Source organism: Streptomyces sp. NPDC046727 (assembly GCF_040645635.1).
Lineage (GTDB): Bacteria > Actinomycetota > Actinomycetes > Streptomycetales > Streptomycetaceae > Streptomyces.
Genome location: NZ_JBEYYR010000006.1, coordinates 1 through 57,671, shown reverse-complemented (window position 1 = coordinate 57,671; position 57,671 = coordinate 1). Strand labels below are relative to the sequence as shown.

Annotated in this window: 39 protein-coding genes and 2 rRNA genes (1 of these 41 running past the window's edge); 24 read left to right on the top strand and 17 right to left on the bottom strand. The window is 72.6% G+C overall.

The window, feature by feature from the left end; translation table 11 throughout:
• The 7 genes from ABZ937_RS09155 to ABZ937_RS09125 all read left to right on the top strand — a co-directional run.
• Nucleotides 1-3,500 carry the 3' portion of an FHA domain-containing protein gene (locus tag ABZ937_RS09155; RefSeq protein WP_361688579.1) on the top strand. It extends 22 nt beyond the left edge of the window, so only the last 3,500 of its 3,522 coding nucleotides appear in the window; its start codon lies off the left edge, out of view; its stop codon occupies nt 3,498-3,500.
• A gap of 287 nt (nt 3,501-3,787) precedes the next feature.
• Nucleotides 3,788-5,167: an ABC transporter substrate-binding protein gene (locus ABZ937_RS09150; RefSeq protein ID WP_361687885.1), complete on the top strand. Its 1,380-nt coding sequence runs from the start codon at nt 3,788-3,790 to the stop codon at nt 5,165-5,167.
• A 70-nt stretch (nt 5,168-5,237) separates the two neighbouring features.
• A complete protein-coding gene (locus ABZ937_RS09145) occupies nt 5,238-6,518 on the top strand; it encodes a sugar ABC transporter permease (RefSeq protein WP_361688576.1) in 1,281 nt (426 codons plus the stop codon).
• Nucleotides 6,515-7,423, top strand: coding sequence for a carbohydrate ABC transporter permease (locus tag ABZ937_RS09140; RefSeq protein WP_361687882.1), 909 nt, complete (start codon nt 6,515-6,517; stop codon nt 7,421-7,423). Before ABZ937_RS09145 ends, ABZ937_RS09140 begins: the two co-directional genes overlap by 4 nt.
• Before the next feature lie 155 nt (nt 7,424-7,578).
• Nucleotides 7,579-9,792, top strand: a complete 2,214-nt coding sequence (locus ABZ937_RS09135) for a bifunctional glycosyltransferase family 2 protein/CDP-glycerol:glycerophosphate glycerophosphotransferase (RefSeq protein WP_361687879.1) — start codon at nt 7,579-7,581, stop codon at nt 9,790-9,792.
• Between the two features lie 125 nt (nt 9,793-9,917).
• Nucleotides 9,918-12,119, top strand: a complete 2,202-nt coding sequence (locus ABZ937_RS09130; RefSeq protein WP_361687876.1) for a CDP-glycerol glycerophosphotransferase family protein — start codon at nt 9,918-9,920, stop codon at nt 12,117-12,119.
• A gap of 6 nt (nt 12,120-12,125) precedes the next feature.
• On the top strand, nt 12,126-14,330 hold the full coding sequence (locus ABZ937_RS09125) for a CDP-glycerol glycerophosphotransferase family protein (RefSeq protein WP_361687873.1): 2,205 nt from the start codon (nt 12,126-12,128) through the stop codon (nt 14,328-14,330).
• A 55-nt stretch (nt 14,331-14,385) separates the two neighbouring features.
• Here the strand turns inward: ABZ937_RS09125 and ABZ937_RS09120 are convergent, their stop codons facing one another.
• Nucleotides 14,386-14,799 carry an organic hydroperoxide resistance protein gene (locus tag ABZ937_RS09120; RefSeq protein WP_361687871.1) on the bottom strand — a complete coding sequence of 138 codons (414 nt, stop codon included), beginning with the start codon at nt 14,797-14,799 and terminating at the stop codon, nt 14,386-14,388.
• A gap of 99 nt (nt 14,800-14,898) precedes the next feature.
• Here ABZ937_RS09120 and ABZ937_RS09115 point away from each other — a divergent pair, with 99 nt between their 5' ends.
• The gene (locus ABZ937_RS09115) at nt 14,899-15,405 is read left to right on the top strand and encodes a MarR family transcriptional regulator (RefSeq protein WP_361687868.1); all 507 of its coding nucleotides are present in this window, start codon (nt 14,899-14,901) and stop codon (nt 15,403-15,405) included.
• Here the strand turns inward: ABZ937_RS09115 and ABZ937_RS09110 are convergent.
• Complete coding sequence (locus ABZ937_RS09110; protein ID WP_361687865.1) at nt 15,353-16,903, bottom strand: glycosyltransferase family 39 protein; 1,551 nt, start codon at nt 16,901-16,903, stop codon at nt 15,353-15,355. The two genes, ABZ937_RS09115 and ABZ937_RS09110, sit on opposite strands and share 53 nt — an antisense overlap.
• 237 nt (nt 16,904-17,140) lie before the next feature.
• Here ABZ937_RS09110 and ABZ937_RS09105 point away from each other — a divergent pair, with 237 nt between their 5' ends.
• From ABZ937_RS09105 to galE, 3 genes are all read left to right on the top strand, one after another.
• On the top strand, nt 17,141-18,412 hold the full coding sequence (locus ABZ937_RS09105) for a glycosyltransferase 87 family protein (RefSeq protein ID WP_361687862.1): 1,272 nt from the start codon (nt 17,141-17,143) through the stop codon (nt 18,410-18,412).
• A gap of 44 nt (nt 18,413-18,456) precedes the next feature.
• A complete protein-coding gene (locus tag ABZ937_RS09100) occupies nt 18,457-20,097 on the top strand; it encodes a glycosyltransferase family 2 protein (protein WP_361687859.1) in 1,641 nt (546 codons plus the stop codon).
• Between the two features lie 61 nt (nt 20,098-20,158).
• Nucleotides 20,159-21,139 (top strand): UDP-glucose 4-epimerase GalE, encoded by a 981-nt coding sequence (galE, locus tag ABZ937_RS09095; RefSeq protein ID WP_361687856.1) that lies wholly within the window; start codon nt 20,159-20,161, stop codon nt 21,137-21,139.
• Between the two features lie 34 nt (nt 21,140-21,173).
• Here the strand turns inward: galE and ABZ937_RS09090 are convergent, their stop codons facing one another.
• Nucleotides 21,174-21,794: a TetR/AcrR family transcriptional regulator gene (locus ABZ937_RS09090; protein WP_361687853.1), complete on the bottom strand. Its 621-nt coding sequence runs from the start codon at nt 21,792-21,794 to the stop codon at nt 21,174-21,176.
• Between the two features lie 203 nt (nt 21,795-21,997).
• On the opposite strand from ABZ937_RS09090, the gene ABZ937_RS09085 reads away from it, so the two are divergent.
• The 4 genes from ABZ937_RS09085 (at nt 21,998) to ABZ937_RS09070 (ending at nt 27,757) form a co-directional block, all read left to right on the top strand.
• Nucleotides 21,998-22,912, top strand: a complete 915-nt coding sequence (locus ABZ937_RS09085) for an ABC transporter permease (RefSeq protein WP_361687850.1) — start codon at nt 21,998-22,000, stop codon at nt 22,910-22,912.
• Nucleotides 22,905-23,789, top strand: coding sequence for an ABC transporter ATP-binding protein (locus tag ABZ937_RS09080; protein ID WP_361687847.1), 885 nt, complete (start codon nt 22,905-22,907; stop codon nt 23,787-23,789). Before ABZ937_RS09085 ends, ABZ937_RS09080 begins: the two co-directional genes overlap by 8 nt.
• Before the next feature lie 102 nt (nt 23,790-23,891).
• Complete coding sequence (locus ABZ937_RS09075; protein WP_361687844.1) at nt 23,892-26,114, top strand: CDP-glycerol glycerophosphotransferase family protein; 2,223 nt, start codon at nt 23,892-23,894, stop codon at nt 26,112-26,114.
• Nucleotides 26,111-27,757, top strand: coding sequence for a glycosyltransferase family 2 protein (locus ABZ937_RS09070; RefSeq protein WP_361687841.1), 1,647 nt, complete (start codon nt 26,111-26,113; stop codon nt 27,755-27,757). The genes ABZ937_RS09075 and ABZ937_RS09070 overlap by 4 nt, the downstream gene beginning before the upstream one ends.
• A 103-nt stretch (nt 27,758-27,860) precedes the next feature.
• On the opposite strand, the gene ABZ937_RS09065 is transcribed toward ABZ937_RS09070, so the two are convergent.
• Both ABZ937_RS09065 and ABZ937_RS09060 read right to left on the bottom strand, forming a co-directional pair.
• Nucleotides 27,861-29,372, bottom strand: coding sequence for a hypothetical protein (locus tag ABZ937_RS09065; protein WP_361687838.1), 1,512 nt, complete (start codon nt 29,370-29,372; stop codon nt 27,861-27,863).
• Between the two features lie 74 nt (nt 29,373-29,446).
• On the bottom strand, nt 29,447-34,387 hold the full coding sequence (locus tag ABZ937_RS09060; RefSeq protein ID WP_361687835.1) for an NAD-glutamate dehydrogenase: 4,941 nt from the start codon (nt 34,385-34,387) through the stop codon (nt 29,447-29,449).
• A gap of 580 nt (nt 34,388-34,967) precedes the next feature.
• On the opposite strand from ABZ937_RS09060, the gene ABZ937_RS09055 reads away from it, so the two are divergent.
• Nucleotides 34,968-35,534: a DJ-1/PfpI family protein gene (locus ABZ937_RS09055; RefSeq protein ID WP_361687832.1), complete on the top strand. Its 567-nt coding sequence runs from the start codon at nt 34,968-34,970 to the stop codon at nt 35,532-35,534.
• Nucleotides 35,535-35,624: 90 nt separating this feature from the next.
• Here the strand turns inward: ABZ937_RS09055 and ABZ937_RS09050 are convergent, their stop codons facing one another.
• Both ABZ937_RS09050 and ABZ937_RS09045 read right to left on the bottom strand, forming a co-directional pair.
• Nucleotides 35,625-36,293, bottom strand: a complete 669-nt coding sequence (locus ABZ937_RS09050; protein WP_361687829.1) for an HAD family hydrolase — start codon at nt 36,291-36,293, stop codon at nt 35,625-35,627.
• A 57-nt stretch (nt 36,294-36,350) separates the two neighbouring features.
• Nucleotides 36,351-36,863: a hypothetical protein gene (locus ABZ937_RS09045; RefSeq protein WP_361687826.1), complete on the bottom strand. Its 513-nt coding sequence runs from the start codon at nt 36,861-36,863 to the stop codon at nt 36,351-36,353.
• A gap of 329 nt (nt 36,864-37,192) precedes the next feature.
• On the opposite strand from ABZ937_RS09045, the gene ABZ937_RS09040 reads away from it, so the two are divergent.
• A complete protein-coding gene (locus tag ABZ937_RS09040; RefSeq protein ID WP_361687823.1) occupies nt 37,193-37,678 on the top strand; it encodes an Rv3235 family protein in 486 nt (161 codons plus the stop codon).
• 126 nt (nt 37,679-37,804) lie between these two features.
• On the opposite strand, the gene secA is transcribed toward ABZ937_RS09040, so the two are convergent.
• Nucleotides 37,805-40,615, bottom strand: coding sequence for a preprotein translocase subunit SecA (gene secA, locus ABZ937_RS09035; protein ID WP_361687820.1), 2,811 nt, complete (start codon nt 40,613-40,615; stop codon nt 37,805-37,807).
• 252 nt (nt 40,616-40,867) lie between these two features.
• Here secA and ABZ937_RS09030 point away from each other — a divergent pair, with 252 nt between their 5' ends.
• On the top strand, nt 40,868-41,437 hold the full coding sequence (locus ABZ937_RS09030; protein ID WP_361687817.1) for a GNAT family protein: 570 nt from the start codon (nt 40,868-40,870) through the stop codon (nt 41,435-41,437).
• A gap of 106 nt (nt 41,438-41,543) precedes the next feature.
• A complete protein-coding gene (locus tag ABZ937_RS09025; RefSeq protein ID WP_361687814.1) occupies nt 41,544-42,719 on the top strand; it encodes a crosslink repair DNA glycosylase YcaQ family protein in 1,176 nt (391 codons plus the stop codon).
• Nucleotides 42,720-42,735: 16 nt separating this feature from the next.
• On the opposite strand, the gene ABZ937_RS09020 is transcribed toward ABZ937_RS09025, so the two are convergent.
• The 7 genes from ABZ937_RS09020 to mtnA all read right to left on the bottom strand — a co-directional run bounded on the left by ABZ937_RS09020 (nt 42,736) and on the right by mtnA (nt 51,452).
• The gene (locus tag ABZ937_RS09020) at nt 42,736-43,482 is read right to left on the bottom strand and encodes a response regulator transcription factor (protein WP_361687811.1); all 747 of its coding nucleotides are present in this window, start codon (nt 43,480-43,482) and stop codon (nt 42,736-42,738) included.
• Between the two features lie 203 nt (nt 43,483-43,685).
• Nucleotides 43,686-44,411: a ribosome-associated translation inhibitor RaiA gene (gene raiA / locus ABZ937_RS09015; RefSeq protein ID WP_361687808.1), complete on the bottom strand. Its 726-nt coding sequence runs from the start codon at nt 44,409-44,411 to the stop codon at nt 43,686-43,688.
• 280 nt (nt 44,412-44,691) lie between these two features.
• Nucleotides 44,692-45,567: a ComF family protein gene (locus ABZ937_RS09010; protein ID WP_361687805.1), complete on the bottom strand. Its 876-nt coding sequence runs from the start codon at nt 45,565-45,567 to the stop codon at nt 44,692-44,694.
• A gap of 128 nt (nt 45,568-45,695) precedes the next feature.
• Nucleotides 45,696-47,528: an LpqB family beta-propeller domain-containing protein gene (locus ABZ937_RS09005; RefSeq protein ID WP_361687802.1), complete on the bottom strand. Its 1,833-nt coding sequence runs from the start codon at nt 47,526-47,528 to the stop codon at nt 45,696-45,698.
• A complete protein-coding gene (gene mtrB, locus ABZ937_RS09000) occupies nt 47,518-49,614 on the bottom strand; it encodes an MtrAB system histidine kinase MtrB (RefSeq protein ID WP_361687799.1) in 2,097 nt (698 codons plus the stop codon). Before mtrB ends, ABZ937_RS09005 begins: the two co-directional genes overlap by 11 nt.
• Before the next feature lies 1 nt (nt 49,615).
• Complete coding sequence (gene mtrA, locus ABZ937_RS08995; protein WP_191870552.1) at nt 49,616-50,305, bottom strand: two-component system response regulator MtrA; 690 nt, start codon at nt 50,303-50,305, stop codon at nt 49,616-49,618.
• Between the two features lie 4 nt (nt 50,306-50,309).
• Nucleotides 50,310-51,452: an S-methyl-5-thioribose-1-phosphate isomerase gene (gene mtnA / locus ABZ937_RS08990; RefSeq protein ID WP_361687796.1), complete on the bottom strand. Its 1,143-nt coding sequence runs from the start codon at nt 51,450-51,452 to the stop codon at nt 50,310-50,312.
• A gap of 140 nt (nt 51,453-51,592) precedes the next feature.
• Here mtnA and ABZ937_RS08985 point away from each other — a divergent pair, with 140 nt between their 5' ends.
• The 5 genes from ABZ937_RS08985 to ABZ937_RS08965 are packed head-to-tail and all read left to right on the top strand — an operon-like array spanning nt 51,593 to nt 57,287.
• Nucleotides 51,593-53,011 carry a glycerophosphoryl diester phosphodiesterase membrane domain-containing protein gene (locus tag ABZ937_RS08985; RefSeq protein WP_361687793.1) on the top strand — a complete coding sequence of 473 codons (1,419 nt, stop codon included), beginning with the start codon at nt 51,593-51,595 and terminating at the stop codon, nt 53,009-53,011.
• 4 nt (nt 53,012-53,015) lie between these two features.
• Nucleotides 53,016-53,795 (top strand): DUF4129 domain-containing protein, encoded by a 780-nt coding sequence (locus ABZ937_RS08980; protein ID WP_361687790.1) that lies wholly within the window; start codon nt 53,016-53,018, stop codon nt 53,793-53,795.
• Nucleotides 53,792-54,988: a DUF4350 domain-containing protein gene (locus ABZ937_RS08975; protein ID WP_361687787.1), complete on the top strand. Its 1,197-nt coding sequence runs from the start codon at nt 53,792-53,794 to the stop codon at nt 54,986-54,988. The genes ABZ937_RS08980 and ABZ937_RS08975 overlap by 4 nt, the downstream gene beginning before the upstream one ends.
• The gene (locus tag ABZ937_RS08970; RefSeq protein WP_361688573.1) at nt 54,988-55,977 is read left to right on the top strand and encodes a MoxR family ATPase; all 990 of its coding nucleotides are present in this window, start codon (nt 54,988-54,990) and stop codon (nt 55,975-55,977) included. Before ABZ937_RS08975 ends, ABZ937_RS08970 begins: the two co-directional genes overlap by 1 nt.
• A complete protein-coding gene (locus ABZ937_RS08965; RefSeq protein ID WP_361687784.1) occupies nt 55,977-57,287 on the top strand; it encodes a DUF58 domain-containing protein in 1,311 nt (436 codons plus the stop codon). Before ABZ937_RS08970 ends, ABZ937_RS08965 begins: the two co-directional genes overlap by 1 nt.
• A gap of 100 nt (nt 57,288-57,387) precedes the next feature.
• Here the strand turns inward: ABZ937_RS08965 and rrf are convergent.
• Both rrf and ABZ937_RS08955 read right to left on the bottom strand, forming a co-directional pair.
• Nucleotides 57,388-57,504: ribosomal RNA gene (gene rrf, locus ABZ937_RS08960) — 5S ribosomal RNA — on the bottom strand.
• 70 nt (nt 57,505-57,574) lie between these two features.
• Nucleotides 57,575-57,671: ribosomal RNA gene (locus ABZ937_RS08955) — 23S ribosomal RNA — on the bottom strand; the annotation flags it as partial.

Genomic DNA, 57,671 nt, shown 5'->3' with positions numbered 1-57,671 from the left:
TAGACCCGCTCGGTCCGTCCCCGCAGCGGGGCCGCGCCGCGAGCCGCGACGTGCTGGTCACGGCGCCCGCGGGCACGGAGCTGGCCGCGGTCGCGTCGGCGCTGGCCGGGGCGGTCACCGGCGAGGTGGGCGCGGGACGGGAGGCGGGCGGCGCGTCCGTGGTGCTGTACGCGGGCACGGAGCGGCTCGACCCCCGCCGCAGCACGCTCGGCGAACCGCCGCTGGTCGACGGCGCGGTGCTGTCCCTGGGCGCCCCGGCGGCCCCCGAGCCGCATCCCGAGCTGGACGACGCCCCGACCCAGCTGCACGTGGTCGCGGGTCCGGACGCGGGCGGGGTCCATCTGCTGCACGGCGGCCGGATCACCGTGGGCCGCTCCGCCGACGCCGACGTCCCGCTGGACGACCCTGACGTCTCCCGCCTGCACTGCGCGGTCACCGTCGGCGCGGACGGCCGGGTCTCGGTCGCCGACCTCGGCTCCACGAACGGCACGTCGCTGGACGGCGTGCGGGTGACGGACCGGCCGATACGGGTCCCCTCCGGAGGCCTGCTGCGGATCGGCGAATCCGCCCTGCGGGTCACGCCGTCCGGGGGGCCCGGAATGCGGGTCGCGACGGTGGCCGACGGAGAGGGATGCGTACGGGTCGCCGTGGGCACCGGCGCGGGGGGTTCCGCCGGCGTGGCGGCGCCTTCGGCGGGCCCGGGGTGGCCTGGTGATGGTGCGGGGGCCTCCTCCGCCGGTGCGAGGGCTTCCTCGACCGGTGCGGGGAGCCGGGGCGAGCTGCGGGCGCCGGGCGGTGCGGCCGGTGGCGGTCCCTATGGCTCCTCCGGCGGCGCGCATCACGCCTACGACTCCTACGACTCCGCCGGCTGGGGTTCCTCCGGTGCCGGCGCGGGGGCCCAGGAGCACCGGCGCGGGCAGTCCCCGGTGGTGCCGGGGCAGGCCGGGGCGCCGAGTGTGGAGAGCCGGGGCGGTACGGCGTCCGGCGGGGACACCCACGCGGGACGCTTCGGCGTCGGCGGGCCGGGCGGGATGCCCGAAGCCGCGTACGACGCCCCGTACGCCGAGGAGACGGGCGGGCGCAAGGGCACCCCGGTCAGGGGCACCGACGCCCCGCAGGGCACCCGTCGGCGCGGGCTCGGGGCCTGGGCGCGCCGGCTGGCCGGCGGGCGCGGGGAACAGCCGGCCGGCCCCGAGTCGTACGACCGTACGGTCCCCCGGGCCGGCGGCGCCCCGGCGGCCGGCGTCCCGCGGCAGCCGGAGACCTGGCCGGACCCGGCCGCCCTGCTGCTGACCGCGCTGGGTCCCGGACCCCGGCTGTGGGAGCGCGGGCCCGGACACCCCGAGGCGCTGACCGTGCGGCTCGGCACGGCCGACCGGAGCGCACCGGACGGCTCGGGCCTGCTGCCGGCCGTGCCGATGACCGCCGCGCTGCGTGAGGCGGGCGCACTGGGCCTGGCCGGTCCGCGCCCCCGGCTGTCCGGGCTGGCCCGCGCGGTGCTCGCCCAGCTCGCCGCGCTGCACTCCCCCGACCTGCTGGAGATCGTGCTGATCAGCGCGGACCGCGCGCGGCCGGTGGCGGACCGTACGGCCGAGTGGGCCTGGCTGGGCTGGCTGCCGCATGTCCGGCCGGGGCACGGCCAGGACTGCCGTCTGCTGCTGGCCTACGACCGGGAACAGGCGGCGGCCCGCACGGAGGAACTCCTGCGCCGGGTGGACGACCTCGCGGCGACGGGCCGGACCACGGCCCACCCCGCCGCGGCACGCGGCACGGACCCCGCGCCGTCCGCCACGCCCGGCGTGCCCGCCCCGAGCACCCCTTCCGTGCCCCTCCCCCCTCCCGGCCCCGCCGACAGCACCGGATACGCCACCGGCACCACCGCCGCCATACAGGCCCCCACCCGCCGTCCCTCCTGGGCCAGGGAAGACGTCGGTGCTATCACCGGCGGCCACGCCGGGCCCTTCACGGTCGTCGTCGTGGACGGTGATCCCGGCGGGACGGCGCTGCGGGACTCTCTCGCCCGGCTGGCCGTGGCCGGGCCGCGGGCCGGGATCCACGTGGTGTGTCTCGCCGAGACCGGGACCGCCTCGACCGACGCGCCGACGCGGACGTACGAGGACGCGTGCGCGGTGACGCCGACGTTCCGGCACTGCGGTGCCGTCGCGCTGCTCAGCGGGGATGTCGCCGGCGCGCTGCAGCTGCTGCGGGTCGCGCCGAGCGGTCCCGTCGGCCCCGGCGCGCTCGCCGCCGTGGACGCCGTCTCCGCCGCCTGGGCCGAGCGGTTCGCGCGGGCGCTGGCGCCGCTGCGCCCGGACGGCCCGGCCGGTGAGCCGTACGCGCGCGTGGCGGCGCCGCTGCCGCAGTCGGCGCGGCTGCTGGACGAGTTGGGGCTGGCCCGGGCCACCCCTGCGTCGCTGATGGCGCGCTGGGCGGACGCGGCGGACGACAGGGAGTCGCTGGGCGGGCGGGCGCGCGCGGTGCTGGGTGCCGGGCCGCGCGGGCCGGTCACCGTCGACCTCGTGGCCGACGGACCGCATCTGCTGGTCGAAGGGCCGGCCGGCAGCGGCCGTACCGAGCTGCTGCGGGCCGTGGTCGCCTCGCTGGCCGCCGCGGAGCGGCCGGACCGGCTGGCCCTGGTGCTGCTCGACGGCCGGGACGGGGTCGGTGCGGGCGCCGGGCGCGGTGAGGGCCTGCGGGTCTGCACGGACATACCGCACGCGACCACGCACCTGATCGCCAACGACCCGGTGCGCATGCGGGAGTTCGCCCAGTCACTGGCCGCCGAGCTCAAGCGCCGGGCGGAGCTGCTGGGCCGGACGGACTTCGCGCAGTGGCACGCGGGGCACGAGGTGTCCGGCCGGATCGTCGCCCAGCGCACCCCCTCGGCCTCCGGTGCCTCCTCCTCCGGTGACATAGAAGCGCCGCCCAGCTCCACCCTGCGGCTGCGGCCGGGCGCCGCGGCCCGGCAGCGTGCCGGGGCGGCGCCGCCGCTGCCCCGGCTGGTGGTGGTCGTCGACGACCTGGACACGCTGGTCTCCCCGCCGCTCGGCTCGCCGGGCCGGCCCGCCGCCGGCTCGGTGATACGCGCGCTGGAGGCGGTGGCCCGGGACGGCGAGCGGCTCGGTGTGCACCTGGTGGCGGCGGCCGGGGCCGGCGGTCGTACGGCGGAGTCGGAGCCGGCGCGCCGGGCCGCCCTGCGGGTCGCGCTGGACGCTCCGCAGCCGGGGCCGGACCAGCCGGCGCCGGGCCGGGGCGCGCTGGCGTACGCGGACGGGCGGACCGTGGGCTTCCAGGGCGGCCGGGTGACCGGCCGTATCCCGCGCACCGCGACCCAGCGGCCCACGGTCGTCCCGCTGGACTGGCAGCGCATGGGCGACCCGCCGGCCCGCCGGCCCGTGCGGGAGCTGGGCAACGGCCCGACCGACCTGGCCCTGCTGGCGAGCGCGGTGGAGCGGGCGGCCCGGCAGGTCTCGGCGGCAGAGGTGCCGTCCCTCCTCTAGCGCGCCGCCCGCCGGCCGTCCCTCCTCCAGCCGTCCCCTCCCGGCACCCGTCCCCCTCGGTCCCGTCCCTCCTCCAGGTGAACCTGCCGTCCCCCGGACGATCCGGCCGTGCCCCCGGTCGCCGGAAACCGGTACGCATACACCCCCGGTCACGAGCCGGTCACGATGCGCCGGTCGACACCGCAGGCGCTCTTGCCCGCCCTCAGCGGCCCGGCGTACACCGGACCGCACGGGACAGAGTTCTGACGTTCAACGACGCTCAACGGAGAACGACGAACGGGGAAGTGATGCGCAGCAAGAGCAGCACGTTCCGGACAGACAGGGCCGCCACCACACTCGCCGCACTGCTCGCGGGAGCCCTCGCGCTCACCGCCTGCTCCAGCAGCGACAACGACAAGAAGGGCGGCGGGGAGAAGAGCGGCCCGGCCACCGGTTCCACCGTCACCCTGCCGAAGCTGGACGGCGCGCAGTTGGAGGTGGCCGCCGTCTGGACCGGCGCCGAACAGGCCAACTTCAAGAAGGTCCTCGCCGAGTTCGAGAAGCGCACCGGCGCGAAGGTCACCTTCGTGCCCGCGCAGGACCCGATCATCAACTTCCTCGGTTCGAAGATCGCGGGCGGCCAGCCGCCGGACGTCGCGCTGCTGCCGCAGCCCGGCGCGATCAGGCAGGCCGTGCAGAAGGGCTGGGCCAAGCCGACCGGGCCGGAGGGCCAGAAGGAGCTGGCGAAGAACTACACGCAGGGCTGGCAGGACATCGGCAAGGTCGACGGCAAGCAGTACGGCGTCTACTACAAGGCCGCCAACAAGTCGCTGATCTGGTACAACGCCAAGGTCTTCGAGAACGCGGGCGCCCAGGAGCCGAAGACCTGGCAGGACCTGCTGACCGCCTCGCGGGCGGTGTACGACTCCGGGGTCACGCCGTTCTCGGTGGCCGGCGCGGACGGCTGGCCGCTGACGGACTGGTTCGAGAACGTGTACCTGTCCCAGGCGGGGCCGGAGAAGTACGACCAGCTCGCCCAGCACAAGATCAAGTGGACCGATCCGTCGGTGAAGCAGGCGCTGACCACCCTCGCCCAGATCTGGGGCAAGAAGGACTACCTGGCCGGCGGCCAGGGCGGCGCGCTGCAGACGGAGTTCCCGCAGTCGGTCACCCAGACCTTCACCGGCGGCGACCAGCCGAAGTCCGCGATGGTCTACGAGGGCGACTTCGTGCAGGTCAACATCGGTGAGACCAAGGCGAAGGTGGGCACGGACGCGAAGGTGTTCCCGTTCCCGGCGGTCGGCTCGGCCGCGCCGGTGGTCTCCGGCGGTGACGCGGCCGTGGTCCTGAAGGACTCCAAGGCGGCGCAGGCCCTGGCGACCTTCCTCGCCTCCCCGGACGCGGCGACGATCCAGGCGAAGCTCGGCGGCTACCTCTCCCCGAACAAGAACGTGCCGGTGTCGGCGTACCCGAACGAGGTGCAGCAGAAGATCGCCAAGGCCCTGATCGCTTCCGGCGACGACTTCCGCTTCGACATGTCCGACCAGGCCCCGCAGGCCTTCGGCGGCACGCCCGGCAAGGGCGAGTGGAAGGACCTCCAGGACTTCCTGAAGAACCCGAAGGACGTCGCGGGCGCGCAGGCGAAGCTGGAGAAGGACGCGGCGGCGGCGTACGGGAACGGGGGCTGATCCGGCCATGGCGTCGGCAGCGGCGGCCGGGGCTCCACCGGGCCCCGCCGCGCCCCGCAGTCGCAAGAGCGTGACCGGCACCCGCAGGACCGTGGCAGCGCTGTTCCTGCTGCCCGCCCTGGTGCTGCTCGGCGCGCTCGTGGTCTACCCGATCGGGTACTCGGTCGTCCGCAGCTTCTACGACTCCTCCGGTGACTCCTTCGCCGGCGTCGACAACTACAGGACCCTCTTCACCGACGACGGCATCCGGACCGCCCTGAAGAACAACGTCATCTGGGTGGTGTTCGCGCCGACCGTCTCCACGGCCCTCGGTCTGGTCTTCGCGGTGCTGACCGAACGGGTCCGCTGGGGAACGGCGTTCAAACTGGTCGTCTTCATGCCGATGGCGATCTCGATGCTGGCCGCCGGGATCATCTTCCGGCTGGTGTACGACCAGGACCCGGACAAGGGGGTCGCGAACGCGGTGTGGGTGGGCGTGCACGACACGTTCGCGCAGTCGTCCGCGTTCCCGAAGGCGCACCCGGGCCGCGACTCGCCCCTCCAGCCGGACGAGGGAGGGTTCATCACCAGGGCGGCCGTGCGCGCCGGCCAGCCCGTCACCCTCCCCCTCGTCGGCGTCGCCCCGGACCAGTTGCCGGACGGTGCGAAGAAGGCCGTCGCCGCGCGGCCGGAGCCGGGGAAGGTCACCGGCACCACCTGGCAGGACTTCACCCGCGGCAGGGGCGTCGGCAGGCTCGGCGCGCCCGATCCGTCCGAGGTGGGCTACGCCGGGATGCGGATCGAGGCGGTGAAGGACGGCAGGGTGGTCGCCTCGGCGAAGGCGGCCGGCGACGGCACGTTCACGCTGCCCGCCGCGGCCGACGGGGCCCGTCTCAGGCTGCCCGCGAGCAACTTCAAGGAGCCGTACAACGGGGTCGAGTGGCTCGGTCCGGCGCTGGTCACCCCGGCGATCATCGGGGCGTACGTGTGGATGTGGGCGGGCTTCGCGATGGTGCTGATCGCGGCCGGGCTCGCGGGTGTGCCCCGGGAGCTGCTGGAGGCGGCGCGGGTGGACGGCGCCACCGAGTGGCAGGTGTTCCGGAAGGTCACCGTGCCGCTGCTGGCCCCGGTGCTGGCGGTGGTCGTCGTCACGCTGATGATCAACGTGCTGAAGGTGTTCGACCTGGTGTTCATCATCGCGCCGGGCTCGTCCCAGGACGACGCGAACGTCCTCGCGCTGGAGCTGTACCGCAAGGGCTTCGCGGAGGGCCGGCCGGGCATCGCGAGCGCGATCTCGGTGTTCCTGCTGCTCCTGGTGATCCCGGTGATGCTGTTCAACATCCGCAGGCTGCGGCGGGAGGTGCGGCGATGACGGCGACCGCCGGAAGCATCGGGAAGGCCGAGCCGGCCCGGACGGCCGGGGTCAGGCAGTCGGTCGGCTCCCGGCTCGCCGAGAAGCTGGGCGGCGGACTGGTCCGCGTGCTCCTGATCGTCGTGGGCCTGTTCTGGCTGGTGCCGACGATCGGCCTGCTCGTCTCCTCGCTGCGCTCGCCCCAGGACATGAGCGCGGGCGGCTGGTGGACGGTGTTCTCCAAGCCGTCCCAGCTCACCGTGGACAGCTACCAGAAGCTGCTGGAGAACTCCGACATCACCAACTCCCTGGTGAACACGGTGCTGATCACGGTCCCGGCGACCGTCCTGGTCGTCGTGATCGGGGCGCTGGCCGGGTACGCGTTCGCGTGGATGGAGTTCCCGGGCCGGGACTGGTGGTTCCTCGGCGTGGTGAGCCTGCTGGTGGTGCCCGTGCAGGTGGCGCTGATCCCGATCGCCGAACTGTTCGGAAACATCGGGCTGTTCGGGACGATCCTCGGGGTGATCCTGTTCCACACCGGCTTCGGTCTGCCGTTCGCGGTGTTCCTGCTGCGGAACTTCTTCGCGGAGATCCCGCGGGAGCTGCTGGAGGCGGCCCGCCTGGACGGTGCCGGTGAACTCCGGCTGTTCGCACGGGTGGTGATGCCGCTGGGCGGGCCGGCGATCGCGAGTCTCGGCATCTTCCAGTTCCTGTGGGTGTGGAACGACATGCTGGTCGCCCTGGTGTTCACCAAGTCGGGCACGCAGCCGATCACGGTCGCCCTGCAGACGCAGGTACGGCAGTTCGGCAACAACATCGACGTCCTGGCGCCCGGCGCGTTCATCTCCATGGTGATCCCGCTGGCCGTGTTCTTCGCGTTCCAGAAGCAGTTCGTGTCCGGGGTGATGGCGGGCGCGGTCAAGTAGCCACGCGAGAAGCGGGTTTCGGGGGGCGGGCCGTCAACGGCCCGCCCCTTCCCGTTCACCGGGCATCCCCCGAATGCCGTAGGGGTCCGTAACCAAGTCACCCCATCGGCCGTTGCCGGGCAGAACGCCCGCGCCGACCGACCCATGGATGCCCCTTGCCCAGGTTCAGTGTCATTGTCCCCGCGTACAAGGTCCAGGCGTATCTCTCCGAGTGCCTGGACTCGGTGCTCTCGCAGTCGTACCCCGACCTGGAACTGATCGCCGTGGACGACTGCTCGCCCGACGCCTGCGGCGCGCTCATCGACGAGTACGCGGCCCGGGACGCGCGCGTGAAGCCCGTGCACCTTCCCGAGAACCAGGGTCTCGGCCGCGCCCGGAACGCGGGCATGGCCGAGGCGACCGGCGACTACCTGGTGTTCCTGGACAGCGACGACACGCTCACCCCGGACGCGCTGCGGGCCGTCGCCGACCGGCTGAAGGAGACCGGTGACCCGGACGTGCTGGTCTTCGACTACGCCCGCACCTACTGGGACGGCCGCGAGGTGCGCAACCGGCTCGCCGCCCAGCTCACCGAGCAGGGCCCGGCGCCGTTCCGGCTGGAGGACCGGCCGGGGCTGCTGCGTGTGCTGATGGTGGCCTGGAACAAGGCGTACCGGCGGGAGTTCGTCCAGGCGCACGCGTTCGCGTTCCCGCCGGGCTACTACGAGGACACCCCCTGGACCTTCCCGGTGCTGCTGACGGCCGACACGATCGCCACCCTGGACCGGGTGTGCGTGCACTACCGGCAGCGCCTGCAGGGCAGCATCCTCGGCAGCACCAGCCGCCGGCACTTCGATCTCTTCGAGCAGTACGACCGGGTGTTCGCGTACGTCGACGAGCGGCCCGAACTGGCCCGGTGGCGGCCGGAGTTGTTCCGGCGGATGATCGACCACTACGCGAACGTGTACCGCATGCGGGGCCGGCTGCCGCGCGGCACCCGGGCCGAGTTCCTGCGCCAGGCCCGTACGCGCTGCCGCCGCCACCACGTGCCGGGGACGCGCCTCAGGCTGCGGCACACCCTGGTCCGCTTCGGGCTGCACCGCACGTACCGGACGCTCCAGCTCGTCTCGGCCGTCCGCCGGCGCGCGCTGAAGTCCGCGGTGAAGCTGGCCCGCGCGCTGCGCACGGCCGCGCTCCAGCTGCACTACCGTCTCCAGCTGCGGCTGCCGCTGCGCTCCGACCGGGCGGTGTTCGCCGCGCGGGAGGGCTATGGCGATCCGGCCGCGCTGGAGGAGGCGTTCCGGACGTACGCCCCGCGGACGGTGACGGCCTGGGTCGCCCGGCGCGGGCAGGAGCACGCGGTGCCGCCGGGCCCGCGCCCGCTGACGCCCGGCACGGCCGCCTACTGGACGGCGCTGGCCCGCTCCCGCTACCTGGTCAGCGACGCCGGCTTCGAGGGGCGGCTGCGGAAGCGGCCCGGGCAGGTCTTCGTGCAGACCCGCCAGGGCACCCCGCTGGGGCACGCGGGCCTCGATCTGCAGGAGCGCCCGGCGGCGGCCCGGGGCACGGACTTCGCGGAGCTGCTGCGGGAGGCCGGCCAGTGGGACTACGTCCTGTCCGGCAACCGGCACACCACCCTGATCCGGGAGCGGGTCCACCCGGGCCGCTACACCACGCTGGAGTACGGGCTGCCCCGCAACGACGTCCTCCAGCGGGCGACCACGGCGGACGTGGCCCGGCTGCGCTCCGCGCTGGGCGTCCCGGAGGGATCGGTCGCGATCCTGTACGCGCCCGCGCACCGCGACCACCGGCGCACCCAGCTCCCGCTGCTGGACCTGGAGCGGATCGTGCGCCGGCTGGGCCCCCGCTTCCTGATCCTGGCCCGCACCCCCACGCCCACCGCGGGCACCCGGATCGTCGACGTCTCCGGTCACCCGGACCTGGCCGCCCTGTGTCTCGCCTCGGACGCGTTGCTCACCGACTACGCGCCGGTGATGTTCGACTACGCGGGCCTGGACCGGCCGATCGTGGTGCACACCGAGGACTGGGCGGCGTACGAGGCGGCCCGTGGCGCCTACTTCGACCTGCGGGAGTTCCCGCCGGGCGCGGTGGCGCGCAGCGAGGACGAGCTGATCGACATCTTCGCCACCGGGCACTGGCGGGGCTCGCGTTCGGCGCAGCTGCGGGCGGCGTTCCGGGAGCGGTTCTGCCCGTGGGACGACGGGCGCGCCGCCGAGCGGGTCGTACGACGGGTGGTGCTGGGCGAGACGGAGCTGCCGCCGGTGGTGCCGCTCGCGCACCGGCATCCGGTGCCGTCGGCCTGTGCACGGTCGCCGCTGGCCACCGTGCCGCAACCCGGCGGCCCCCGCCCCGTCACCGAGAGCCGCTGAACACCGTTGGTCCTACCGGGAGTTCCCATGCCCCTCGGCTCGACGCGGCCCACCCCGAGCCGGCCGTCCACCTGGCGTCCGGCGGGACGGCCCGGCCGCGTCCGCAAGACGACAGAAAGAACCACATGCCCCGCTTCAGCATCATCGTCCCCTCCCACGGGGTCGCCGGCCGGCTGTCCCAGGCGCTGGACTCGGTCCTCGGCCAGTCCTTCGGCGACCTCCAGCTGATCCCGGTCTGCGACGCCCCCGACGCCCCGGCCGCCGCCGTCGCCGCCGGGTACGCGGAGCGGGACTCCCGGGTGACCCCCGTCCACTCGCCGCCGTCCGCCGGTCTGAGCGGGGCCCGCAACGCCGGGATGCGCGCGGCGACCGGCGCCTATCTGCTGTTCCTGGACGGCGACGACCTGCTGCTGCCGGGCGCGCTCGCGGCGCTGGACGCCCGGCTCACCGAGACCGCCGGCGTGGATGTGCTGTATGCCGAGCACGAGCGCGCCCCGTGGTGGGAGGGCGAGCCGACGAACCCGGCCGCGCCGCTGCTCGCCCAGGCCCCGGACGGCGCCTTCGCCCCGGACGCCCTGCCCGCGCTGACCGGCGTCCAGCTGCCCGCGTGGAGCGCCGCCTACCGCCGCGCCTTCCTCACCGAGCACCGACTCGCCTTCCCCGACGGCCACTTCGCCGATCTCGGCTGGGGCGGGCTGGTCGGAGTCGCCGCCGAGCGGATCGCGGTGCTGCGCCGGACGGTCGTACGGCACCGGCTGCGCCGCCAGGGCAGCCGGCTCAATCTGCCCGGGCCGCACCAGCACGCGCTGCTGGACCAGGTGGAGCGGGTGCTGACGCGGGCGGCCGAGCGCGGCCTGCCGGCCGAGCGGACCGGGCCGCTGTTCGACCAGCTGTTCGCGGTGGTGCTGAAGACGGCGTCCCGGCCGGAGCGGCTGCCGTCCGGGCACCGGGCGTTCTTCCGCCGCGCGGCCGGCCTCTACCGACGGCACCGGCCGGCCGGTCACCGGGTGCCGGTGGGCAGCCTGGGCGTGCAGCACCGGCTGCTGGCGGCGGGCGCGTACGCCGCGTTCCGGGCGCTGCGCGGCGCCAACCACGCGGCCGGCGGCGCCGCCCGGCGGCTGCCCCGCCCGCGCATGCTGCGCACCCGGCTGCGCTACGCCCGTGACCTGCGCCGCCCGCTCGACCCCCACCTCGCGGTGTACTGCGCGTACTGGGGCCGCGGCTACGCCTGCAACCCGGCCGCGATCCATGCCAAGGCCCGCGAACTCGCCCCGCACATCCGGTCGGTGTTCCTCGTCGAGGCCGGCCAGGAACACACGATGCCGAAGGACGTCGAGTACGCGGTGATCGGCTCCCGCCGCTACTGGGACGTGCTGTCCCGCGCCACGTACCTGATCAACAACGCGAACTTCGCGGAGGGCGTCGTCAAGCGGCCCGGCAGCGTGCATCTGCAGACCCAGCACGGCACCCCGCTGAAGACGATGGGTGTGGACCAGTCGACGTACCCGGTGGTGGCCGCGCAGACCGGCAGCTTCACCAAGCTGCTGGGCCGGGTGGACCGCTGGGACTTCAACCTGTCGTCCAACCGCCACTCCACGCAGATGTGGGAGCGCGCCTTCCCCGGCTCCTACGAGCATCTGGAGTACGGCTATCCGCGCAACGACGTCTACTACACGGCGACCGCCGAGGACGTCGTGCGCATCCGCCGGGAGCTGGGCGTCCCGGACGGCAGGACGGCCGTGCTGTACGCGCCGACCCACCGCGACCACCACACCGGCTTCGCGCCCGGCCTGGACCTGGAGGCGTTCTGCGCGGCGGCCGGCGAGGACGTCGTCGTGCTGCTGCGCGCCCACTACTTCTACGACCGGGGCCGCTGCTCGGGCTCGGACCGGATCATCGACGTGACCGCGCACCGCTCCGCCGAGGACGTGTGCCTGGCCGCGGACGCGCTGGTCACGGACTACTCGTCCATCATGTTCGACTACGCCAACCTGGACCGGCCGATCGTCGTGTACGCCGACGACTGGGACGTCTACCGGGAGACCCGGGGCGTCTACTTCGACCTGATGGCCGAGCCGCCCGGACCGGTCGCCCGGACCCCGGAGGAGCTGGCCGCCGTCTTCCGCGACGGCTCGTACGCGGGCCGCGAGTCCGGGGCGCTGCGGGCCGCGTTCCGGGAGCGGTTCTGCCAGTTCGACGACGGGCAGGCGGCCGAGCGGGTGGTACGGCGGGTGCTGCTCGGCCAGCCGCCGGAGGCGGTCCCGCCCGTGATCCCGCTCGCGGAACGCATCCCCGCCCCCGCCGCCGCGACCCTCGTGAGGAGCTGACCCGCCGTGCCCCGCTTCAGTCTGATCGTGCCCTGTTTCAAGGTGCAGGGCTTTCTGCGCGAGTGCCTGGACTCGGTGCTCCGGCAGTCCTTCGGCGACTTCGAGCTGATCGCCGTGGACGACTGCTCCCCGGACGGCTGCGGCGCGATCCTGGACGAGTACGCCGGGCGCGACCCGCGCGTGAAGGTGCTGCACCTGCCGGAGAACGTGGGCCTCGGCCGGGCCCGCAACGCGGGCATGCCCCTGGCCACCGGCGACTACCTGCTCTTCCTGGACAGCGACGACACGCTCACCCCGGGCGCGCTGCGGGCCGTCGCCGACCGGCTCAGGGAGGCCGACGACCCGGACGTGCTCGTCTTCGACTACGCGCGCACGTACTGGTGGGGCGGCACCCGGCGCAACGTCCTCGCGCAGGTCCTGGCGGAGGCCGGGCCGGGCACGTTCGCCGTCTCGGAGTATCCGCGGATCCTCGATCTGCTGATGGTGGTCTGGAACAAGGTCTACCGGCGGGACTTCGTCACGGAGAACGGCTTCGCGTTCCCGCCCGGCTACTACGAGGACACCCCCTGGACGTTCCCGGTGCTGCTCAGCGCCCGCCGGATCGCCGCCCTGGACCGGATCTGCCTGAACTACCGGCAGCGCCGGCAGGGCAACATCCTGTCCACCACCAGCCGTAAGCACTTCGACATCCACGACCAGTACGAGCGGGTCTTCGCCTTCGTGGCCGAGCGGCCGGAGCTGGCGGGCTGGCGGCCGTATCTGCACCGCAAGATGGGCGAGCACTGCCTGGACATCCTGGCCAAGCCGGACCGGCTGCCGCCCGCCGACAAGGCCGAGTTCTTCCGGCGCACGGCGGAGATGTTCCGCCGGCACCGGCCGGAGGACGCCCTGGTGGACGGCGAGGTCGCCGTGCTGGAGGGCTCCTGGACGGCCTACCGGCTGCGGCGGCAGACGGTGCGGGCCGGGCGGGAGGCGGCCCGGCGGGCGGACCGGGCGCGCCGGGCGGCCGCCGCGCGGGCCCGGTCCGGCTGGGCGGCCCTGCACACGCACCGCCCGCTGGACGAGAACCTCGTGGTGTACTCGGCGTCCTCGCACCGGGGCCTGCTGGGCGACCCGGCGGCCGTCTACGCGGCGGCCCGCGAGATCGCGCCCGGGCTGCGCGGGGTGTGGGTGGTGCGGGACGCTGAGACGGCCGCGGGGCTGCCGGCCGATGTGGAGCACGTGATCCTCGGCTCCCGGCGCTGTCTGGAGATCACCGCGCGCGCGAAGTTCTTCGTCAACGACGTCAACTGGCCCGGCGCCCTGGCCAAACGCCCCGGCAGCGTGTACATCCACACGCACCAGGGCACCCCGCTGAAGTACGTGGGCGCCGATCTGCTGGACAAGCCGGGGGCCCGGCTCGGCTTCGACGTGCCGCAGATGCTGCGCCGGGCCGACCGCTGGGACCACAGCCTGGTCGCGAGCCGCCACTCCGAGCTGGTCTGGGAGCGGGCCTATCCCTGCCACTTCGCGTCGGCGCGCACCGGCAGCCCCCGCAACGACGTGCTGGTGCGCGGCGGTGCCGGCGACTTCCGGGAGCGGTACGGCATCCCGGCGGACCACCGGGTCGTGCTGTACGCGCCGACCCGCCGGGACTACCGCCGGGGCGGGCATGTGGAGCGGATCGACCTGGCCCGGTTCGCGGCCGACCTCGGCGAGGGGCACACGCTGGTGGTCCGGCTGCACCCGACGCTGGCGAGCGGCCCCGCGCGGGGCATGGGCCTCACGGAGCTGGCCCGGCGCGGGATCGTGGTCGACGCGACCGACGAGCCGCGGCTCGCGGACGTGCTGCTCGCGGCGGACGTGCTGGTCACGGACTACTCGTCCGTCATGTTCGACTACGCCAACCTGGACCGGCCGATCGTGCTGCACGCCGACGACTGGCCCGCGTTCACGGCGAGCCGGGGCAGCTATCTCGACATCACCGCCGAGCCGCCGGGCCATGTCGCGCACTCCTACCGGGAGCTGGCCTGGCTGTTCGCCTCGGGTGCCTGGCGGGACGAGGAGTCGGAGCGGCTGCGCGCGGACTTCCGGGCCCGGTTCTGCGAGTTCGAGGACGGGCGGGCCGCCGAGCGGGTGGTCCGGACGCTGCTGCTGGGCGAGCCGATGCCGGAGCCGGCGCCCCGGGTGCCGGGCCCGTCGGTGACCCCGGGGGCGCTGACGTCGGCGTGACGACGAGCGGGGGCCGGCCCCGAACCGGGACCGGCCCCCTTCGCATCCCCGGTGGTCACTCGATGACGAGGTCGACCTCGATGTTGCCGCGGGTGGCGTTGGAGTACGGGCAGACCTGGTGGGCGGTCTCGACCAGCTTGCGGCCGGTCTCCTGGTCCACGGTGTCGGGCAGCTCGACCCGCAGGCTCACCTTCAGCCCGAAGCCCTCGCCCTGCTTGCCGATGCCGACCTCGGCGGTCACGGCGGCGTCGCTGACGTCGACCTTGGCCTGGCGTCCGACGAGGCCGAGGGCGCTGCCGAAGCAGGCGGCGTAGCCGGCGGCGAAGAGCTGCTCCGGGTTGGTGCCCTCGCCGTTGCCGCCCAGCTCCACCGGCGGGGCCAGCTTGAGGTCGATCTTGCCGTCGGAGGAGACGGCACGGCCGTCACGGCCGTGGGTGGCGGTGGCGACGGCGGTGTAGAGCGCGTCCATGGGGACCATCCCTTTTACGAAGTCGGATGTTCCGGCGGCCCCTGTCCTGACCGCCGTACGACCACAAGTAGAGCACACAATTAAGTTGTGCACAACTAAATGGCCCGCAAGAGCTATCCTGGTGCCATGACCGCCACCGCTGCCCCCGCCGCCGACTGGCTCCGCCTGGACCGCCAGATCTGTTTCTCCCTGCACGCCGCGTCCCGCGCCTTCAACGGCGTCTACCGCGTGATCCTCAAGGACCTCGGGCTCACCTATCCCCAGTACCTGGTGATGCTGGTGCTGTGGGAGCAGGGCGACCTGCCGGTCAAGAAGCTCGGCGAGCAGCTGCGGCTCGACTCGGGCACGCTGTCCCCGCTGGTCAAGCGGCTGGAGGGGGCCGGTCTGGTGCGGCGCGAGCGCAGCGCCGAGGACGAGCGGTCGGTCCGGGTCCACCTCACCGAGGAGGGCGCGGCACTGCGTGAGCGGGCCCTGGAGGTGCCGCGCCGGATCATGTCGGCGACCGGCTTCGACCTGGCGGAGATCGGCGAGCTGCGCGCCCGGCTCGACCAGCTCACCACCGCTCTGGACGCGGCTGCGGAGGCGGAGGCCCGGACCGCCCGCTGACCGGGCGGACGTACAGCCGTACGGTCACCCAGCCCCGCACGGCTCCCTCACGGCCGGTGAACTGCTGCCAGAGGACGGCGGCCTTGGTCCGCTCGACGGGACCGCGCGGGGCCCAGCGGCCGGCGAGCGTCCTGCGGTCCGCGACCACCCACACCCGGTCCAGCCGTGCCAGCCTGCGGCGCAGCTCGGCCACGCCGGCCTCCCGCCCGTACAGCGTCCCCGACTCGGCCGCCCCCGACACCAGCGCCACGTCCCGCACGCCCCGGAACGCCCCGGGGTAGGTGAGCGCCACGTTCCGCATCGACAGCGGCAGAAACAGCACGGGGTCTCCGGGGCGCAGCTGCCGGGCCGCCAGCCGGGACACGGCGGCGAGGTCGTCGGGCCGGCGGGCGGGGTCCCGGTCCTTGTGGAGAACGGGGTACTGGTGGAGGGCGGAGAGCGTGATGGCCAGCACGCCGGTGAGGGTGGCGCAGGGGGACGGCAGCAGGGGGCGCGGGATGCCCCCCGGCCGGGCGAGGCCGAGCGCCCCCGGGAGGGCGGGCACCCGGCGGTCGCCCGTCCGCAGCCGCGCCACCAGCCCGGCCACCCGGTCGGCCCCGCACGCCACCAGCAGCGGTGCCCCCGACAGGGCGTACAGCACATACCGGTCGACGTACAGCGGCGACACCTGCGACGCCAGCATCAGCGCCACCGGCGGAACCACCACCACCGGCAGCGCGACCCCGGCGCACGTGATCTCCCCGCGCCGCCCCACGATGCCCGCCAGCCCCACCAGAGCGAGCCCGAGACAGACCCAGTAGACCTCGTCCGTCGGCCCGAGAAGGTGCCGCAGCAGCCCGCCCGCCGTCTCCCCCGTCGGCGGACGCAGCCACGCCAACTGCGCCGACTGCCCCCGCGACACCACCACCATCGGCAGCAGCGCGAGCACGACCGCCGTGGCCGTACACCCCCACCCCCGCCACACCCGCCCCCCGGGGCGGGCCAGCGCCAGCGACACCGCGTGGGCGAGGAGCAGCAGCACCGCGAACTCGTGCAGCCAGCAGGTGAGGCCGAGGACGACGCCGTACGGCCACCAGGAGCCGCCTCGCACGGCCCGGACGAAGAGGAGGGTCGCGCCGGTGGCGCCGGCCGCGACGAGGGCGTAGGAGCGGCCTTCCTGGGCGTAGTGCCCGGCCATCGGAGTGACGGCGTAGAGCAGTCCGGCCCACAGGCCCACCCGCGGCCGGACCAGCCGGCTGCCGAGGGCGGCGACCATGCCCGCCGTGCCGGCCGCCGCCAGCACCGACGGCAGCCGGAGGACGACCTCGCCCGGGTGGACGGCGAGGACGGCGTGCAGCAGGAGGTAGTACAGGCCGTGCACCGCGTCCACGCCGTGCAGAAGATGCCAGATCTCCGGCACCGTACGGCGCCCGACCTGGAAGCTGACGGCCTCGTCGCGCCATATGCCGCCCCGGTCGAGCCCCCAGAGCCCGAGCACCAGCATCACCAGCGCGGGCACGCCCACGACGGCGGCCCGACGGAGCCGCTCGCCGGCGTGCCGCGGTGCCCGATGCGGGGGGTGGCTCGTTGCACCGGTCGGTACGCCAGTGGTCGCGCCGGCCGCGCGGCGCGACAGGGGTTTCGCAGGAAGCCTGACGTTCACCATGGCCCGATCTCTTGCGATTAGCCAATATTTGACGTTGTTGACGGCGTATCAGCATGGATACACCATCGGCACCGCTTAGGCTCCCATGTGATGAACCGTCCCCGTGTCACCTCCGGCCCGGTCCTCGCCGTCACCGCCCTGTGGCTCATCACCCGGGCCCTGATGCTGTGGCTGATCACCCACAGCGGCGCCCGCCTGCTGGGCGGCGGCTCCGTGACCCGGGAGGTGTGGCGGCTCTACTTCCACTGGTACGGAGTCCTCGCGCACGGCTCCTTCCCGGTGCACGACACGCTGTGGCAGTACCCGCCGGGCGCCGGCGCGGTGGTGCTGGCGCCGGGCCTGCTGCCCGGCCTGACGTACTTTCAGGCGTTCGTGCTGCTCACGCTGGCCGTGGACGCGCTGACCACGGCCGCGCTGGTCCGGGCGGGCAGCCGGCCCGGGCGCCGGCTGCTCGGCGCGGCCGTGTGGACCGGCGGCCTGCCGCTGCTGCTGCACCTGCCGCTCGCCCGGTACGACGTCCAGGTCACCGCCCTCGCCATGCTCTCCCTGCTGGCCGCGGCGCGCTCCCCGCGCGCGGGCGGTGCGCTCGGGGCGCTGGGCGCGCTGGTGAAGGTGTGGCCCGCGCTGGCGCTGCTGGGCACGCCCCGGGGCCGGCCGACGCGGACGGCGTGGGCGTGGGCCGCGGGCGCCGGGGTCGCGTGCCTCGCCCTGCTCGCGGCCTTCTTCGCCCACCCGCTGTCCTTCCTGCGCGAGCAGGGCGGCCGGGGCGTGCAGATCGAGTCGCTCGGCGGCACGGCGCTCAACCTGGCCCGGCACGCCGGCTGGCCGGGCCGGTCCCGCTATCAGTACGGGGCGATCGAGATGGTCGGCCCGCACGTGCGTGCCGTCGCCGCCGCCTCCCTCGCGCTGACGGCGGTCTCCTTCGGGCTGCTGGTGCTGTGGCGGGTGCGGGCGCGGCACTGGGGCCCGGCCACGCCGTACGACGCGGCGCTGAGCGCGGTGCTGCTGTTCACGGTCACCAGCCGGGTCATCAGCCCGCAGTACATGATCTGGCTGATCGGGCTGGCCGCCGTGTGCCTGACCTCGCGGCACACCAGCCAGCGGCCGGTGGCGGCGCTGATCCTGGCGGCGTGCGTGCTGAGCACCGTGGCGTACCCGCTCTGCTACCACGAGGTGGTGGGCGGCACCTGGTCCGGGTGCCTGCTGATGCTGGCCCGGAACGGGCTGCTGACGGCCGCCGCCGTGCTGTCCTTCGCGCGGCTGTGGCGGGCCTCGCGGCCACCGGCCGGAAAGAGTGCGCCGACGACGCAACCCCGAGCCGGTTCCGACCGTCTTCCGGATCGAGCGCTAAGCGCCTCTTAACGGGGTATTACCGAACATTCTTCCGCTCCCGGCCCGTGGACCCCATGCATCCAGAACCGCGAGACCCTCACCCGGCACCCGCGCCCGCGCCGGGTCCGGAACCGGCACCGCAGGTCGCCGTCGTCGTCATCGGGTACAACGACCGCGCCCATGTGGCCGATGCCGTGCGCTCGGCGCTGGCGCAGGGGCCGGCGGTCGCCGAGGTGATCGCGGTGGACGACTGCTCCACCGACGGCAGCGACGGGCTGCTCGCCCGGCTGGCCGCCGGCGAGCCGCGGCTGCGGGTGGTGCGCCGAAGCGTGAACAGCGGCGGCTGCGGCAGTCCGCGCAACACCGGGATCGACACGGCGACGGCGCCGTACGTGATGTTCCTGGACAGCGACGACGTGCTGCCGCCCGGTGCGGTGGACGCGCTGCTGGCGGCGGCCACGGAGGCGCGCGCCGAGGTCGCGAGCGGGCTGTGCGTGCGCCGGGAGCTGCCCTCGGGGCGCGAGCAGCCGTGGCAGGCGCCCCTCTACACAACGCCCGCCGTCCTCGCGCGCCCCTCCCAGCGACCCCGGCTGGTCCACGACACGCTGTGCGTCAACAAGCTGTACCGCACCGCCTTCCTGCGCGAGCACGGCATCCGCTTCCCCGAGGGCCGCTTCCTCTACGAGGACTTCGTCTTCACCGCGCGCGTGCTGGCCGCGAGCCCGCGCGTCGCGCTCGTACCGGAGCGGGTGTACGTGTGGCAGGTGCGCCGGTCGGCCGAGCGGCTGTCGCTCTCGCTGGACCGGGAGCGCGTCGAGAACTGGACGGCGCGCATCGAGGCGTGCGCGCTGGCGTACGACATTCTGCTGAGCGCCGGGCAGAAGGAGCTGGCGCGGGCGGCGCGCGCCAAGTTCCTGGACCATGACGTGCGTATGTATGCGCGCGAGCTGGGGTTGCGCGACGCGCACTACCGGCGCGCGTGGTGGGCGTGCACCCGGGAGTACCTCACGCGCTACGACGCGGCCGACTGGGAGCTGAACCCCGGCGCCCCCGGCCGGCTGCTCGCGCGGGTCGTCCTGGCGTCCCCCGAGCCCCGCGACCTGCCCCGGCTGCGCGAACTCGCCGCCCGGCCGGCGCGGCTGCTCCCGCCCTACGCCCGTACGCCCGACGGGGCCCCGGTCTGGTCCCCCGACCTCCCGCAGGTCTCCCTGGCCCCGCTCCTGACCCGGCCCGTGCCCGCGCTCCCCCTCGCGGTGGACGCGGAACTGCGCCCGCGCGCACGTGCCTCGCTGCTGCGCCTGCGGCTCCACGAGCTGTACGGGAGGGTGGCCGAGGCGGGCCCGCGCGAGGTGGACGTGGAGTGGCGGGCGCGCGAGGACGAGCGGACACGCGGGCGTGCGACGGTGGCGCTCACGCCCGCCGGCGCGGACGTCTGGTCGGCCGAGGTGCCCGTCGACCTGGCCGCGCTGGGCTCGGGCACCTGGGATCTGCGACTGACGCTCCGCTTCGCGGACGGCGCGCGACGGGAGGTCACGGCGCACGCCCTCGCGGGCGCCGGCCGGCTGCGCCGGCGCGCCGTTCCGAGCGTCGTGCACGGCGTGCTCCTGGCGCAGCCGTACGCCACGCACTCCGGCGCGCTGGCGGTGCGTGTGGCGACAGGTGTGCGCGGAGTGCTCGGGGTGGTCCGCGGCCGGCTCCGCCGCCTGCTTCACTGAGACACGGAACGGGGACCCGGGACCCGGGCCGGCCGACGAGCTGACGAGGAGACGGCCGCACATGACCTGGCTGATCACCGGCGGCGCCGGATACATCGGGGCGCATGTCGTACGGGCGATGACCGAGGCGGGCGAGCGCGCGGTCGTCTACGACGACCTGTCCACGGGCGTCGCCGCGCGCGTACCGGCCGAGGTCCCGCTGGTGCGCGGCTCGGTCCTGGACGCGGACCGGCTGGCCCGGGTGTTCGCCCGGCACGAGATCACCGGGGTCGTCCATCTGGCGGCGAAGAAGCAGGTGGGCGAGTCGGTGGACCGCCCGCTGCACTACTACCGGGAGAACGTGGAGGGCCTGCGCGTCCTGCTGGAGGCGGTGACGGCGGCGCAGATCCCGTCCTTCCTCTTCTCCTCCTCGGCGGCCGTCTACGGCATGCCCGACGTCGACCTGGTCACGGAGGAGACCCCCTGCCGCCCGGTCTCCCCCTACGGCGAGACGAAGCTGGCCGGCGAGTGGCTGGTCCGCGCCACGGGCCGGGCGACGGGCCTGGCCACGGCGTCGCTCCGCTACTTCAACGTGGCGGGCGCGGCCGGCCCCGAGCTGGCCGACACCGGCGTCTTCAACCTGATCCCGATGGTCTTCGAACGGCTCACCGAGGGCGCACCGCCCCGCATCTTCGGCGACGACTACCCGACCCCCGACGGCACCTGTGTCCGCGACTACATCCACGTGGTCGACCTGGCCGAGGCTCATGTGACCGTCGCCCGTGCCCTGAGCTCCTCCCCCGGCACCGACCTGACCTTCAACATCGGCCGCGGCGAGGGCGTGTCGGTCCGCGAGATGATCGACCGCATCAACGCGGTCACCGGCTACAACCGCCCGCCGACGACCACCCCCCGCCGCCCCGGCGACCCGGCCCGCGTCGTCGCCTCCGCCACCCGGATCGCCACAGAACTGAACTGGCACGCCAAGCACGACGTCCAGGACATGATCACCTCGGCCTGGGACGGCTGGGTACACCACCATCCGGAGGCGGCGCGGTCGTAGGCGACCCGCCGGCGCGCTGCGGACCGCCTGCGCGTCACAACGCCTTGAGTGCCCCCGTAGTGGCGCGGGCCAGTTGTTCCAGGTAGCCCTTGGGGAGTCTGGGGGAGCGGATGACCACCGAGCGCCAGTAGAGGGGGCCGGAGATCAGGTCCAGGGCCAGGTCGGGGTCGATGTCCGGGCGGAGTTCGCCTCGCGCCTCCGCCGCCGCCACGATGCGGCTGGCCACGCCCTCCTGGCCGTCCCGCAGGGCCTTCTGGAAGGCCTCCGCGATCTCGGGGTTGCGGGCCGCCTCGGCCTGGAGGTCGGGGATGATCTGGGACGCGACCGGGTGGCGCAGGGCGCGGGACGTGAGCTCGTAGAGGAGGCGCAGGTCGCCCTCCAGGGACCCCGTGTCGGGCACCGGGAAGCCGGTCACCGCCATCGCGGAGACGACGTCCAGGACCAGGTGGAGTTTCGAACGCCAGCGCCGGTACACCGCCGTCTTTCCGACGCCGGCCCGGCGGGCGATCCCCTCGATGGACATGCGGGCGTAGCCGGCGGCCGCCAGCTCTTCGAAGACGGCCGCCCGGATGGCCTCGGTCACGTCCTCCCGGAGCACGGCGGCCCCGGCGGGCGCCCGGCGGCGCGGACGCGCCGGCGGCTCGTTCGTCGTCATACCGCACAGCATAGGGCGTTACGACGAAACGGTTGCGTTCCGACGTGCGTTGGGCCTACTCTCACGTAACGACGATACGGTCCCGTCCCGACGTAAGAGAACGTGAAGAGAAGCGTAAGGAAACGCCGGACGACGGGCTCGGACGCGGCGCTCCCGGTGAAAGCCGGGCGCGGCACCCCCACCCCCGAGCGAAAGCAGCGGATGTGAGTCAGGTCCTCCACACACCGCCCCCCACCCAGGCCCCGGCCGAAGACGACCTCGCGGCGCTCGCGGCCCGGCACGGCCTGTCGGTCAGCGGTGCCCGTCCCTCCCTGCCCGAGTACGTCCGCCAGCTGTGGGCCCGGCGCCACTTCATCAGCGCCTTCGCCACCGCCAAGCTCACCGCCCAGTACAGCCAGGCGAAGCTCGGCCAGATCTGGCAGGTCATGAACCCGCTGCTGAACGCGGCGGTCTACTACTTCATCTTCGGCGTGCTGCTCGGCACCAAGCAGCACGTGCCCGACTACGTGCCGTTCCTGGTCACGGGCGTGTTCATCTGGACGTTCACGCAGAGCTCGATCATGGCGGGCACCCGGGCGATCTCCGGCAACCTCGGCCTGGTCCGCGCCCTGCACTTCCCGCGCGCCGCCCTGCCGATCTCCTTCGCGCTCCAGCAGCTCCAGCAGCTGCTGTTCTCGATGGCCGCGCTGGTCGTCATCCTGCTCGTCTTCGGCGTGCCGGTCGCCTTCTCCTGGGTGCTGGCGATCCCTGCCCTCGTGCTCCAGTTCACCTTCAACGCGGGCGTGTCGATGATCGTGGCGCGCATGGGCGCCAGGACCCCGGACATCGCCCAGCTGATGCCCTTCGTGCTGCGCACCTGGATGTACGTGTCCGGCGTGATGTGGAGCATCGACAAGATCACCAAGCACGACAAGCTGCCGCACCTGGTGACCGTCCTGCTCCAGCTCAACCCGGCCGCCGTCTACATCGACCTGATGCGGTTCGCGCTGATCGACAGCTTCCACGCCAAGTCCCTGCCCCCGCACGTGTGGGCGGCGGCCACCGGCTGGGCCCTGCTCGCCGGCGTCGGCGGCTTCATCTACTTCTGGAAGGCTGAGGAGACGTACGGCCGTGGCTGAGAACGTGAACGACAAGGTCCCCACCGTCGTCGCCGACCGCGTCGACATCGTCTACCGGGTCAACGGCACCGGCGCGGGCCGCGGCTCCGCCACCGCCGCCCTCAACCGCATCCTGCGCCGCAAGCAGGCCGAGAAGGCGGCCGGCGTGCGCAAGGTGCACGCGGTGAAGAAGGTGTCGTTCGTCGCGTACAAGGGCGAGGCGATCGGGCTCATCGGGACGAACGGTTCCGGCAAGTCGACCCTGCTGAAGGCGGTCGCGGGCCTGCTCCCCGTGGAGAGCGGGCAGATCCACACCGACGGCCAGCCGTCCCTGCTGGGCGTCAACGCCGCCCTGATGAACGACCTCACCGGCGAGCGGAACGTCTTCCTCGGCGGCCTCGCCATGGGCATGTCCCGGGAGCAGATCAAGGAGCGCTACCAGGACATCGTCGACTTCTCCGGGATCAACGAGAAGGGCGACTTCATCACCCTGCCGATGCGCACGTACTCCTCCGGCATGGCCGCCCGGCTCCGCTTCTCCATCGCCGCCGCCAAGGACCACGACGTCCTGCTCATCGACGAGGCGCTGGCCACCGGCGACCGCTCCTTCCAGAAACGTTCCGAGGCGCGGATCCGCGAACTGCGGCAGCACGCGGGCACGGTGTTCCTGGTCAGCCACAACAACAAGTCGATCCGCGACACCTGCGAGCGGGTCCTGTGGCTGGAGCGCGGCGAACTGCGCATGGACGGGCCGACCGAGGAGGTCATGAAGGAGTACGAGGCCTTCACCGGCGACAAGAAGCCGGCCCCCAAGCCCGCGCCGAAGAAGCCGGCCCCCGAGCCGGCGGCGCAGGCTCCCGGGAACCCCGAGGCACCGAAAGTCCCTCTTCCTTCCTGAAGCAGCCTCTGACGCCGGGCTCGATTATCCCTTTCATCAGCCTAATGACAGTATGTTATGAAAGGTGCGCCCGGAGTCGACGAGCCGAAGGAGTCCACTGCGATGCCCCAGCTGAGCGTGATCGTCCACGGGCCGAACGCACAGGGGCATCTGACCGAGCTGTTGGACTCCTTGGCGGCCCACCCCCTCCCCGACGCCGAGGTGATCGTCGCCGCGGTCGGCGACTGGGCGCGGGAGACGGCCGAGCGCCACGCCCCCGAGACGATCGTCGTACCGCTGCCGGACGGCACCGGTGACGCGGCGGCCCGGGCGGCCGGCGCCGCCCGCGCGTCCGGCCGCTGGCTGCACTTCGTCCACGCCAAGGACGGCCTGCCGGCCGGCGCGCCCCGCCTGATCGCCGAGCGGACGGCCGAACTGGACGCCACGGACCCCGCCGGCGCGGCGGAAACCCCCGTGGACGTGCTCCTCTTCGACCACGTCACCACCACCTGGAAGACCGCCGCCGCCCCCTCCTCCGACGGCCGTCACCTGGCCGCCGTCGGCCGGGCCGGGCGCCCCCTGGCCGAGGCCGCCGGCCTGCTGCGTCTCACTCCGCTGCTCGGCAACCGCGCCCTGCGCGCCGCGTTCTGGCGGACCCACGAGGAGGAGCTGACCACCGACGACGAGCCGTACGCCGCCCACGCGGCCCTGCTGCACGCCGGCCGCGTCGCCTGCCTGAACCAGCCGGCGTACGAGCACCGCGTGCTGCGCCCCGAGAGCCTGCCGCCGCGCGCCCCCGAGGACCGGCTCGCGCTCATCGACCGCTACGAGTCCCTGCTCGCGCTCACCCGGGACCGCCGCGCCCCCCGCACGGTGCTGTACGACCTGATGGTGCGCGACCTGGTGCGCACCTTCGCCCGCGAGGACCTGCCCGACCCGGTGGCCCGCGAGTTCTTCCGCCGCGCCTCCCTGGCCGCGGTCCGCTGGCGCCCCGAGGGCCACCGGCGCCCGGCCGGCCTGGAGGGCGTGCGGCACGGGCTGCTGGAGGAGGGCGCGTACGCCAAGTACCGCGCGTTCCAGACCGCCAACCGCACCCGCCGCGCCGCCCGCAAGGCCGTACGGACCCGTAAACGGCAGCTGGGCGCCAAGGTCCGCGACCACCAGTACCGCCGCGCCCTGAGCCGCCCGCCGGACCCGAACCTGGCCGTGTTCTCGGCCTACTGGGACCGCGGGGTGGCCTGCAACCCGGCCGCGATCGCCGCCAAGCTCGCCGAACTCGCCCCGCACATCCACCCGGTGTGGGTGGTGAGCAAGGAGAACACGGCCCTCCTCCCGCCCGGCACCGACCACGTCGTCCCCGGCACCCGCCGCTACTGGGAGACCCTGGCCACCGCCACGTACCTGACGAACAACGTCAACTTCCCGAACGCGGTGGTCAAACGCCCGGACGCCATCCACCTCCAGACCCACCACGGCACCCCGCTCAAGCGCATGGGCCTGGACCAGATGGACCACCCGGCCGCCGCCAAGGGCCTCGACTTCGCCGCCCTGCTGGCCCGCATCGACAAGTGGGACTACAGCGTCAGCGCCAACAGCCACACCACCCGCATGTGGGAACGCGCCTACCCGTCCCGCTACACCTCGCTGGACTACGGCTATCCGCGCAACGACGTCTTCTACACCAGCGACGCCCGGGCCGTCCGCGCGGCCCGCGACCGCCTCGGCATCGCCCCCGGCCGCACCGCCGTCCTGTACGCCCCCACCCACCGCGACTACGAGGCCGGCTTCACCCCCCGCCTCGACCTCGCCGCCCTCGCCGACCGCCTCGGCGAGAACACCGTCCTCCTCGTCCGCGCCCACTACTTCTACGGCGGCGCCGCCTCCCCGCTGACCGGCCTGCGCCGCTCCGGCCGGATCATCGACGTCTCCTCCTACGACCCCGTCGAGGAACTGTGCCTGGCCGCCGACGCGCTGGTCACGGACTACTCGTCGATCATGTTCGACTACGCCAACCTGGACCGGCCGATCGTGATCTACGCCGACGACTGGGAGACGTACCGGACCACCCGCGGCGTCTACTTCGACCTGATGGCCGAGCCTCCCGGCCAGGTCGCCCGCACCCAGGAGGAACTCGCGGAGATCTTCGTCTCCGGCGCCTGGCGCGACGAGAGCGCGGCCAAGGCGCGGGCCGCGTTCCGGCGCCGGTTCTGCGAGTACGACGACGGACGCGCCGCCGAGCGGGTCGTACGGCGGGTGTTCCTCGGCGAACCGGAGGAGTCGCTGCCGCCGGTGCTGCCGATCGAGGACCGCACCCCCGCCCCGACCCCCGAGGAGGCCACGGCATGACCCGCCCCGACGTCACGGTCACGGTCATCGTCTACAACGACGCCGCCCGCCTCCCCCGCGCGGTCGCCTCGCTGCGCGCGCAGACCCACGCGAACATCGAGATCGTCATCAGCGACGACCACTCCACGGACGACACGCCGTCCGTGGCACGGGCACTGGCGGCCCAGGACCACCGGATCCGCTACATCCGCCTGCCGGAGAACAGCGGCGGGTGCAGCGCCCCGCGCAACCGGGCCATCGAGATCGCCCGGGCGCCGTACCTGATGTTCCTGGACAGCGACGACGAACTCCCGCCCCGCGCGGTCGAGTTGCTGCTCGCCGCCCACCGGGAGCGCGAGGTGGACTTCGCCATGGGCGCGGTCCGCCGGGTCCGGGTGGACAACGGCCGCCGCTCGACCTGGATGCCGCACCTGGTCACCGAGCGCCGCACCGTGGAGGGCATCGAGTCCGACCCCCGTCTGCTCTTCGAGCACCTGTCGACGAGCAAGATGTACGCGAAAGCCTTCCTGGACCGCCACCGGCTGCGCTTCCCCGAGGGCATCCACTACGAGGACCAGCTGTTCTCGGCGCAGGCGTACTGCCTGGCGAAGACGTTCACGATCATCCCCGACCCGGTGTACGTCTGGTACATCGAGCCGTTCGCGGCGGCCGGCTCCGCCTCCATCTCCAACCAGCGGCACAAGATCACGAACGTCCGCGACCGCGTGCACGTCCAGCGGCTGATCGACGAGTTCCTGGTGAGCAGCGGTCACACGGGACTCCGGGAGGACAAGGACTACAAGTTCCTCAAGCACGACTTCCGGATGTACGCAGGCGACCTGCCGTACCGGGACGAGGAGTGGCTGGCGTCCTTCGCGGACATCATGAACCCCTACCTGGACACTCTGTCCCCCGCCGCGTACGCCCGTCTGCCCCGCCCCGAGCGGGTGGTCCTGGAGCTGCTGCGGGACGGCCGCCCTGCCGAGGCCCGGCTCGCGGCGCGGGGACTGGGGCACGGGGTGGCACCGCGGCACGTGACGACGGACGGCACGGGCGCCGCGTTCTGGGGCGACACCCTGCCCACCACGGACCGCGCCCGCCGCGAACTCGACGTCTCCGACCTGGAGCTGGACACCCGCCCCTTCCCCGCGGCGCAGTTCCGCCACGAGATCACGGAGCTGACGCCGGGCCCGGGAGCGACGCTGACCCTGACGATCCGCACGTACGACCCCGGCCTGCGCCTCCCCGTGGGCCCGCAGCGCGCCTCCCTCCTCCTGACTCCCGGCAGACGCCGTACGACGGTCCCGTTCCGCCTGGATCCGGTCCGCCCCGGCATCTTCGAAGGCACGGTCCGCCTCGACCTCGCCGCGGCCACGCTCCCCCTCCACGGCTTCGAGGGCATACGCCACCCGGTGCTCCGCCTGGACCAGCAGGGCCTGGCCAACTCGGGCCTGCTCCTGGCTCCGCTCACCTTCCCGACCCACCGGATCCGCATCCCCCACCACGAACTCACCGTCGAACCGGAACCCCGCAACCCGGGCCGTCTGCAGTTCCGCTGGACGCCGGTGGGGGTGACGGCGCGGGTGATCCGCCCGACGGTCCGCCGACTGGCCCGACCCCGGGTACGGAACGCTGCGCGGCTGGCGGCGAGTGTGCTGAGGTGAGGGGACGGCTTCGCAGCGCCGTCGTGCCGTCCGTACGCGATCGACTGCGGTTCCGTCGTGGCTGATCGCGCAGTTCCCCGCGCCTCTTCGGGGCGCTTACCGCTCAGGGCACCACGCGGTACAGGGTCTGACCGCCCGGACCCACGGCGACCTTCCGGAGCCAGGGGGCCGGGCTGCCGCCCACGACCCACTTCACGCCGTACTCCCCGAGAATCGCCCGCCGTTCCGCCGAGCCCGTACCGGCCGCGAAGTACCGCTCGACCGCCGCCTCCCGCCGCCCCGCATCCCCCAGGAACACGTCCGGGTACCCGGGCGCCACGGTGTACGCCCCGTACGCGGGGATCTGCCGGGCCGGGAACGTGCGGGCCATCACCACATCCCCGTACCGCACTCCCGCCCGCGTGATCCACTGATAGCCCACCCACGGCGTCCGGTACTTGTGCGCGACCGCCCCGGGCAACGCGTCCCGCCCCATCACGTACCCGAGCGTGCCGGCCTGCGTCCACGCCCCCACCGCCAGCGCGGCGAGCAGCACGCACGCCCACCCCCTCCGCACCGCCCGCCGCCGCGCCGACACCACCTCCAGCGCCGCCGCGAGCTGCGCCGGGACCAGGGCCGCGGGCAGGGCGCGGCCCCACGAGTAGTGGCCGGTCAGACCCCCTGCCGCGAACACCAGCGCGCCGAGGACGAAGAAGAGGACCAGGGGATCGCGGGGGTCGCGCCGCAGGCGGGATCCCAGCGCCACCACCCCGAGCAGCACGAGCCCGAACCGCCCGGTCAGGTCCTGGTACAGCGGCCGGTGGATGGCCTCCAGGTCCGCGCCCGCGGAGAACAGCGCGAAGAAGTCGTAGTACGGCCAGAGCCACAGCACCAGCAGCCCCAGGAGCAGCCCGGCACCGAGCCGGAGCAGCGCCGTACGGGCCGGCCGGGCCGCGAGCAGCACGGCGAGGGCGCCGAGGGACGCCACCACCCCGGTGAACTGGTGGCACAGCAGGATCAGCGCCCACAGCAGCCCCAGACCGAGCCACCTCCCCCAGCCGGGCTCCCCGCGCACCGCCCGCGTCAGCCAGGCCCAGAAGTGGAAGGCGAGACCGAGCGCGAACACGCTGGGGTACGACACCGTCAGCGCGAGGGAGTTCAGCCCGAGGAAGCCGCTCCAGTCGAACAGCAGCGGGCCCCAGAGGAGGAGCAGGCTCAGCAGGGCCAGGGCGGGGGCGGCGCGGTGGGCGCTCAGCGTGCGGACGTACCGCCATACGCCGCTCACCAGCAGCCCCATTCCGGCGAGCGCCGCCAGGCGCAGGACCACGAACACCGACAGGCCGGTCAGCTTGGCGACGATGCCGAGCAGCAGCATCCACGGGGAGTAGTACGGGCTCGGCGTGTCGGCGTCGACCAGCGGGTTGCCGGGGTGCGCGAGGCTGTGCCGCAGGCGCTGGATCGTGGCCGCGTGCATGCCGAGGTCGCCCGCCCACGGCAGGCGGACGACGACCAGGAGCAGCAGCACCACGAGGAGCGCAGCGGCGGCCTGGGCCAGCACCCGGCCGGCGCGCGCGACGGAGCCGCGCGGCCGTGTCGTACGGCGCTCCGGCTGGGTGTCAGGCGACGCGGTGTGCATGATCCATCGACCCTATCGGCAGGAAGGCGCCCCGGGGCGCGGGTGCGGCCCGGGGCGCCTTCGGTGCCGTACCGCTACGAGTGCGTACGCAGCAGCGTCCGCATCGTGCGCATCGCCACCGACAGGTTGGCGAGGTCGAACGAGTCCGAACCGCGGATCTCGTCCAGGGTGGTGCGGGCCCGGCCCAGGATCGCGGTGTTCTTCCGCTCCCACGCCGTGAACCGCTGCTCCGGCGTCGAGGTGCCGTTGCCCGCCGCGAGAACGTCCGCGGTGAGCGCCGCGTGCGCCGCGTACAGGTCCTCGCGGATGGAGGCGCGGGCCATGGACTGCCAGCGGTCGGCACGGGGCAGCTCGATGATGCGGTCCATCAGCTGGGTGATGCTGAGCCGGTCGGCGAGGTCGTAGTAGACCTCGGCGACGTCCAGGGGCTCCTTGCCCATGCGGTCGGCCACCGACACGATGTCGAGCGCCGGGAAGGCGGAGGAGAACCCGGCCACGCGGGTGGCGACCTCGTCCGGGACGCCGGCCGCGGACAGCTCCTCGTACACGTGCTGGTACCACTCCAGGTCCGCGCCGCGCAGCAGCTTCGGCAGCTCCTGCCAGACCCGCTCCACCCGCTCGGCGAAGAACTCGACCGTCTCGGCGAGCTCCAGCGGCTGCGGCCGGTTGTTCAGCAGCCAGCGCGTGCCACGCTCGACCAGCCGGCGCGAGTGCAGCCGGATCCGGGTCTGGACGGCCGCGTCGACCCTGTTGTCCAGGGCCTCCACCGCGTCCCACACCGGTGCCGAGCAGAAGATCGCGCGGGCCGCGGTCTGGGCGCGGACGATCTCCTCCAGGGAGGCGCCGGTCTCCTCGCGCATACGGTGCAGGTACGTCGTACCGCCCGTGTTGACCGTGTCGTTGACCAGCACGGTCGTGGTGATCTCGCGGCGCAGCGGGTGGTTGTCGATGGCCTCGGCGAAGCGCTCGCGCAGGGCCGTCGGGAAGTACGCGTGCAGCAGGCCGCGCAGGTACGGGTCGTCCGGCAGCGAGGTGTGCAGCAGCTCCTCGGCGACCGTGATCTTCGTGTACGCCAGGACGACCGCGGTCTCCGGGCTGGTCAGGCCCTGGCCCTGGTTGAGGCGCTCGCGGATCTGGCGGTCGGCGGGCAGGAACTCCAGCGCCCGGTCCAGGTGGCCCTCGCGCACCAGGTGGCGCAGGAACCGCTGCTGGGCGTGGAGCATGTCCTTGGCCTGGAACAGCGCGTTCGCCAGGGCGGTGTTCTGCGCGTAGTTGTTGCGCAGGACCAGCGCGCCGACCTCGTCGGTCATCTCGGCGAGCAGCTTGTTGCGCTGCTTGACGGTCATGTCGCCGTCCGCGACCAGGCCGTTCAGCAGGATCTTGATGTTCACCTCGTGGTCGGAGGTGTCCACGCCGGCGCTGTTGTCGATCGCGTCGGTGTTGATCTTGCCGCCGTGCGTGGCGAACTCGATACGGCCGAGCTGGGTCAGGCCCAGGTTGCCGCCCTCGCCGACGACCTTGACGCGCAGGTCCTTGCCGTCGACGCGGATGGCGTCGTTGGCCTTGTCGCCGACGTCGGCGTTCGACTCCGCCGACGACTTCACGTACGTCCCGATGCCGCCGTTCCACAGCAGGTCGACCGGCGACTTGAGGATCGTCTTCATCAGGTCGGCCGGGGTCATCTTGGTGACCTTGTCCTCGATGCCGAGGGCCTCGCGGATGTGGCTGTTCAGCGTGATCGACTTGGCGCTGCGCGGGAAGATCCCGCCGCCCGCCGACAGCAGCTCGGTGTTGTAGTCGGCCCAGCTGGAGCGGGGCAGCTCGAACAGGCGGCGGCGCTCCGCGTAGGAGGTGGCCGCGTCCGGGGTGGGGTCGATGAAGATGTGCCGGTGGTCGAAGGCGGCGACCAGGCGGATGTGCTCGGAGAGCAGCATGCCGTTGCCGAACACGTCACCGGACATGTCGCCGATGCCGACGACCGTGAAGTCCTCGGTCTGCGTGTCCACGCCCAGCTCGCGGAAGTGCCGCTTCACGGACTCCCAGGCGCCGCGCGCGGTGATGCCCATGCCCTTGTGGTCGTAACCGGCCGAACCGCCGGAGGCGAAGGCGTCGCCGAGCCAGAAGTTGTAGGTGTCGGCGACCCCGTTGGCGATGTCCGAGAAGGTCGCGGTGCCCTTGTCGGCGGCGACCACCAGGTAGGTGTCGTCGCCGTCGTGCCGGACGACGTCCTGCGGCGGCACGACCTCGCCGGCCACCATGTTGTCGGTGATGTCGAGCAGCGCCGAGATGAACGTCTTGTAGCTGGCGATGCCCTCGGCCAGCCACGCGTCGCGGTCCTTGGCCGGGTCGGGCAGCTGCTTGGCGACGAAGCCGCCCTTGGCGCCGACCGGCACGATGACGGTGTTCTTCACCATCTGTGCCTTGACCAGGCCGAGGATCTCGGTGCGGAAGTCCTCACGCCGGTCGGACCAGCGCAGGCCGCCTCGGGCGACCTTGCCGAAGCGCAGGTGCACGCCCTCCACGCGCGGCGAGTACACCCAGATCTCGTACGCCGGGCGCGGCGCGGGCAGGTCCGGGATGGCCTGCGGGTCGAACTTCATGGAGACGTACGCGTGCGGCACGCCGCCGAGCGCCTCCTGGAAGAAGTTCGTGCGCAGGGTCGCCTTGATCACGGTCAGGAAGGACCGCAGGATCCGGTCCTCGTCCAGGCTGGCCACCTGCTCCAGGGCCGCGTCCAGCTCCTCCAGCAGCGCGTCGGTGATCTCCAGGCCGGCCTTCTGCCGTTCCGGGGACATCCGTGCCTCGAACAGGGAGACGAGGAGCCGGGTGGTGTGGACGTTGTTGCGGAGGGTGTCCTCCATGTAGTCCTGCGAGAAGGTCGAACCGGCCTGCCGCAGGTACTTGGCGTAGGCGCGCAGCACCATCGCCTGCCGCCAGGTCAGCCCGGCGCTCAGCACGAGGGCGTTGAAGCCGTCGTTCTCGGCCTTGCCGGTCCAGGTCGCGGCGAACGCGTCCTGGAACCGCTCGCGGGCGTCGTCGCCCAGGTAGTCGCCGCTGCCGTTCGCCGACGTGGGCATGCGCAGACCGAAGTCGTAGATCCAGGCGGTGGTGCGGTCCGCGCAGCGCAGCTCGTACGGCCGCTCGTCGGTGACCTCGACGCCCAGGCGGCTGAGCACCGGCAGCACCTTCGACAGGGAGACGGTGCCGCCCTTCTGGTAGATCTTGAAGCGGCGCTCGTCGGGCGCGGCGCCCACCGGCTCGTACAGGCTCAGCGAGAAGGCCTTGTCCTCGCTCAGCTGCTCCAGGTGGACGAGGTCGGCGACGGCGGCACGCGGCGAGTGGTCGGCCTTGTAGCCCTCGGGGAAGGCGTGGTTGTAGCGGCGCAGCACCTCGGCCGCGCGCTCCTCGCCGCACTCGGCGGTCAGCGCCTCGGCGAACGCGTCGGCCCAGGAGCGGGCCGCCTCGACCAGGCGCACCTCGATGCGCTCCTTGTCGGCGTCCGACAGCTCGGGCAGCTCGGTGCCCTGCGGTACGCGGACGACGAAGTGCAGCCGGGACAGGATCGACTCGGTGTTCCAGGCGGTGAAGTCGACGCTGGTGCCGCCCAGCTCCTCCTTCAGGATGTCGATGATCCGCAGCCGGACGCCGGTGGTGTAGCGGTCGCGCGGCAGGTACACGAGGGCCGAGTAGTAGCGGCCGTACTCGTCCTGGCGCAGGTACAGCCGCAGCCGGCGGCGCTCCTGCAGATAGAGCACGCTCGTGGCGATGGCCTGCAGTTCGGCGACCGGGGTCTGGAACAGCTCGTCGCGCGGGTAGGTCTCCAGGATCTGGAGCAGGTCGCGGCCGTCGTGGCTGTTGGGCGAGAACCCGGCGCGCTCCAGCACCTCGTCCACCTTGCGGCGGATGACGGGGACGCGGCGCACGGACTCGGTGTAGGCGGCGGAGGAGAACAGGCCGAGGAAGCGGCGCTCACCGACGACGTTGCCGTCCGCGTCGAACTTCTTGACGCCGATGTAGTCCAGGTACGACGGCCGGTGCACGGTGGCCCGGCTGTTGGCCTTGGTCAGCACGAGCAGCTTGTGCTCGCGGGCCTTGGCGCGGGCGTCGGCCGGGAGACGCTCGAAGGAGGGGCTGACCGGGTGCTGGTCGTCCTCGGCGTGGTGCGGGTCCGAGCGCAGTATGCCGAGGCCGGTGCCGGGCACGGCGGCGAGCGTGTCGTCGTCGCGCAGCTGGTACTCGCGGTAGCCGAGGAAGGTGAAGTGGTCCGCGGCCAGCCAGCGCAGCAGCTCGCGGGCCTCCTCGACCTCGGGCCGCGGCAGGTCGCCGGGGGTGGGCTCGCTGTCCAGGCCGTCGGCCAGCCGGGTCGCCGCGTCCCGCATCTTCTCCCAGTCCTCGACGGCCTCACGGACGTCGGACAGGACGCGCAGCAGGTCCGCGGAGATCTGCTTCAGGTCGGCGCGGTCGGTCTCCCGGTCGATCTCGACGTGGATCCAGGACTCGATGTGCGCGTCGTGCGGGAGTTCGCCGGTGGGCGGGGTCGGCAGCACCTCGATCAGCTTGCCGGTCAGGTCACGCCGGACGACGAACTGCGGGTGGATGACGACGTGGATGCCACGCCCCTGCCGGGTCAGCTCGTTCGTCACGGAGTCGACGAGGAAGGGCATGTCGTCGGTGACGACCTCCACCACGGTGTGGCTGCAGGTCCACCCGTTCTCTTCCACGGTCGGGGTGTGCACCCGGACGTTCGCGGTGCCCTGGGGGCGGTGCTCGGCGAGACGGTAGTGCGAGACCGCGGCGCCGAAGGCGTCGACCGGGTCGCGGTCGGCGAGGTCTTCCGGGGCGGTGTGCAGGTAGTAGCGCTGGAGGAACGCGAGCACGGACTCGCTGTCCGGGGTGCCGGGAGTGCCCTCGCTCGTCGACCCGGTCGGTAGGTGCCCCCCGACCGGGCTGTTCTCAGCTACCCGGGCGGCCCTTTCGAGCAGCTCGGCCTTGGCTTCGTCCAGCTTGGTCTGCATTGTCCTCTGACTCCTGTCGCGCGCCGTTGCGTGACGTAGAAGGAAGTACGGTCTCTTCCCTTGCGGCATGACGCCACGGCCCGGGGTGTCCGGTCGGTTCCGACGGTATGCCGCGGGGTGAGATGAGCGGGGGGTATTCGGCCATTGTCGGGGCGTCTTTTGGGTGTGACGCCGCTCTCGGCGCCGTCACGATCCGGACCGCCCTCGGCGCTGCGGAGGCTTCCGCGCCCCCGTCCCGCCCGCGAAGACCAGCGACCGCCGCCCGGTCACGGAGGTGTTCCGTGCAACCCGGGCGCAGGGCAGGAGCAGGATCGCCCCCGCGAGATATCGCGCTGATCACGCCACAAGGCTATCGCCACTTACCCGGGGCCCGTCATGAGCCGTATGTGTACAAAACCGAGGGGTGAAGTTTGACGTTCTGCACAGCGGCGGGGCGGGGGCGGGTGACGTATCCGGTCGCGCCCCCGTGCCCCCGGACGCACCCTGAAAAGCACCGGGCCCTCTTGGCAACCGCGCCCGGCGGGGGCACCGTGCCCAAGAGTTCTCCCGCACAGCCCGGAGTCTGCCCCGAGGAGCCGACATGCCCACGAAGATCCTCATCGTCACCGGCGACGCAGCGGAGTCCCTGGAGGTCCTCTACCCGTACCAGCGCCTGCGCGAGGAAGGCTACGAGGTCCACATCGCGGCCCCCACCCGCAAGACGCTCCGCTTCGTCGTCCACGACTTCGAACCCGGCTACGACACCTACACCGAGAAGCCCGGCTACACCTGGCCCGCCGACCTGGCCTTCTCCGACGTCGACCCGGGAGACTACGCGGCCCTCGTCATCCCCGGCGGCCGGGCCCCCGAGTACCTGCGCAACGACGCCGAACTGCGCAAGATCCTCAAGGCCTTCTTCGACGGGGACAAGCCGGTCGCCCAGATCTGCCACGGCCCGCTGCTCACCGCCGCGATCGACTCCCTCCGGGGCCGCCGGGTCACGGCCTACCCGGCGCTCGAACCGGACATGCAGGCGGCCGGAGCGGGCTTCCAGGACACCGAGGCGGTCGTCGACGGCACCCTCGTCTCCTCCCGCGCCTGGCCGGACCACCCGGCCTGGATGCGGGAATTCCTGAAGGTGCTGCGCACGAAGGCGCCGGTGAGCTGAGGGAGGAGGCGGGCGGGGGTGCTCACGCAGCCGCAGCGCAGGGGCACCCCACAGCCCAGGGGAACCGAACCGTGCCCCGCCGAGCCCCGGCTACGCCGCTATCTTCCGTGCCTCCGCCACCGCCTCGGCCAGGGTGTCCACGACCGGCACCCCCACCCCCTCCAGGCTGGCCCGGCTGTGCGACCCCCCGGTGTACAGCACGGCGCCCGCGCCCACACGCCGGGCGGCGACCGCGTCGTCCGCCGCGTCCCCGATCACCACGGTCCGCGCCGGCTCCACCGCCCCCGCCAGCGCCTCCAGGTGCCGCACCATGTGCTCGGCCTTGCTGCCGCCCGACGGCCCCGTACGCCCGTCGACGCGTATGAAGTGCGCCTCGATGCCGAAGCCCCGTACCAGCGGCACCAGTTCCTCGTGCCCGTACATGCTCAGCAGCGACTGGCTGTGTCCCGCCGACCGCCATCCCGTGAGCAGTTCCACCACGCCCTCGGTGAGGCCGCACCGCACCCGGTGCTCGGCGTAGTGCCGGTGGAAGACGCCGTCCATCAGCTCCCACTCGGCGTCGGTCGGCAGCCGGCCGATCAGCCGCTCGTAGAACTTCGGCACCGGCACGCAGTACAGCGACCGGTACTGCTCCAGCGTGATGGGCGGGATCCCCAGCTCGGCGAAGGCCGCGTTCGTCGCCCCGATGATCGCGTCATTGTCGTGGAACAGCGTGCCGTTCCAGTCCCAGACGATGTGCGCGCTTCCGTGCATCCCCATGTCCAAGACCGTACCCGCCACCACTGACAATCAAGGCGCCGCCCCGGTCGGCCCGGGTCAGCCCTGCCCGACCAGGTTGGGGATCTCCTGCGTGGCGTACCACAGCAGCTCGTGGTCGTCCGCCCCGTCCACGACGAACTGCGCGTCGTCGTCCCCGCCGTCCGCCGCCTCCAGCGCCTGTGCCGCCGCGCTCACGTCCGCCTCCGCGTCCTCGGCGTCGACGTGCACGGAGGCCGCCTTCGCGAGCGGCACCGCCGCCGTCACGGTGACCTCGCCGAGGGCGGACGGTTCGAGCCCACGGCCCGGGTCGACGGTCGCGGCGCCGTCGGGCACGTCCACGGCGACCACGACCCGGCGCCGTACCGCGCCCGGATCCGCCGCCAGCAGCCGCAGCGCGGCCAGCGCGGCCCTGCTGAGCGCCGCGTACTCCAACTCCTCGATGTCCTCGGAGAGGTACCACTCGCGCAGCGCGGGCGTGACGGCATACGCGACGAACGGGCCGCTCCCCAGCTCACCCGTCTCGTGCGCCTCGGCGAGAGCGGGGAGGGTCAGGGGGACGTAGACGCGCATGCTGGCCGCTCTTTCCTGGTCAAAGGCTCGGCTGGGGGCCCGGGGAGAGCGGCTGGCGCGTCTCCCGGAGGGCCTTCAGGATACGTGCGCCCGTCCCCTTTCGGGCCCCTGCCCACACCCGTGGAGGCGTCCACTCCGGGCCGCCGGTTCACCCTCCCCCGCCGCTTGCCGACGGGGTCGAGCGCCTCCCGCACCCCTCGGATAGGTGAACATCCCGGACCGTCTTTGGCCCGCCGGCTTTTCCTTGCCAGCCGCTCCGGAGCCCCCGTACAAGATCCCCACCAGCTAGTTACCGCCCGGTATCCCCGGGCCAGCCGAACGGGGACCCCATGAACAAGGTCATGAGCCGCGCCGTCCCGCCCCGCCCGCGGCACCGCCCGCCGACCCGCCGCGACTCCCGCCGTCCCGGCGGCGCGCCACCCCGCACGCCCAGCCGGCCGGCGGCCACCGCCCCACGCGCCGAGGAGCCCCGTACAGCGCCCGTGACGGCCGTACGGCAGCCTCGGCCGACCGACCTCTTCGCAGACCGTCTGCTGGCCGTTCTGAGCGGCCAGCGGCCCGTCCACTGGATGCTCCGCCACACCGCGGGCCGCGCCTACGACGAACTGGCCCGCCTGGCCGAACGCAGCCCCCTGCGCACGCTGGGCCCCCGCCCGGTCGTCCACGACATCGGCTACTACGTCCCCAGCGAAGGCGCCCTGGAGGTCTTCGCGCGCATCTGTGCCGGAGACCGGCTACGCGCCATGGCCTTCCGCCTGGAACTGGGCAAGGACCTCCGCTGGCGCTGCACGGCGGTCGAGACGGGCGCGCCGTAACACCCGGTGCTCGACCGGCGCTCAGGGGTCTGGGGCACCCGGCCACGGCACAGGGCGCCGCGCAGACAACGCGGAAGGGCCGGGCCCCCGGAGGAGACCCGGCCCTTCTCGAACGTGCTCCGGCGCCTACTTCTTGCGGCGCCGTCCGCCCTTCGCCTGCCGGCGACGCTCGGCCCGCGTCAGACCGTCCGACTCGGAGCGCACCGGCTCGTCGTCCTCCAGGTCGCGCTCGACGACGCCGCCCTCACCGTCGACCGTCGGCGCGGAGAAGTGCAGATCGCGCCGCTGCGGAACGTCCAGACCCTTCGCGCGGATCTCCGGACGCGCGCCCGCCTGCGCCGGAACCGTGTCCTGCACGCCCTCGGCGACCGGCTCGGCCTCCTCGACCGGCACCTCCTCGACCTGCTGCTCGACCTGGACCTCCAGGTTGAACAGGTAGCCGACGGACTCCTCCTTGATGCCGTCCATCATCGCGGTGAACATGTCGAAGCCCTCGCGCTGGTACTCGACCAGCGGGTCCTTCTGCGCCATCGCGCGCAGGCCGATGCCCTCCTGGAGGTAGTCCATCTCGTAGAGGTGCTCGCGCCACTTGCGGTCCAGGACCGACAGCACGACCCGGCGCTCCAGCTCACGCATGATCTCGGAGCCGAGCTGCGTCTCACGAGCCTCGTACTGCTCGTGGATGTCCTCCTTGATGGACTCCGAGATGAACTCGGCGGTCAGACCGGCCCGGTCGCCGGCCGCGTCCTCCAGCTCCTCGATGGTGACCTTCACCGGGTACAGCTGCTTGAAGGCGCCCCACAGCCGGTCCAGGTCCCAGTCCTCGGGGAAGCCCTCGGAGGTCTCGGCGTGGACGTACGCGTCGATCGTGTCGTCCATGAAGTGCTGGACCTGCTCGTGCAGATCCTCGCCCTCCAGCACGCGCCGGCGCTCGCCGTAGATGACCTCGCGCTGCCGGTTGAGCACCTCGTCGTACTTCAGAACGTTCTTACGGGTCTCGAAGTTCTGCTGCTCGACCTGCGACTGCGCGGACGCGATCGCGCGCGTGACCATCTTGTTCTCGATCGGCACGTCGTCCGGCACGTTGGCCATCGCCATCACGCGCTCGACCATCTGGGCCTTGAACAGACGCATCAGGTCGTCGCCCAGCGACAGGTAGAAGCGGGACTCGCCCGGGTCGCCCTGACGGCCGGAACGACCGCGCAGCTGGTTGTCGATCCGCCGCGACTCGTGCCGCTCGGTGCCGAGGACGTAGAGGCCGCCCAGGCTCTCGACCTCGTCCTTCTCCGCCTTGACGGCCTGCTCGGCCTTCTCCAGGGCGGCGGGCAGGGCGTGCGCCCACTCCTCGATGTGCTCCTCGGGGTCGAGGCCGCGCTGGCGCAGCTCCGCCTCGGCGAGGTCCTCGGGGTTGCCGCCGAGCTTGATGTCCGTACCACGGCCGGCCATGTTGGTGGCCACGGTCACGGCGCCCTTGCGGCCGGCCTGGGCGACGATCGAGGCCTCGCGCTCGTGGTGCTTGGCGTTCAGCACCTCGTGCTGGATGCCGCGCTTGCTGAGCTGCTGCGAGAGGTACTCGGACTTCTCGACGGAGGTCGTGCCGACGAGGATCGGCTGGCCCTTCTCGTGCTTCTCGGCGATGTCGTCGACGACCGCCTCGAACTTGGCCACCTCGGTGCGGTAGATCAGGTCCGACTGGTCCTTGCGGACCATCGGCCTGTTGGTCGGGATCGGGACCACGCCGAGCTTGTAGATCTGGTGGAACTCGGCGGCCTCGGTCATCGCCGTACCGGTCATGCCGGAGAGCTTCGAGTAGAGGCGGAAGAAGTTCTGCAGGGTGATCGTGGCGAGCGTCTGGTTCTCGTCCTTGATGTCCACCCCTTCCTTCGCCTCGATCGCCTGGTGCATGCCCTCGTTGTAGCGGCGGCCGGCGAGGATACGGCCGGTGTGCTCGTCGACGATCATGACCTCGCCGTCGATGACGACGTAGTCCTTGTCCTTCTTGAACAGTTCCTTGGCCTTGATGGCGTTGTTCAGGTAGCCGACGAGGGGGGTGTTCACCGACTCGTAGAGGTTGTCGATGCCCAGCCAGTCCTCGACCTTGGAGACGCCGGCCTCGTGGATGGCGACGGTGCGCTTCTTCTCGTCGACGTCGTAGTCGCCGGTCTCCTCGACGCCCTTGAGCGGGTTGCCGGCCTCGCCGCGCTTGAGGCGCGTGACCAGCTTGGCGAAGTCGCCGTACCACTTGGTGGCCTGGTCGGCCGGGCCGGAGATGATCAGCGGCGTACGGGCCTCGTCGATGAGGATGGAGTCGACCTCGTCCACGATGGCGAAGTTGTGGCCGCGCTGCACCAGCTCGTCCTTCGACCACGCCATGTTGTCGCGCAGGTAGTCGAAGCCGAACTCGTTGTTCGTGCCGTAGGTGATGTCGCACGCGTACTGCTCGCGGCGCTGGGCCGGCGTCATGTTGGCCAGGATGCAGCCGACGTCCAGGCCCAGGAACTTGTGGACGCGGCCCATCATCTCGGAGTCGCGCTCGGCCAGGTAGTCGTTGACCGTGATGAGGTGGACGCCGTCGCCCGACAGGGCGTTCAGGTACGCGGGCAGCGTGCCGACGAGGGTCTTGCCCTCACCGGTCTTCATCTCGGCCACGTAGCCGAGGTGCAGCGCGGCGCCACCCATCAGCTGCACGTCGTAGTGGCGCTGGCCGAGGACGCGCTTGGCGGCCTCGCGCACCGTGGCGAACGCCTCGGGGAGCAGGTCGTCCAGACTCTCACCGTCGGCGTACCGCTGCTTGTACTCCCCGGTGAGGGCCCGCAGCTCGGCGTCGGAGAGGTCGACGAAGTCCTCTTCGATGGAGTTGACCTGGTCCGCGATGCGGTGCAGCTTGCGCAGGATCTTGCCTTCGCCTGCACGCATGATCTTCGAGAGGACGGACACGGGGGTTTGTCTCCTTGCCGGTCGGGCCTGGGACGGTCGGTTTCCATTTGACGTACTGAGCAACGGCCATCGTATGCGAGGACCCGGCCGTGCCGGGAGGCCTGGCGGCCCGACGGCTGCTTCACCCAGGACAACGGCCCGGGTATCCGGATAGTGCCGCATCGGCGCGAGGAATTGCGCGAAATGTGATCGCTCGCTCACGCATCGCGAAAATCCATGGCTCCGGACGGGTGTCCCGAGCAGAATCGGGCGATGGAACCCGTCACGCTCACCACTGACCGTCTCGTGCTGCGCCCGGTCGGCCCCGACGACACCGACGCGGTGTACGCGGCCGTGCAGGACGCCGACATCCAGCGCTGGACGACGGTCCCCTCGCCCTATCTGCCGGAGCACGCGATCAGCTTCACCGAGCAGATCGTCCCCGACGGCTGGGCGCAGGGGTCGATGTTCACCTTCGGCGTCTTCCTCACCGGCGGGGAGCTGGCCGCCATGCTCGCGCTCACGATGCGGTCGCTGGGCACGGCCGAGGTCGGCTTCTGGGCGGCCAAGGAGCACCGCGGCCACGGGTATGTCGCGGAGGCCACGCTCACCGCCTGCCGGTGGGTCTTCACGGAGGTCGGCGTCGACCGTGTCGAGTGGCGGGCCGAGGTCGGCAACCACGCCTCCCGCGCGGTGGCCGAGCGGGCCGGCTTCACCGTCGAGGGCACCCTGCGCTCCGGCATCAACAACAAGGGCGTGCGCCGCGACTGCTGGATCGGCTCCCTGCTCCCCTCGGACCTGAGCCTGCCCTCCACGGCCCCGTACCTGCCCGGGCGAGCCTGAGGGAAGCGGCCGCGTCTCCGGTGGACGCACGCGCGCGTGTCGGACGGACGGGGATGAACGCGCAGCTCATCGCGGGCTGTCAGCGGCACCGTCTATCGTCCGACGCATGACGACCCTGCCGCGCCCCACCACCACCCTCACCGCGGACGACGCCCGCCGGATCGCCCTGCGGGCCCAGGGCCTGCTCGGCGCCCCCGACCGGCGCGCGGGTGTCCGCGGGGTGCTGCGCCACCTCGGCGCGGTCCAGCTCGACACGATCTCGGTGCTCGCCCGCTCCCACGAACTCGTGCCGTACGCGCGCCTGGGCGCGACCGGCCGCAAGACGGTCGAGGAGGCGTACTGGACTCAGGCGCACGCGTTCGAGTACTGGTCGCACGCGGCCTGCATCCTCCCCATCGAGGAGTGGCCGCACTTCGCGTTCCGCCGCCGCGCCTACCGCGACCGCCCCCACTGGCACCACGAACTCCCCGACGGCGCCTACGACCAGGTCATCAAGCAGCTGCGCGCGGAGGGCCCGCTGACCGCCACGGAGCTGGGCGGCGCGAAGAAGACGAGCGAGTGGTGGGACTGGTCGGGCACGAAGGTCGCCGTGGAGCGGGCGCTGATGTACGGCGAGGTGGTGTGCGTGGAGCGGCGCGGCTGGAAGCGGGTGTACGACCTGGCCGAGCGCGCGGTCCCGGACGCGCTGCTGCACGACGAACTGGACGACACCGAGTGCCTGCGCCGTCTGGTCCGGCTGGCGGGCGAGTCGCTCGGGGTCGGCACACGCGCGGACATCGCCGACTATCACCGTCTCAAGGGCGAGCAGGTCGAGGCGGTGATCGCCGACTCGGGCCTGGTGCCGGTCGAGGTCGAGGGCTGGGGCAAGCCGGCCTGGGCGGACCCGGCCGCTCTGGCGACGCCGCCGCGCGGCCGGCACCGCACCACGCTGCTGTCGCCGTTCGACTCGCTGATCTGGGAGCGGGCGCGCACGGAGCGGATCTTCGGCTTCACCCACCGGCTGGAGGCGTACGTGCCCAAGCCCAAGCGGGTCCACGGCTACTTCGCGATGCCGGTGCTCGCCGGCGGCCGGCTGGTCGGGCGTGTCGACCCGGCCCGGGAGGGCCGCACGCTGGTGGCCAGGCAGGCCACCCTGGACGGCCCGAAGGCGGTCCCGGCGGTCGCCCAGGCCCTGGTCGAGGCGGCGACCTGGGTGAACTGCACGAACGTCCGCGTGGAGCGGGTGGACGCCCCCGAGCTGCGCGAGCCCCTCACCCGGGAACTCGCCGGCCTCCTCGGATAGGCGTCGGGGACAGCCGCTAGCGGATCTCCAGGATCTTCTCCCGCATCGCGTAGACCACGGCCTCCATCCGGGAGTGCAGCTGCAGCTTCTCCAGGATGTTGCGGACGTGGTTCTTCACGGTGTTCTCGGAGATGAACAGCTCCTTGGCGATGTCCCGGTTGTTCATGCCCGTGGCGACGAGTTTGAGGACCTCCAGCTCACGGTCGGTCAGCCGGGGCGCGGGCACCAGCCGGCGCTCGTCGGTGCGCTGGATCATCGACTTGAACTCGGTGAGGAGTTTCGACGCCATCGACGGGCTGATCTGCGACTGTCCGTCGGCGACCGCGCGAATGGCGGTGGCCACCTCGTCGGTCGAGATCTCCTTGAGGAGATATCCGGTCGCGCCCGCCTTGATCGCGTCGTAGAGGTCGGCCTCCTCGTCGCTGATCGTCAGCATGATGATCTTCGCGCTGGGGGCGACCTCCTTGATGGAGGTGCAGGCCTCGATCCCGCCGCGCTTGGGCATGCGGACGTCCATCAGCACGATGTCGGGCAGCAGGTCGGCGGCCTTGTCGACGGCCTCGGCACCATCGCCCGCCTCGCCGACGACCTGGATGTCCTCCTCGGCCGCGAGCACGATCTCCAGGCCGCGCCGGAAGAGGGCGTGGTCGTCCACGACCAGGACTCTGATCGGCTCCTCGCGTGAAGAACCCACGTCCGGGCCCCTGCCGATGACATCGTCGTCGGCGTCCCCGTCCCGCATCGGTCCGAAGGTGTCCGCCATCGTTCCTCCCCCTGAAGGCTGTGGCCTGTGGTCCTGTGCCATCGCCAACCCAAGGCAGCGGCCCACCGGTTGGGCCGGTGGGGCCATGATTTCATGCCTGGGCGACACCGGGGTGACGTGCGGGGCGCGAAGTGGTCGCACACCGGTGCCCCTGGGGGCGCACACGCGCTCCAGGGGCACCGGCTCAGCTTCAGCCGGGTGGGTCAGCCGCCCAGCGTGCCCCCCGCCGCGGGGGGCTGCGCCTCGGTGACCATCGGGTCCGTGCTGAGGTGGATCACGCCGTAGTCGTACGCGTGTCGCCGGTAGACGACGCTCGGCTCCTTCGTCTCGGAGTCGACGAACAAGTAGAAGTCATGGCCGACCAGTTCCATCTCGTAGAGAGCCTGGTCGAGGGTCATCGGGGCGGCGACGTGGGTCTTCTCCCGGACGACGAGGGGGCCTTCGCCCTTGACCTCCAGCGAGCCGATCCTCTTGGTCGGCACTCCGTCGGGCTCCTCCTCATGGACGGGGAGGCCGTTGCCGTTCAGGGTCGCCGCGCCCGGGACGTGGTCGGGGACCTCTGCCGCCGAGATCCGGCGCGCGCCTCGGCGCGAGAACCGCTTGTCGTGCTGCTTGCGCAACCGCGCGTCCAGCTTCTCCGCCGCCAGGTCGAGTGCCGCGTACGGATCGCTGGCCGCCGCCTCCGCCCGGATCACCGGACCGCGGGAGCGGAGCGTGATCTCCACTCGGTCACAGCGGTCGGCCTGTCGGGGGTTGGGCTCCTTGGACACCTCGACGTCGAGGCTGATCACCTTGGCATCGAGCCTCTGGATCTTCTCCAGCTTCAGCTTCTCGGCCACGTGCTTGCGGAACCGCTCGGGCACCTCGGTCTTGCGGCCCTTGACGACGATGTCCACGCAGAACTCCGTTCCCGGATCGCTCCGCTCCATCGGCGGAGCATCTCCCTTTTGCACCAGGTCCGGTACTCACCGGACCTCGGACTCGGTGACTTCCACCTCCTCCTCCCCCATGGACGAGATCTCCACCCCATCGGCGCGGGTGATTGCGGGAAAACCCGCGGCACGGCATTCGGATATGAGAGGTGTGGCCTGCGCCTTTCCTCACAACCGAACATATCTCGCCCGGACGGATGTCGTCACCCTCTACTGCGCCGTACCTCCGTTCAGGTGAATTGCCCCTCCCACTACCTGCAACGATGCAGGCTGACGGTCAGTTCCTGTTTATTTCGAAAGAATCGCGAGGAGCGGCGATCACGGCGGCATGGAGCACCCGCCGGAGGGCGTTCGCCCCCGCCTTTTCCGGTGCACTGTGCACCGACTTCCTCCTGTCCGGCCGTACGCCGATCCGCCGTTCCCCCCTACCTTCCCGAGTTATGGCTCCATACACAGCCGTTCCGCCATCCCGGCGGGACAAACCCCCCTCCCGCAGGGCCCGCGCCGCCTCCGCGAGACTGGCGCCCGTCGTCATCAGGTCGTCGACGAGCACGATGCGGCCCGCGCCGAGCAGCCGGCCGCCGCCCGCCGCCACCTCCAGCGCCCCGGAGAGGTTCTCCAGACGCCGCCGCGCGTCCAGCCCCGCCTGGTCCGCCACGGGCCGCCGCTGGCGCAGCACGGCCGCCACCCGGGCCGGCGTCCCGGTGCGCCGCAGCTCCCCCGCTGCCGCGAGCGCCATCCGCCGCACCGGATCGTGCCCACGCGCCCGCACGGCCCACCGGGCGGAGGGCACGGGAACCAGCAGCACGGGGCCGTGCCACGGCCGACCGGCCGAGCCGGCACCGGCCCGGCCGCCATCGTCGCCGAGGCCCGCCCGCACGGCCCTCGCGAGCGCCGTGCCCAGCGCTCCCGCGAGTGCCAGCGCGCCACGCTCCTTGTGCGCGAGCAGCAGCGTCCGCACCTCCGCCGCGTAGGGTGCCACCGCGTGCACCACCGGCAGCCCGGCCGGCTCCGGCACCGGCCGCACCCGCCGCGCCGCGACGCCGTCCAGCGTGGCCCGGCACCGCGGGCAGAGCGCCGTACGAGGTGCACCACAGCCCGCACAGTCGGCCGGCAGCACCAGGTCGGTGAGGTCCTGCCACCACCCCCGCATGACCACCACTGTGCCAACGTCCCTGCCGACCGGCCACCCCTGTGGAAAACGCCCTGTGGAAAACTCCGAGCAGCCGTCGGCACCTCAGCCGGGACAGACCGGCGCCTCAGCCCGCGCAGATCGGTGCCTCAGCCCGGATAGACCGGTGCCGTCCCGTCCTTGTCGACCTTCTGCCACTGCGCCCCGGACGGCAGTCGGACGATCCCGTCCTCCGAGTAGGCCACCAGCGGCACCCGCTCGTCCTCGGACGCGGCGATCGCCTTGACGCCGGGGAGTGCGCCCAGGGCGGGGCCGTCGAGCGTGGATCCGTCGATCTGGACGTACCGCATCTGCTGCACGCCCCCCTGCTCCTGGCCGGCGGCGAGCACCCTGCTGTCGCCCGCCCACGAGACGGCGCTGACCTGCTCCAAGTCGGGTGCCGCCGACCGCAGTCCGTCCACGGAGGTGCCCTGCCCGGTCCCGTCGTCGTGCTGGATCCGGCCGATGAGCAGGGACTGCTTGCCGTCCTTCTCCACGACCAGCGCGATCCGCGCCCCGTCGGCGGCCACCCGCGCGTCCTTGATCTGGCCGTTCAGGTCCGGGACGGCGACCTGCTCCGGTTTGGCGGCGCCCTGCTCCACCATGAACAGCCGCGGCCGGTGCCGGTCCCGGTCGGCCACCCACAGGTCGCCGCGGGCGTCCCAGCTGGGCGTGGTCAGCCGCTCGGCGGGGGTCGCGCCGGCACTGGTCACCAGCGCCTCGCCGAGCGAACCGTCCGGCGCCAGCGACGTCACGTACAGCGACCTGCCCTCGTCGCCGACCCCGGCCGCCGTGCGCTCGTCCCGCGACACCGCCACCGACTGCAGCCCCTTGCCGCCCTCGCCCAGCGGACCCGGCACCGGAACGGAGCCGGTGCCGGTGCTCCCGGTCGGCATCCGTACCACCCGGTGCTTGCCGTCGAGGAAGTACAGGTACTCCGGGCGCTTCGACGACCCGTGCCAGGCGACGGACTCGGCGCGCTCCTCGGTCAGTTCGCACAGCCGGTCGTCGCCGGCCCCCTGCAGCTCGACGGACTCCAGCGTCGGAACGAGGTTCCGCAGGGTGAACAGCACCTGCGTCGCCATCTCGGTGCACTTGCTCGCCGCGACCTGGGACGGCTTGAGGTTCAGCGGCACCGTCAGCTTGTTCTGGTCGTCCGGCGCCAGCCCGGACGCGCTCTTCCGCAGCGCCGTACCGGTCGGGAAGCTGGACCTGACCACCGGCCCGAGCCAGGTGGTAGGCCCTTTCAGCAGCGAACGGACCATCTGGGTCATCGCGTCCACCTTGCTGCGCACGAACACCGGATCGGCGACCGCCACCGGCTGCCCGCTCGCCCCGACCGTCGCGTTGGAGGCGAAGTAGTACTTGTCGACGGACGTGTAGTTCCGCTGGAAGTCCGACTTGCCCATGACGACGCCGTCGGGCAGCCCGTCGATGCGCCACTGCCCGCTCTTGGGGTTCTTCGTGAGGTGCAGCTTCTTGCGGTAGGAGCCGCCGACGGGCTGGTAGGCCTGCTGCGCGTCGACCGTGGCGACCCGGGAGCCGGCCAGCACACAGGTGACGCTGTTGGTCTCCTCCCGGCCGCCCGGGCTGCAGTCGGTCTCGATGGTCGGCCCGTTCGCGAGGACCGTGGTCGACCGCTCCGGCCGCCACTTGCCCGCCGCGTCGGGCGTCAGGTACTTGCGCGCCGTGTCGTACTCCGGGTCGTCACTGGTCAGCGCCTCCAGGAAGCCCTGCATGATCTCGCCCGGACCGGCGCCGTCGGCCGGCGGCATGGCGAACACCCGGACCCCGGTGTCCTGCCGCGGCGTGGACTCCACGTCCCGCAGGTCCCCGCTGTCGGGCATCGAGGCGCAACCGGCCAGCAGTACGACGCCCAAGGCGGCGTACGCCATCGCGCGTACCGGCCGCTGCCGTGCGCCCCCCTCGCGGTCAGCGACCACGAAATGCCTCCCCTGGCTCGGTCGAGTCCTCCGGCGTGGCGGCATCGGGCCGGCCCTCGCTCGTGTCGGGCGCCGGACGTGCGGCGGTCCCCTCACCCGGACGGCGTGCGCCACCGGTGGGCCGGGGCACCACGCGCGCGCCGTTGCCGTTGCCCGGCAGCGCGGTCGGGTCGGCGGCGGGCGTCCCGGTCAGCCGCGGCGCGATCGGCGCCCGGGGCGGCAGCGCGGGTGCCTGGGCACCGTCCTGCTGCACCGGAACGGTCGCCCGCTTCTCCTCGCCGCCACGGGGCCGGCCGGCGTCGTCGAGGCCGCGGTTGCGGCGTGAGTCCTTGGGCTCCAGCGGTATCGGCGAGCCCCGCAGCGGCTCGTCCGCGGTCCTGGGCAGCGTCAGCCGGAACTGGGAGCCGCCGCCCGGCTCGCCCCAGGCCTGCAGCCAGCCACCGTGCAGCCGCGCGTCCTCCAGGGCGATCGACAGCCCCAGGCCGGTACCGCCCGTCGTACGCGCGCGTGCCGGGTCGGCCCGCCAGAAGCGGCTGAAGACGCGGGTCGCCTCGCCGGGCTTCAGTCCGACGCCGTAGTCCCGCACCGCGACGGCCACGGCCCCGCCCGCCGCGGCGAGCTTCACGACGACGTCCTTGCCCTCGCCGTGCTCGACGGCGTTGACGACGAGATTGCGCAGCACGCGCTCCACCCGCCTCGCGTCCGCCTCGGCCACGACGGGCTGCTGGTCGCCGAGCACCCGTATGTGCGTGCCCTTGCGCTCGGCGAGCGGCTCGGCGCCGCTCACCACCCGCCGGACGACCTCCCGGAGGTCTATCGGCTCGGCCTCCAGCGCCGCGGCGCCCGCGTCGAAACGGCTGATCTCCAGCAGGTCCGCGAGCAGCGACTCGAACCGGTCCAGCTGGTCGGCGAGCAGCTCGGCCGACCTCGCGGTCACCGGGTCGAAGTCCTCACGCGCCTCGTGGATGACGTCGGCGGCCATCCGGACGGTGGTCAGCGGGGTGCGCAGCTCGTGCGAGACGTCGGAGACGAACCGCCGCTGCATCCGCGACAGGTCCTCCAGCTGCTGGATCTTGACCTGGAGGTTCTGCGCCATCTTGTTGAAGGCCTCGCCCAGGCGGGCGATGTCGTCCTCGCCGGTGACCTTCATCCGCTCCTGCAGCCGTCCGGCGGACAGCCGCTCCGCGATGCCGGCCGCCATCCGCACCGGCGTGACGACCTGCCGCACCACCAGCCAGGCGATGGCGCCGAGCAGGACGACGACGAACAGCCCGGCGGTGGCGAGCGTGCCCTTGACCAGGCTGAGGGACTTCTCCTCCTGCGTGAGCGGGAAGAGGTAGTACAGCTCGTACGGGCGGCCGTTCGGGTCGTTGACCTGCTTGCCGATGACCAGGCCCGGCTGCGATTCCCTGCCGCCGTCGTAGATGATCCGTGTGTTGCTCTGGACGGCCGTCGTACCGCTGTTGACCCGCTCGCGCAGGGCCGCGGGCACGCTGGACGTCGGGTTGACGTTCCCGGAGCCGCGCGGGCTGCGCCCGCCGCCGCTGTCGTCGCCCACGGGCAGCGTCACCACGTCGAAGGCGCCCGCGCCACCGCTGGACAGCGACTCCACGAGGTCGCTCATCCAGGGGATGACGTTCTGCGCCTGCCGACCGTCCGCGGTCGTCGTGCCGTCACCGGTGGCCGCGCCGGTGCCACTGGCCGCCTCGTCGGCCTTCTGCTTGGCCACCGCGAACCCGCCCGTGGCCTGGCTCTGCGACGCCTTCACCTTCGCGTCCAGCAGGCCGTTGCGCACCTGCCCGATCACGACGAAGCCCAGCAGCAGGACGACACCCAGCGACATCAGGAGGGTGGTGGCGACCACCCGGAGCTGGATGTTGCGCCGCCACAGCCGCATCACCGGCAGCAGCGGACGGCGCACCCAGCGCAGGAACAGCCGCAGGACCGGGCTGCCCTGCACCCCGCCCTGCAGCAGCCCGCCCTCGAACAGGCTCCTGAAACGCGTACCCGCCGCCGTCCGGCCGACAGGCCGCCCCGGACGGGTCCCGGACCCGCCGGGAGCCGAAGCGGCGCTGTCCCCGGACATGTCAGCTCGGTCCCGCCTTGTAACCGACACCACGGACGGTCACCACGATCTCCGGCCGCTCCGGGTCCTTCTCGACCTTGGAGCGCAGCCGCTGGACGTGCACGTTGACGAGCCGCGTGTCGGCCGCGTGCCGGTAGCCCCACACCTGCTCCAGCAGCACCTCACGCGTGAACACCTGCCACGGCTTGCGCGCGAGCGCGACCAGCAGGTCGAACTCCAGCGGCGTCAGCGCGATCGACTGCCCGTCCCGCTTCACCGAGTGCCCGGCGACATCGATGACCAGGTCACCGATGGTGAGCTGCTCCGGCGCCGGCTCCTCGGACCTCCGCAGCCGCGCCCGGATCCGGGCCACCAGCTCCTTCGGCTTGAACGGCTTCACGATGTAGTCGTCGGCGCCCGACTCCAGGCCCACGACGACGTCGACGGTGTCGCTCTTGGCCGTGAGCATCACGATCGGCACACCGGACTCGGCCCGGATCAGCCGGCACACCTCGATGCCGTCCCGTCCGGGCAGCATCAGGTCCAGCAGCACCAGGTCGGGCTTGGTCTCACGGAAAGCGGCCAGCGCCTTGTCGCCGTCGGCTACGAAAGACGGCTCAAAACCTTCACCACGCAGCACGATGCCGAGCATCTCGGCCAGTGCGGTGTCGTCGTCGACGACAAGGACTCGTCCCTTCATAAACGACATCATCCCATTAGCTAATCGTTACCTGGCGTGACCTGGCACACAGCTCCGCAAGAGCCTCGGCCGTCACGGGTGAAACGGCTCCCTCCTCGGTGACGATGGCCGTCACCAGCTCGGGCGGCGTCACGTCGAACGCCGGGTTGTACGCCTGGGTCCCCAGGGGTGCCACCGGAATCCCGCCTCCTGCTCCCGTCACCGGCACCTGGGGTGCTGTGACCTCGGTCACCTCAAAGCCGGGGCGCTGCTCGACCTCGATGGACGCCCCGTCAGGGGTGTCCGGGTCGACCGTCGTCACCGGCGCCACCACGATGAACGGCACATGGTGGTACCGGGCGAGCACGGCGAGCGGATAGCTCCCCACCTTGTTCGCCACCGAACCGTCGGCCGCGATCCGGTCCGCACCGATCAGCACCGCGTCCACCTCACCCGCCGCGAACAGGGAACCCGCCGCGTTGTCGGTGAGCAGGGTGTACGCCATGCCACTGCGGGCCGCTTCGTACGCCGTCAGGCGAGCACCTTGCAGCAACGGACGCGTTTCGTCCACCCACAGCCGCCGCAACCGTCCCTCGCGATGCGCCGCCAGGGCCACCGCGAAGGCCGTGCCCTCCCCGCCGGACACCAGTGATCCGGTGTTGCAGTGGGTCAGGATCCGGTGCCCGCCACCGGGCAGCAGCTCGTCCAGCAGCGCCAGGCCGTGAGCCGCCATCCGGGCGCTGGCCTCGGCGTCCTCCTGGTGCAGCGCCCGCGCCGCGGCCAGCGCCGCCACCGCCGCGGCAGTGGAATCGCCGGTCCTGGCCAGCGCCGCCTGGTACGCGCCCTGGGCCCGGCGCACCCCGACGGACAGATTCACCGCGGTGGGCCTGGCCTCCGCGAGCGCTCGTGCCGCCTCGGCCACGTCGAAGCCCCGCGCGGCGGCGAGCGCGACGCCGTACGCCCCCGCGATCCCGAGCAGCGGCGCCCCGCGCACGGCGAGCGAACGGATCGCCTCCACCAGCGCCGACGCGTCCGTGCACACCAACTCGGCCTCTTCGGCCGGGAGCCTCGTCTGATCAAGAAGGACCAGTACGGGACCTTCTGGTGGTTCCTCCCATCGGATCGCCGGTATCTCGGTGGACCGCTTGTCCCCGCCGGTTCGCGCCTGCTGATCAGCCATGCCGTCAGTCTGCCCCGGATCCGGCGGACAATTGAAGGCATCAAGCCCCCACCGCGGCCGGGCCCCTGGTCACCGGCCCATGGCACGATGGCTGCCAACCTGCCGCCGCGACCGCGGCAGGGCACCGAGAAGGAGCTTCGATGACAGACACTCCGGGCTGGGCCCCGCCCGGATCCGACCCGTCGTCCGAGGGCCGGGAACCCGGTGCGTCCGGCAGCGCCGAACCCGCAGACCGCCCCGGCCCCACCGAGCCCGCGCCGCAGCCGGGCGCGGACGCGCAGGGCCCAGGCGGGAAGTGGTCCAAGGAGCAGCCGCCACCCGGCCAGTGGTCGGCGCCCACCGGTGCCCCCAGCCCGAACCAGGCCCCACCGCCACCGCCGCCCGGCCCTGGCTGGGGCGGCGGGCATCCCGGCGGCCCTGGCCCCGGCGGCTACGGCGGCGGATACGCGGGCCCACCCGGCGGCTACGGCGGCGGGTACGGAGGCCCTCCCCCCGGCCACGGCGGTTACGGCACCCCGGGCGGCTACCCCGCCTGGGGCGGCGGCTGGGGCGGTCCGCCGCCCGCGGCCAAGCCGGGTGTCATCCCGCTGCGCCCGCTCGGCGTCGGCGAAATCCTCGACGGCGCCGTGTCCACCATGCGCACCTACTGGCGCACGGTTCTCGGCATCGCGCTGGCCGTCGCCGTCGTCACGGACGCCTGCCTGGTCCTCGTCCAGGGCTTCGTCCTCAACGACGCCCTCGCCCGCACCTCGCTCGACAGCAGGACCGCCACCCCCGACGACGTCTACCGCGCCCTGCGCGAGTCCCTGCTCGGCACCGGCATCGTCACGGTGATCTCCGCAGCCGCCGTCATCGTCGCCACCGCCCTGCTCACGACCATCACCAGCCGCGCCGTACTCGGCAAGCCGGTCAGCACCGGTGAGGCCTGGCGTGAGGCCCGCCCACAGATCCCGAAGCTGGCCGGTCTGCTCATCCTGCTCGGCCTGATCACCGTCGGCGTGATCGTCGCCGGCTCGCTGCCCGGCATCCTGATCCTCGCCGGCGGCGGCAGCGACACCGGCGGAGCCGGGCTGTTCGCCCTGGGCATCCTCGGCGGAGTCGTCGTCGCGGTGTGGCTGGCGATCCGCTACTACCTGGCCGCGCCCGCCCTGATGCTGGAACGCCAGGGCATCACGAAGGCCATGGGCCGCTCCGCCAAGCTGGTGCGCGGCTCCTGGTGGCGCGTCCTCGGCATCCAGCTGCTCGCCTGGCTCATCGCCAACATCGTCTCGGCGATCGTCACCATCCCGTTCGCCCTCATCGGATCCGCCGTCAGCGGCGACAGCATGGACAACTTCCTCGGCCCCAACGGCGGACACGTCGGCTGGGCGTTCCTGATCATCCGAGGGATCGGCTCCCTGATCGGCACCACGCTCACCCTTCCGATCAGCGCCGGCGTCACCGTGCTCCTCTACATCGACCAGCGCATCCGCCGTGAGGCCCTCGACCTCGAACTGGCCCGCGCCGCCGGTGTCCAGGACCACGGCACCGGCACCCCCGGCCCCGTCCCCAGGAGCTGATGCGGTGAGCCTCGCGGGGGAAGTTCTCACGGCGGCGGCCCCGTCCGGAGCCGCCGCCACGGCCGTACGACAGCTGTTGCGCGCGACGGACCGGGCGGTCCTGGCGGCCGGCGGCTCGGGTGACGAGCCGCCGGTGACCATCCCGCGTGACCCCGCCCGGGAGGCTGCCCGGCGCGAACTGACCAAGGGGATGTACCACGAGAACGACCCCAGCCTGCTCCAGCGCGCCCTGAACGCGTTCTGGGACTGGCTCGACCGGCTGTTCAGCACGGCCGCCTCAGCCACCCCTGGCGGCACGGTCGGCCTGATCGTCGTGGTCCTGTTCGTCATCGCTGTCCTGGCCGCCCTGTGGTGGCGGCTCGGCATCCCCCGCCGCCAACCCTCCTCCGCCGCAGCCCTGTTCGACGAGCGCCCCCGCAGCGCCGCCGAACACCGCGCCGCCAGCGAGGCACACGCGGCCCAGGGCCACTGGAACCAAGCCGTCCAGGAGCGCATGCGGGCCCTCGTCCGCTCCCTGGAGGAACGGGCACTCCTCGACGTACGCCCCGGCCGCACCGCCGACGAGGCGGCCGACGAGGCAGGCCGCGTCCTGCCCGCGCACATTGACCGACTGCACGCCGCGGCCCGCGAGTTCGACGACGTCACATACGGCGGGCGCAGAGCGACCGAGCAGTCGTACCACCGCCTCGCCGAACTCGACCGCGACCTGGAACGCACCAGGCCGAGCCTCGCCGACAGCACCACCAGCACGGCCCACAGCACCCGCCAGGGGGCAGCCGAGTGACCACCGAGGCCACGTCGACCACCACCTCCACCGCACCCACCGGCCGCCAGGTGTGGACCCGGACACGAGGCATCGCGCTCGCCGTCGTGCTGATCCTGGGCGCGGCCGTCGCCATGGCCGCCGTACGCTCCACCGCCCGGCACGGCGACCTGGATCCGCGCTCCGCCGACCCGTACGGCGGCCGCGCCGTCGCCGAACTCCTCGCCGAGCGGGGCGTCTCCACCCGCGTGGTCACCACGCTCGGCGCGGCACGCGCCGCCGCCGGCCCGGACACCACTCTCCTGGTCGCCGCACCCGACCGGCTGACGCACGGTCAACAGACCCGACTGCACACGGCAACAGCGTCCTCCGGCGGCCGGACCGTCCTGGTCGCGGCCGGCAGCTGGTCCGTCGAACGGCTCGCCCCCGGGGTCACCGCGGACCCTGCCACCAGCGGCGGCTCCACACTCGCCCCGGACTGCACGCTGCCCGAGGCCCGGCGCGCGGGCACCGCCGACACCGGCGGCATCCGGTACACCACCACCCACCTCGACGCCGACTCCTGCTACCCCAGCGCACGCCTCGCCACCCTGCTGCGCATCCCCGCGGCATCCGGGGGCGGCGACACCGTCGTGCTCGGCGCGCCCGACATCCTCTACAACGACCGCCTCGACGAGCAGGGCAACGCCTCGCTCGCCCTTCAACTCCTCGGCTCCCGCCCCCATCTGGTCTGGTACCTCCCCTCGCTGTCCGACGCCTCCGCCACCGGAACCGGCGAGCAGAAGGACTTCCTCGACCTGCTTCCCTCGGGATGGCTCTGGGCCACGCTGCAGCTCTTCATCGCGGCGGCTCTCGCCGCCTTCTGGCGGGCACGCCGCTTCGGCCCGCTCGTGCCCGAGAAACTCCCCGTGGTGATCCGCGCCTCCGAGACCGCCGAAGGCCGCGCCCGCCTCTACGCCAAGGCCAACGCCCGCGACCGCGCTGCCGATGCTCTTCGCGCCACCACACGCACCCGCCTCGCCCCCCTCGTCGGCGTCCCCGTCGCCCAGGCGCACACGCCCGAGGCCCTGCTTCCCGCCCTGTCCGCCCATCTCGTCGGCGACGGACAGGCCTTGCACGCCCTCCTGTTCGGACCGCCGCCCGGCGACGACGCGGCCCTCCTCGCACTCACCGACCAACTCGACGCCCTCGAAAGAGAGGTACGCCGTTCATGATGGACCCGACCACTGACAACGCCGGGCAGAGCGGGGACCCGGACACCGCCCGGGCCTCCCTGGAAGCCCTGCGTGCCGAGATCGCCAAAGCCGTGGTCGGCCAGGACCCCGCCGTGACCGGCCTCGTCGTCGCCCTTCTCTGCCGCGGACATGTACTACTGGAAGGAGTCCCTGGAGTCGCCAAAACGTTGCTCGTCCGCACCCTCGCGTCCGCACTCGAACTCGACACCAAGCGCGTCCAGTTCACCCCGGACCTGATGCCGAGCGACGTCACCGGTTCTCTCGTCTACGACACCCGCACCGCCGAGTTCTCCTTCCAGCCCGGCCCGGTCTTCACCAACCTTCTCCTCGCGGACGAGATCAACCGCACCCCGCCCAAGACCCAGTCGTCGCTCCTGGAGGCCATGGAGGAGCGTCAGGTCACGGTCGACGGCACCCCGCGCCCACTCCCCGAACCGTTCCTGGTCGCCGCGACCCAGAATCCGGTCGAGTACGAGGGCACCTACCCCCTCCCCGAAGCCCAACTGGACCGTTTCCTCCTCAAACTGACGATCCCTCTGCCCTCCCGCCAGGACGAGATCGACGTCCTCACCCGGCACGCCTCGGGCTTCAACCCACGCGACCTGCGCGCCGCCGGCGTACGCCCGGTCGCCGGCCGCGCCGACCTGGAGGCGGCCCGCGCAGCAGTCGCCACGACGACCGTGTCCCCCGAGATCACCGCTTACGTCGTGGACATCTGCCGCGCCACCCGCGAGTCGCCGTCCCTCACCCTGGGCGTCTCCCCCCGCGGCGCCACCGCCCTGCTCGCGACCTCACGCGCCTGGGCGTGGCTGACGGGCCGCGACTACGTCATCCCCGATGACGTGAAGGCCCTCGCCCTGCCCACCCTGCGCCACCGCATCCAGCTGCGCCCCGAGGCCGAGATGGAAGGCGTGACCGCCGACTCGGTCATCAACGCCATCCTCGCCCACGTCCCGGTCCCGCGCTGATGGCACTCACCGGACGCGCCGCCCTCCTCGCGGCCCTCGGCTCGATCCCCGTCGGCATCCTGGAACCAGGCTGGACGGGGATCCTCGCGGTCAACGGCCCCCTGGCCCTGGCCTGTGCCTGCGACTACGCATTGGCCGCGCCGGTACGCCGTCTGCTGCTGACCCGCTCCGGCGACACCGCCGCCCGCCTCGGCGACACCGCCGATGTCACGCTCACGATCACGAATCCGTCCCGCCGTCCGCTGCGGGCCCAGCTGCGGGACGCATGGCCACCCAGCAGCTGGCAGCCGGGCACCGAGATCGAGGCCTCCCGGCACCGGCTGACCGTGCCGGCGGGCGAACGCCGACGCGTGACGACCCGACTGCGTCCCACCCGCCGCGGCGACCACCAGGCCGACCGTGTGACGATCCGCTCCTACGGCCCTCTCGGCCTCTTCGCCCGCCAGGGCGCCCACAAGGTGCCCTGGACGGTACGCGTCCTGCCCCCGTTCACCAGCCGCAAGCATCTGCCGTCGAAGCTCGCCCGACTGCGTGAACTCGACGGCCGCACAAGCGTGCTGACCCGTGGCGAGGGTACGGAGTTCGACAGCCTGCGCGAGTACGTCCCCGGAGACGACACCCGCTCGATCGACTGGCGAGCCACGGCCCGGCAGTCCGCCGTCGCCGTCCGCACCTGGCGCCCCGAACGCGACCGGCACATCCTGCTCGTCCTGGACACCGGCCGGACGTCGGCCGGCCGGGTGGGCGACGCCCCGCGCCTGGACGCTTCCATGGACGCGGCCCTGCTGCTCGCGGCCCTGGCCTCCCGCGCCGGCGACCGCGTAGCACTACTGGCCTACGACCGCCGGGTACGCGCCCTGGTCCAGGGGCGCTCGGCAGGTGACGTGCTCCCTTCTCTGGTCAAGGCGATGGCCACACTCGAACCGGAACTCGTCGAGACCAACGCGCGTGGACTCACCGCCACCGCTCTGAGGACCGCTCCTCGCCGTTCCTTGATCGTGCTCCTCACGACGTTGGACGCGGCACCGGTGGAACAGGGTCTGCTTCCTGTGCTTCCACAGCTCACTCAGCGCCACACGGTTCTGGTCGCGTCGGTGGCGGATCCGCACATTGCCCGAATGGCGCAGGCTCGTGGGAACACAGAGGCCGTATATGAGGCGGCGGCAGCGGCTCAGGCACAGAACGAGCGCCGGCGCACCGCCGAACAGCTCCGTCGGCATGGGGTCACAGTGGTGGATGCGACTCCTGAGGATCTGGCGCCGGCACTGGCGGACGCCTATCTGGCTCTGAAAGCAGCGGGTCGGCTCTGAAAAACCAGCTGCGATCCGCCGCCGTCCCTCCGGGGATCCCGTCGGGTTCTGAACGCAGAAAACCCCCGCATCTTTCGATGCGGGGGTTTTCTCAATATTTGTTCGGCGGCGTCCTACTCTCCCACAGGGTCCCCCCTGCAGTACCATCGGCGCTGTGAGGCTTAGCTTCCGGGTTCGGTATGTAACCGGGCGTTTCCCTCACGCTATGACCACCGAAACACTATGAAACAATCAACAACCGTTGGCTGTTCGTGGTTTCAGAACCAACACAGTGGACGCGAGCAACTGAGGACAAGCCCTCGGCCTATTAGTACCGGTCACCTCCACCAGTTACCTGGCTTCCAGATCCGGCCTATCAACCCAGTCGTCTACTGGGAGCCTTAC

Bases quoted from the DNA above. Each gene is read 5' to 3' on its own strand.
- ABZ937_RS09150 (WP_361687885.1), top strand. From the start codon at position 3,788: ATGCGCAGCAAGAGCAGCACGTTCCGGACAGACAGGGCCGCCACCACA.
- ABZ937_RS09140 (WP_361687882.1), top strand. From the start codon at position 6,515: ATGACGGCGACCGCCGGAAGCATCGGGAAGGCCGAGCCGGCCCGGACG.
- ABZ937_RS09130 (WP_361687876.1), top strand. From the start codon at position 9,918: ATGCCCCGCTTCAGCATCATCGTCCCCTCCCACGGGGTCGCCGGCCGG.
- ABZ937_RS09120 (WP_361687871.1), bottom strand. From the start codon at position 14,799: ATGGACGCGCTCTACACCGCCGTCGCCACCGCCACCCACGGCCGTGAC.
- ABZ937_RS09115 (WP_361687868.1), top strand. From the start codon at position 14,899: ATGGCCCGCAAGAGCTATCCTGGTGCCATGACCGCCACCGCTGCCCCC.
- ABZ937_RS09105 (WP_361687862.1), top strand. From the start codon at position 17,141: ATGAACCGTCCCCGTGTCACCTCCGGCCCGGTCCTCGCCGTCACCGCC.
- ABZ937_RS09100 (WP_361687859.1), top strand. From the start codon at position 18,457: ATGCATCCAGAACCGCGAGACCCTCACCCGGCACCCGCGCCCGCGCCG.
- galE (WP_361687856.1), top strand. From the start codon at position 20,159: ATGACCTGGCTGATCACCGGCGGCGCCGGATACATCGGGGCGCATGTC.
- ABZ937_RS09090 (WP_361687853.1), bottom strand. From the start codon at position 21,794: ATGACGACGAACGAGCCGCCGGCGCGTCCGCGCCGCCGGGCGCCCGCC.
- ABZ937_RS09075 (WP_361687844.1), top strand. From the start codon at position 23,892: ATGCCCCAGCTGAGCGTGATCGTCCACGGGCCGAACGCACAGGGGCAT.
- ABZ937_RS09070 (WP_361687841.1), top strand. From the start codon at position 26,111: ATGACCCGCCCCGACGTCACGGTCACGGTCATCGTCTACAACGACGCC.
- ABZ937_RS09065 (WP_361687838.1), bottom strand. From the start codon at position 29,372: ATGCACACCGCGTCGCCTGACACCCAGCCGGAGCGCCGTACGACACGG.
- ABZ937_RS09060 (WP_361687835.1), bottom strand. From the start codon at position 34,387: ATGCAGACCAAGCTGGACGAAGCCAAGGCCGAGCTGCTCGAAAGGGCC.
- ABZ937_RS09055 (WP_361687832.1), top strand. From the start codon at position 34,968: ATGCCCACGAAGATCCTCATCGTCACCGGCGACGCAGCGGAGTCCCTG.
- ABZ937_RS09050 (WP_361687829.1), bottom strand. From the start codon at position 36,293: ATGGGGATGCACGGAAGCGCGCACATCGTCTGGGACTGGAACGGCACG.
- ABZ937_RS09045 (WP_361687826.1), bottom strand. From the start codon at position 36,863: ATGCGCGTCTACGTCCCCCTGACCCTCCCCGCTCTCGCCGAGGCGCAC.
- ABZ937_RS09040 (WP_361687823.1), top strand. From the start codon at position 37,193: ATGAACAAGGTCATGAGCCGCGCCGTCCCGCCCCGCCCGCGGCACCGC.
- ABZ937_RS09030 (WP_361687817.1), top strand. From the start codon at position 40,868: ATGGAACCCGTCACGCTCACCACTGACCGTCTCGTGCTGCGCCCGGTC.
- ABZ937_RS09025 (WP_361687814.1), top strand. From the start codon at position 41,544: ATGACGACCCTGCCGCGCCCCACCACCACCCTCACCGCGGACGACGCC.
- ABZ937_RS09020 (WP_361687811.1), bottom strand. From the start codon at position 43,482: ATGGCGGACACCTTCGGACCGATGCGGGACGGGGACGCCGACGACGAT.
- raiA (WP_361687808.1), bottom strand. From the start codon at position 44,411: ATGGAGCGGAGCGATCCGGGAACGGAGTTCTGCGTGGACATCGTCGTC.
- ABZ937_RS09010 (WP_361687805.1), bottom strand. From the start codon at position 45,567: ATGCGGGGGTGGTGGCAGGACCTCACCGACCTGGTGCTGCCGGCCGAC.
- mtrB (WP_361687799.1), bottom strand. From the start codon at position 49,614: ATGTCCGGGGACAGCGCCGCTTCGGCTCCCGGCGGGTCCGGGACCCGT.
- mtrA (WP_191870552.1), bottom strand. From the start codon at position 50,305: ATGATGTCGTTTATGAAGGGACGAGTCCTTGTCGTCGACGACGACACC.
- mtnA (WP_361687796.1), bottom strand. From the start codon at position 51,452: ATGGCTGATCAGCAGGCGCGAACCGGCGGGGACAAGCGGTCCACCGAG.
- ABZ937_RS08985 (WP_361687793.1), top strand. From the start codon at position 51,593: ATGACAGACACTCCGGGCTGGGCCCCGCCCGGATCCGACCCGTCGTCC.
- ABZ937_RS08970 (WP_361688573.1), top strand. From the start codon at position 54,988: ATGGACCCGACCACTGACAACGCCGGGCAGAGCGGGGACCCGGACACC.
- ABZ937_RS08965 (WP_361687784.1), top strand. From the start codon at position 55,977: ATGGCACTCACCGGACGCGCCGCCCTCCTCGCGGCCCTCGGCTCGATC.